This is a genomic window from Deltaproteobacteria bacterium (assembly GCA_016235345.1).
Lineage (GTDB): Bacteria > Desulfobacterota > Desulfobacteria > Desulfobacterales > Desulfatibacillaceae > JACRLG01.
The window spans coordinates 1-41,412 of sequence record JACRLG010000019.1 but is presented as its reverse complement, the minus strand read 5'-3'; the positions used below and the strand labels follow the sequence as shown (position 1 = coordinate 41,412).

At 57.7% G+C, this 41,412-nt stretch carries 43 protein-coding genes; 11 read left to right on the top strand and 32 right to left on the bottom strand.

The genetic code is table 11. The features are described 5' to 3' along the window. Positions 1-69: 69 nt before the first annotated feature. From HZB23_09535 to rpsB, 11 genes are all read right to left on the bottom strand, one after another. Positions 70-1,620 carry an AIPR family protein gene (locus tag HZB23_09535; protein ID MBI5844895.1) on the bottom strand — a complete coding sequence of 517 codons (1,551 nt, stop codon included), beginning with the start codon at positions 1,618-1,620 and terminating at the stop codon, positions 70-72. 97 nt (positions 1,621-1,717) lie between these two features. Beyond that, positions 1,718-2,020, bottom strand: coding sequence for a helix-hairpin-helix domain-containing protein (locus HZB23_09530; protein MBI5844894.1), 303 nt, complete (start codon positions 2,018-2,020; stop codon positions 1,718-1,720). A gap of 25 nt (positions 2,021-2,045) precedes the next feature. Beyond that, entirely contained in the window at positions 2,046-3,203 is a 1,158-nt protein-coding gene (locus HZB23_09525) for a 1-deoxy-D-xylulose-5-phosphate reductoisomerase (protein ID MBI5844893.1), read from the bottom strand. A 232-nt stretch (positions 3,204-3,435) separates the two neighbouring features. After that, positions 3,436-4,260: a phosphatidate cytidylyltransferase gene (locus tag HZB23_09520; GenBank protein MBI5844892.1), complete on the bottom strand. Its 825-nt coding sequence runs from the start codon at positions 4,258-4,260 to the stop codon at positions 3,436-3,438. Between the two features lie 189 nt (positions 4,261-4,449). After that, entirely contained in the window at positions 4,450-5,553 is a 1,104-nt protein-coding gene (locus tag HZB23_09515) for a hypothetical protein (protein ID MBI5844891.1), read from the bottom strand. A 34-nt stretch (positions 5,554-5,587) separates the two neighbouring features. Continuing rightward, complete coding sequence (locus HZB23_09510; protein MBI5844890.1) at positions 5,588-5,971, bottom strand: DUF1566 domain-containing protein; 384 nt, start codon at positions 5,969-5,971, stop codon at positions 5,588-5,590. A 94-nt stretch (positions 5,972-6,065) separates the two neighbouring features. Continuing rightward, positions 6,066-6,746 (bottom strand): isoprenyl transferase, encoded by a 681-nt coding sequence (locus tag HZB23_09505; GenBank protein ID MBI5844889.1) that lies wholly within the window; start codon positions 6,744-6,746, stop codon positions 6,066-6,068. Positions 6,747-6,813: 67 nt separating this feature from the next. Beyond that, positions 6,814-7,371: a ribosome recycling factor gene (gene frr / locus HZB23_09500; protein ID MBI5844888.1), complete on the bottom strand. Its 558-nt coding sequence runs from the start codon at positions 7,369-7,371 to the stop codon at positions 6,814-6,816. Between the two features lie 274 nt (positions 7,372-7,645). Further along, entirely contained in the window at positions 7,646-8,365 is a 720-nt protein-coding gene (locus tag HZB23_09495) for a UMP kinase (protein ID MBI5844887.1), read from the bottom strand. A 1-nt stretch (position 8,366) separates the two neighbouring features. Further along, positions 8,367-8,966, bottom strand: coding sequence for a translation elongation factor Ts (tsf, locus tag HZB23_09490; protein MBI5844886.1), 600 nt, complete (start codon positions 8,964-8,966; stop codon positions 8,367-8,369). 276 nt (positions 8,967-9,242) lie between these two features. After that, positions 9,243-10,076, bottom strand: a complete 834-nt coding sequence (gene rpsB, locus HZB23_09485; GenBank protein ID MBI5844885.1) for a 30S ribosomal protein S2 — start codon at positions 10,074-10,076, stop codon at positions 9,243-9,245. A 317-nt stretch (positions 10,077-10,393) separates the two neighbouring features. On the opposite strand from rpsB, the gene HZB23_09480 reads away from it, so the two are divergent. Beyond that, on the top strand, positions 10,394-11,338 hold the full coding sequence (locus HZB23_09480) for a DnaJ domain-containing protein (GenBank protein MBI5844884.1): 945 nt from the start codon (positions 10,394-10,396) through the stop codon (positions 11,336-11,338). An 84-nt stretch (positions 11,339-11,422) separates the two neighbouring features. Here the strand turns inward: HZB23_09480 and HZB23_09475 are convergent, their stop codons facing one another. Then, positions 11,423-11,986 carry a hypothetical protein gene (locus HZB23_09475; GenBank protein MBI5844883.1) on the bottom strand — a complete coding sequence of 188 codons (564 nt, stop codon included), beginning with the start codon at positions 11,984-11,986 and terminating at the stop codon, positions 11,423-11,425. Between the two features lie 158 nt (positions 11,987-12,144). Next, complete coding sequence (locus HZB23_09470; protein MBI5844882.1) at positions 12,145-14,589, bottom strand: copper-translocating P-type ATPase; 2,445 nt, start codon at positions 14,587-14,589, stop codon at positions 12,145-12,147. 152 nt (positions 14,590-14,741) lie between these two features. On the opposite strand from HZB23_09470, the gene HZB23_09465 reads away from it, so the two are divergent. From HZB23_09465 to HZB23_09430, 8 genes are all read left to right on the top strand, one after another. After that, positions 14,742-15,413: a rubredoxin gene (locus tag HZB23_09465; GenBank protein MBI5844881.1), complete on the top strand. Its 672-nt coding sequence runs from the start codon at positions 14,742-14,744 to the stop codon at positions 15,411-15,413. A 311-nt stretch (positions 15,414-15,724) separates the two neighbouring features. After that, positions 15,725-16,837, top strand: coding sequence for an FAD-dependent oxidoreductase (locus HZB23_09460; protein MBI5844880.1), 1,113 nt, complete (start codon positions 15,725-15,727; stop codon positions 16,835-16,837). 221 nt (positions 16,838-17,058) lie between these two features. Next, positions 17,059-17,868, top strand: a complete 810-nt coding sequence (locus tag HZB23_09455; protein MBI5844879.1) for a 4Fe-4S binding protein — start codon at positions 17,059-17,061, stop codon at positions 17,866-17,868. A gap of 53 nt (positions 17,869-17,921) precedes the next feature. Then, positions 17,922-20,552, top strand: a complete 2,631-nt coding sequence (locus tag HZB23_09450; GenBank protein ID MBI5844878.1) for a HAMP domain-containing protein — start codon at positions 17,922-17,924, stop codon at positions 20,550-20,552. 83 nt (positions 20,553-20,635) lie between these two features. Beyond that, complete coding sequence (locus tag HZB23_09445; protein ID MBI5844877.1) at positions 20,636-22,111, top strand: sigma-54-dependent Fis family transcriptional regulator; 1,476 nt, start codon at positions 20,636-20,638, stop codon at positions 22,109-22,111. A gap of 1,102 nt (positions 22,112-23,213) precedes the next feature. Then, positions 23,214-24,011, top strand: coding sequence for a P-loop NTPase (locus tag HZB23_09440; GenBank protein MBI5844876.1), 798 nt, complete (start codon positions 23,214-23,216; stop codon positions 24,009-24,011). Between the two features lie 96 nt (positions 24,012-24,107). Then, positions 24,108-25,517 carry a beta-lactamase family protein gene (locus HZB23_09435; GenBank protein MBI5844875.1) on the top strand — a complete coding sequence of 470 codons (1,410 nt, stop codon included), beginning with the start codon at positions 24,108-24,110 and terminating at the stop codon, positions 25,515-25,517. 15 nt (positions 25,518-25,532) lie between these two features. Next, positions 25,533-26,144: a hypothetical protein gene (locus HZB23_09430; protein ID MBI5844874.1), complete on the top strand. Its 612-nt coding sequence runs from the start codon at positions 25,533-25,535 to the stop codon at positions 26,142-26,144. Positions 26,145-26,153: 9 nt separating this feature from the next. Here HZB23_09430 and HZB23_09425 read toward each other — a convergent pair whose 3' ends face one another. From HZB23_09425 to HZB23_09335, 19 genes are all read right to left on the bottom strand, one after another. Then, positions 26,154-26,912: a TIGR02757 family protein gene (locus HZB23_09425; GenBank protein MBI5844873.1), complete on the bottom strand. Its 759-nt coding sequence runs from the start codon at positions 26,910-26,912 to the stop codon at positions 26,154-26,156. Next, positions 26,912-27,658, bottom strand: coding sequence for a HEAT repeat domain-containing protein (locus HZB23_09420; GenBank protein MBI5844872.1), 747 nt, complete (start codon positions 27,656-27,658; stop codon positions 26,912-26,914). The genes HZB23_09425 and HZB23_09420 overlap by 1 nt, the downstream gene beginning before the upstream one ends. After that, positions 27,658-27,996 (bottom strand): cytoplasmic protein, encoded by a 339-nt coding sequence (locus HZB23_09415; GenBank protein ID MBI5844871.1) that lies wholly within the window; start codon positions 27,994-27,996, stop codon positions 27,658-27,660. The genes HZB23_09420 and HZB23_09415 overlap by 1 nt, the downstream gene beginning before the upstream one ends. Before the next feature lie 20 nt (positions 27,997-28,016). Continuing rightward, on the bottom strand, positions 28,017-28,211 hold the full coding sequence (locus HZB23_09410; GenBank protein MBI5844870.1) for a ferredoxin: 195 nt from the start codon (positions 28,209-28,211) through the stop codon (positions 28,017-28,019). Then, complete coding sequence (locus HZB23_09405; GenBank protein ID MBI5844869.1) at positions 28,208-29,404, bottom strand: flavodoxin domain-containing protein; 1,197 nt, start codon at positions 29,402-29,404, stop codon at positions 28,208-28,210. The genes HZB23_09410 and HZB23_09405 overlap by 4 nt, the downstream gene beginning before the upstream one ends. Before the next feature lie 13 nt (positions 29,405-29,417). Further along, the gene (locus tag HZB23_09400) at positions 29,418-30,347 is read right to left on the bottom strand and encodes an FAD-dependent oxidoreductase (protein ID MBI5844868.1); all 930 of its coding nucleotides are present in this window, start codon (positions 30,345-30,347) and stop codon (positions 29,418-29,420) included. A gap of 2 nt (positions 30,348-30,349) precedes the next feature. After that, positions 30,350-30,604, bottom strand: coding sequence for a glutaredoxin family protein (locus HZB23_09395; GenBank protein MBI5844867.1), 255 nt, complete (start codon positions 30,602-30,604; stop codon positions 30,350-30,352). Between the two features lie 211 nt (positions 30,605-30,815). After that, complete coding sequence (locus HZB23_09390; GenBank protein MBI5844866.1) at positions 30,816-30,974, bottom strand: rubredoxin; 159 nt, start codon at positions 30,972-30,974, stop codon at positions 30,816-30,818. 46 nt (positions 30,975-31,020) lie between these two features. Next, complete coding sequence (locus HZB23_09385) at positions 31,021-31,398, bottom strand: cytochrome c3 family protein (protein MBI5844865.1); 378 nt, start codon at positions 31,396-31,398, stop codon at positions 31,021-31,023. Between the two features lie 35 nt (positions 31,399-31,433). Continuing rightward, positions 31,434-32,063 carry a molybdopterin-dependent oxidoreductase gene (locus HZB23_09380; protein ID MBI5844864.1) on the bottom strand — a complete coding sequence of 210 codons (630 nt, stop codon included), beginning with the start codon at positions 32,061-32,063 and terminating at the stop codon, positions 31,434-31,436. Positions 32,064-32,065: 2 nt separating this feature from the next. Beyond that, on the bottom strand, positions 32,066-33,898 hold the full coding sequence (locus HZB23_09375) for a thioredoxin domain-containing protein (GenBank protein MBI5844863.1): 1,833 nt from the start codon (positions 33,896-33,898) through the stop codon (positions 32,066-32,068). After that, the gene (locus HZB23_09370) at positions 33,882-34,040 is read right to left on the bottom strand and encodes a hypothetical protein (GenBank protein ID MBI5844862.1); all 159 of its coding nucleotides are present in this window, start codon (positions 34,038-34,040) and stop codon (positions 33,882-33,884) included. Before HZB23_09370 ends, HZB23_09375 begins: the two co-directional genes overlap by 17 nt. Positions 34,041-34,148: 108 nt before the next feature. After that, positions 34,149-34,523: a desulfoferrodoxin gene (locus HZB23_09365; protein MBI5844861.1), complete on the bottom strand. Its 375-nt coding sequence runs from the start codon at positions 34,521-34,523 to the stop codon at positions 34,149-34,151. 643 nt (positions 34,524-35,166) lie between these two features. Then, positions 35,167-35,742 (bottom strand): rubrerythrin family protein, encoded by a 576-nt coding sequence (locus HZB23_09360; protein ID MBI5844860.1) that lies wholly within the window; start codon positions 35,740-35,742, stop codon positions 35,167-35,169. 211 nt (positions 35,743-35,953) lie between these two features. Further along, entirely contained in the window at positions 35,954-36,340 is a 387-nt protein-coding gene (locus HZB23_09355) for a transcriptional repressor (protein ID MBI5844859.1), read from the bottom strand. Between the two features lie 321 nt (positions 36,341-36,661). Beyond that, positions 36,662-36,841 carry a hypothetical protein gene (locus HZB23_09350; protein MBI5844858.1) on the bottom strand — a complete coding sequence of 60 codons (180 nt, stop codon included), beginning with the start codon at positions 36,839-36,841 and terminating at the stop codon, positions 36,662-36,664. 317 nt (positions 36,842-37,158) lie between these two features. Next, positions 37,159-37,509, bottom strand: coding sequence for a cupin domain-containing protein (locus HZB23_09345; protein MBI5844857.1), 351 nt, complete (start codon positions 37,507-37,509; stop codon positions 37,159-37,161). Beyond that, positions 37,506-37,901: a cupin domain-containing protein gene (locus tag HZB23_09340; GenBank protein MBI5844856.1), complete on the bottom strand. Its 396-nt coding sequence runs from the start codon at positions 37,899-37,901 to the stop codon at positions 37,506-37,508. The genes HZB23_09345 and HZB23_09340 overlap by 4 nt, the downstream gene beginning before the upstream one ends. Next, positions 37,885-38,520 carry a DUF2889 domain-containing protein gene (locus tag HZB23_09335; protein MBI5844855.1) on the bottom strand — a complete coding sequence of 212 codons (636 nt, stop codon included), beginning with the start codon at positions 38,518-38,520 and terminating at the stop codon, positions 37,885-37,887. The genes HZB23_09340 and HZB23_09335 overlap by 17 nt, the downstream gene beginning before the upstream one ends. A 439-nt stretch (positions 38,521-38,959) precedes the next feature. Between HZB23_09335 and HZB23_09330 the strand changes: the two genes are divergently transcribed. Further along, the gene (locus tag HZB23_09330; GenBank protein ID MBI5844854.1) at positions 38,960-41,038 is read left to right on the top strand and encodes a (Fe-S)-binding protein; all 2,079 of its coding nucleotides are present in this window, start codon (positions 38,960-38,962) and stop codon (positions 41,036-41,038) included. A gap of 245 nt (positions 41,039-41,283) precedes the next feature. Next, positions 41,284-41,412 (top strand): electron transfer flavoprotein subunit beta (locus HZB23_09325; GenBank protein ID MBI5844853.1); only part of this gene is annotated, 129 nt, incomplete at its 3' end.

The window sequence follows — 41,412 nt, the reverse complement described above, 5'->3', positions numbered from 1 at the left end:
GACATGCCCGGAAATTGGTGAAATTCGGCCTTCACGTACAATAATCGGCGATCAAAGCTATAAAACCATTCAAATTCGCCTTTCCAGGATCGTCAAGGCAGAGAAACTTCGAAAATTGACACCCCCAAGACCATGAAAACAGGTGTGTAACGAAGGCGTCACGGATTCAGGATTGTTCTTATCTGTCGATGAAAGACTATGCGTATTTAAAAAAAGATCGGTTTTTTTCATAAGTTCAGTGCAAGTACGATATATTTCGATTGGGTATGTTGGGTTGAACAGTTTAAAATATTCTTCATCTCTCTTGATTAGCGATGAAGGACGTGCCCTGGCCATATCCGGTTGCTTTAGAAGCACTGCCATAACTGCTTGTGCAATCTGAGGTATACTGATAATGCGATTGATCGGTTTGCCTTCGTTTTTATAAAAATTTTTTCTGCGATCATAATATAGCCCTAAAGGTTTTAGATATTCTTCAATGTTTCTGTGTATCTTGTCAGTAGCTCTTAGCGAGGCTGGCGGTATAGTTGTCTGGCTATTGGTCGCTTTGATAATTCGGTCCCTACTTTCAGACTGATTTGGTACAATGACGCGCACCAATAGGTTTCTGTTCTCTTTTTCTGTGTTGCATATTTTAAAATAGTTGGCAATTTCTGTTGAAGTTTGCAGGCCATTAACAATCTCTGGATTTTCGATGGTTAGAGCTTTACCGCTTTGGGTAGCCTTACTTGATAGAATGGTAATCCCATTATTCAGCCACCAGAAGTCTTCACATGGCACTGAGTTTAAGGATGCTTGAATCTGTTCATTTACTTCTGTTTTACCCTGGTAGTCCCTGACATTAGCCTCAAATATATATCTTATTAAATGCCCTTGTGCGTCAGTAATAAATTTAAAAAAATCTTTAAGGGATACCAAGCATACAAATGCTACGGCACCCGTTGAGGAAATTGGATTCTCTGAAAGGTTAAGTTCATATGATGTGGTAGGTGTTCGCCATGCCGATTGAAGCAATTCAGACGCGTTAAGGAACTTGAATTTGAATTCGGCTGAGGAGAAATGGTTTTTTACTGTGCTCTCAAGCCGAGTGATTTTTCGCTGTACGTTTGGATGAACCTCATCGCCTTTCGTGGCATAAAAATAGTTCATGTGGAGTTGGGGGAATTTGGACGCAAGGGATTGATATATATCTCTAAATCGCTCAATAGCCACAAGCAGGCTCTCATTATAAGCTGTTTTAAGGTCAGAAGTCGGCTTAGATAGGTCAAACAAATCTTCCGTAGTCGAGATCAGTTTATCAATCGCAGTCTCAGAGAACCCAGTGCTCGTTTTGCATTGAATAATATATAGTTCGATGGTGATATTCTTTTTCGCAGCAGAAAAGTCACTATCTTCTTGGATTAACTCGCCATTCACGAATGAATAGAAGGCGTCAATACCTCCATCTCCACTGCCACCTGTATTCCCCGCTTCAATTTCATCATAAGAAAGGTCATAATCCTTAAGGATCTGTTCTGCAGTGAAAATTTCAAAATAATACGCTTGGGTAGCTGTTGGTGCAAGTTCTTGACGCTTTTGCTCTAAAACCTGATCAAGAAGTATCCTTTGGTTGCTTGCCATTTTATCATCCTATATTTGGGTAAATTTGCTTCTTTATTAGGATATTATAAATGTATCAAATTTGCCACAATAAGTCAATATCGATGGATTTTCATGGTCAGGTGATACCGCACTTTTTAAGGTTCTCATCCGACCAGTTCCACCACTTCAGAAGTTCCGGGTCGGGCGGGGAATTTTCGTTAAAATGGTCGCCGGAATGTTCCGCGAAATGGACGGCGCAGCGGAAGACGTAGAGTACGCAGCGGTCGAGTTTCCCGCCCGAAAGCTCGCGCAGTTGATCATAAAGTTCCTGGGGGTCGCGCCCTCTAAGATCGGCCACTCGGCTGATTCCGAGGCGTTCGAGGTCCGCCGCGATGCTTTTTCCCACTCCGGGAATAATTTCCAGCTCACTTTTTTTCATCCCGCCGTTCCCCGTGAACAATGATTCAGGAAAAGTTTTTGATGCGGCTCTCGGTTTCCAGGCGGGTTTTTTGGTCTATAGCCAGGATTTCCGTAAGGCCCGGAGCCGAAACCGGGACGTGGGCGCAAAGGGCCTCGTCGATAAGGGCCGGAATGCGGGTGAAGCCGATGCGGCCCTGAAGAAAGGCGGAAACCGCCGTTTCGTTTGCGGCGTTCAGCACCGCCGGGGCCGCTCCGCCCGCTTTCAGGGCCTTGAAGGCAAGCGGAAGGCAGGGAAAGCGCACGGTGTCCGGTTCCGAGAAATGAAGCGCGCCAAGGGCCGCCAGGCTTAAGGGTTCAGGGGAAAGGGGCAGGCGTTCGGGATAGCTTAGGGCGTAGGCGATGGCGCCCTTCATGTCGGGCGGGCCCAACTGGGCCATGAGCGCCCCGTCGTGGAAGGCGACAAGGGAATGGACGATGCTTTCCGGGTGCACCACCACCCTTATCTTTTCTGCGGGGACGTCGAAAAGCCAGCGGGCCTCGATGACTTCCAGGCCCTTGTTCATGAGGGTGGCCGAATCCACGCTGATTTTGGGGCCCATTTTCCAGGTGGGGTGATCGAGCGCCCGGGCCGGGGTGACGTCCCTTAGTTCGGCGGCGGAAAGATTGCGGAATGGCCCTCCCGAAGCGGTGAGAATGAGGGCCGAAAGGGCCTTTCTGTCCTGGCCCAGAAGGCACTGGAAAATGGCCGAGTGCTCGGAATCAACAGGCAGGATGGATACGCCCAACTCCGCCGCCCGTCTCATGACAATGGAACCCGCCATGACAAGGGTTTCCTTGTTGGCGAGCGCCACGGTCTTTTTGGCCTCGATGGCCGCAAGGGTCGGAAGGAGCCCGGCTGCCCCCACCATGGCGGAAAGCACGACGTCGGTTTCATCGAGGGACGCGGCCTCTCGATAACCCTCCTGGCCCCACAGTATCCGGGTTTTGCCTTTGGGTATCAGCCGGGTGAGCTTTTCGGCGTGCTCCTGGTCCTTCACTGCGGCGATCAAGGGGGAAAATTCCCTCACCTGTTCGGCCAAAGCCTCCACGCTGGTGGAGCAGGCCAGGGCCGCCGCCCGGAACCTTTCGGGAAAGCTCCTCACCACCTGGCAGGCGTTTTTCCCGATGGACCCGGTGGAACCCAGGATGCTGATATTTTTTATGATGTCAGCCAAATCTTAATCCTAATCGCCAAATCCGGGCTCAAGCACCTTGCTTTTAAATTCGCACGATGCTGCAAGCGGTTTGAAACCGATGATATGCAAGGAAGGCGAGCCAAAAATGAGGGAGCGTACCCGCCCAAGAAATCGCAGAGTTCTTGGGCTAAATGAGGATGTTTGTACGTGACCGATTTTTTGGTGATGCCTGACACAGCAGATCGCGGTTTCAGACCGCTTAAAGATATGTATGAATTAGCTGAAAGCAGTAAACCACCGGTCCCGTAAAGAGCATCCCGTCAATCCGGTCCAGCATTCCGCCGTGGCCCGGAAAGAAAATCCCGGAATCCTTCACCCCGCAGGAGCGCTTCATCATGGACTCGAAAAGGTCGCCCATCTGGGTGGCGACCGCCGCGCACACGGCCAGCGCAACGCCCAAGGGCCATGAAAGCTCCGGCATCACGAGGAATTTGAAGGCCGCCACAACCACGATGTCGGCGGCTATGCTTCCAAGGGAGCCCTCGACGGTCTTGGCCGGGCTTATCTTGGGGATGAGCTTGTGTTTGCCGAAAAAGCGGCCAGCGTAAAAGGCCCCGGTGTCGGAGATGAAGGCAAGGAAAAGCGTGAAAAAGAGCCAGGTAACGCCCCGGTTGCCCGTTCGGATGAGGATGAGGGCGGCCATGAGGCTTGGGATGTATAAAATGGCCACGGCCTCGACGGTGAGCTTCTCGAAGCCCGGCTTGCCCCGGTTGTAGCCAAGAAGGGCGCGGGCGGAAAAGGCGAGAAAGGTCATCCACAGGGCCATGAACATGCCCTCGAAGGAACCGGCCAGGGCCGAGCCCAGGATCAGGGCGGAAAGGCCCACGGCGAGCCAGTATCCGAAGTCCTTGTGAGGGGCTTTAACGTTGCAGAAAAGGTTGTGGTACTCCCACAGGGCCAGCGCGGTGACCAGAGAGGCAAGCGCGCAGACTGCGTAAGCGGGTGCCTTGAGAAAGAAAACCACGAGAACAGGGACGACTATGGCCACGGTGATCCAGCGCCGGGCATGGGCGGAAGGGGGCATTATCATTCCTTTACAGGCTGTCGAAAAACGCGATCCGGCAGTGTTCGCACTTCAAAGCCAATTCCGTCACGTGCATTAAGTACGAGTGACTCTGGGCTTTTCGCACTCCTTGCACTTCATCGCCAATATTCAGAATGGTATCCAGGCTGCGTATATAGCCTTTTTCAACGGGCTGTTAAATGGCTGGAATCATTTTATGCGGCAGCGCATGGAGCCGTCGCACACCACCACGCATTTTTCCTCAAACATTCCCTTTTGGCGCGAGCAGCCCTTTACGCCCTTGACTCCGCAGGCCTTTTCCCAGGCCCAGTCCACCCCGCGCCCGTCGGCACTTACGGAAACCCTGTATGCAAGGTCCGCGCCATCGTTGACAAGCTGGAATACGATCCGGTTTTCTCCGGGCTTGAGATAGGCGTTTATGGAGGTTTCGCCTGAATCGTCGTCGATCCCGCTCAGGATTTCCTGGTCGTTTACAAAGGCGTAGCCGTAATCGTCTATGCCGCTCATCCTTATGGTGTAGGCGGGGGATGACGCCTGCATGACAAGGGCCTTGTCCATCATTTCGCCGTAAACCCGCTTCACCGCCACGGTCATGGGCTTTCCGCTTATGACCGAAAGGGTGGCCTCCTTCCGGCCTATCTTCTCGAAATCATTGGATGCGCCGAAGAGCATTACCAGCTCGTCCCTGGCCGCATTGAATTTGGCCGAGTCGGTGAAAAACATGCGGAAGGTCGCGCCCCTGCACTCCACGACCCCCCCCAGAAGGAAGACCTCGCCGTCAGCAGAGTCGGCGGCCCCGGCAAGGGCTTCGAGATAGGATTCCGAAAGAAGGGAGAGCGCAATTTTATCGGTGTGGAATTCCTTCCCGGCGTCTTTCACCGTCACCCCGGTGAGGCTCATCAGGACGTCGGTTATGCCAGCGCGGTCCAGGACGGCCTGGGCTCTTGCGGAACCGGCCCCGAAAAGCCCGGCCAGTTCGCCGGATTTTAAAAGGATGTTGGTGGAAAGGGTGTTGAATCTGTTGGGCTTGGCGGAAACCGGAATGATGGCGGGCGGCGGCTCCATCATTTCCACGCCCTTTGCCGACGTCCGGGCTATGCTGGCGGGCTTTAAGTCAAAGGGGCCGGGCAGGGTGAGCTGAAAACCGGATCGGGAAAGCTCGGCTGACACCTTGGACAGATTAACGGCCATACTGCGGGAATCTGTGCCGGAAGGGCCGAAGGCCGACGGGTCGCAGGAAGCGGCGAGAACCGTGGCTGCGAGAACCATGAAAATGAACCGAGACCTGCGCATGGCTCCTCCTTGGGTCAACCGGGGCGTTTTCGTTTCAATCTGGCTTGTCGGAGTTACGGACGGCAATGGCCCGGAACCCGTGGGAGGCCGACTTGGTGCTCCAGTCCTCGGCCTCATGGGTGAAAAAGTAGGCCCAGGCCGTTGTCGGGCCCTGCTCCTGGCCGCTCCACACGTACCAGGCCGAGAGCTTGAAAATCTTATAGATGTTGGACGGCTTGTTTTCAAGGTCCAAAAGGCTTTGAAGCTCCTTGATGGTGGGAAGCCGCCATTTGAGGCCCCTTGTGGTCAGGTTGGACGCCCATGCCCTGGCCTGGTTGAAGGACATGTTCTTGTCCGGCCCCACGACCCAGAAGAGCTTTTCCAGCACATCCTCTATTATGCCATCATCGGATACGAAAAAACGATCCTTGGCTTTCATGATCCGTCAATCTTGGGAAGATAATGAAAAAAGTCCGCCTTTGCAAGCCGGAACGGGAGAAGCCGCAAGAAAGCAAGGGCATTCCGACTTTCGGCTACAACTGGTCGCCGGTCATGCCGAAGCGGCGCTCGCGGGTTCCGTAATCCTTCAGAATGGAGACGTATTCGTCCCTGCCGAAATCCGGCCAAAGCGTGGGTGTTATGAAAATTTCCGAGTAGGCTATCTGCCAGAGGAGGAAATTGGAAATCCTCATCTCTCCGCTGGTGCGTATGAGAAGATCGGGGTCGGGGATGCCAAAGGTGTAGAGGCGTCTGGTTATTTCAGCATCATCGACGTTTTCCGGGTCGAGAAGCCCGGCCTTTACATCGAAGGCTATGGATTTCATCGCCCTTACGATTTCCTCGCGGCTGCCGTAGGAAAGGGCCAGGGTCAGCACCATGCGGCTGTTGCGGGCTGTGGCTTCAAGGGTTTCGTCGATGACTGAGCGGACGTTTTCGGGAAGGCGGTCAATCTGGCCGATGATGTTCAACCGGATGCCGTTTTCCAGCATCTCGTTCTTTTCGGATTTCAGAAAGCGGGCCAGAAGCATCATCAGGGCCGCGACCTCGGCCTTGGGCCGCTGCCAGTTTTCGGTGGAAAAGGCGTAAAGGGTGAGATACCCGATGCCGATCTCCCGGCTGGTGCGCACTATGGCCCTTACCGTGTCGGCCCCCCTTTCGTGGCCGTTGGTCCGGGCCAGGAGGCGCTTCTTGGCCCAGCGGCCGTTGCCGTCCATTATGACGGCAACGTGCCGGGGAAGCCGCAGGGGGTCGAGACCGAAGCTTAGGGCTCCGGGTTTTGGCTCAGAACTCAAGGATTTCCTTTTCTTTCTTGGAAGCGGTCTCGTCCACCTTCTTGATGTAGTCGTCGGTGATCTTCTGGATTTTTTCCTGGGCCTTGAAAAGATCGTCCTCGCTGATCTTGCCGTCCTTTTTCAGGGCCTTCACCACTTCGTTGGCGTCGCGGCGGATGTTTCTTATGGTGACCTTCTGATCTTCGCCGATCTTGCCCACGGTCTTGCACAGGTCCTTGCGCCGGGCCTCGGTGAGGGGCGGAATGGAGATGCGCACCACCTTGCCGTCGTTGGTGGGGGTAAGGCCCAAGTCGCTTTTTAAAATGGCCTTTTCTATCTCGTGGATTAAAGACGTGTCCCAGGGGGCGATGGTGATGAGGCGGCTTTCGGGGACAGCCACCGAGGCGGTCTGGGCCACCGGGGTGGGGGTTCCGTAGTAGTTCACCCTTACCCCGTCAAGAAGGGACAGGGAGGCCCGCCCGGTGCGGACGCGGTTCAATTCCTGGTTCAGGACAGAAAGGCCCTTTTCCATGCTCTCTTTGGTTTCTGCGTAAATTTTTTCCAGCATAAGTGCACCCCCTATCTCGATGGGTGGCCGGGAACGTGAACTTGCGGGGCTGTCCCGGTAACAGCCCCTGGCGGTAAAGAGGCTAAAAGTCTGTTGAAAAACTCCGATTTGACAGGCTGATGAAAAACGATGAAATGCAAGAAGCGCAAGAAACCAATAAAGGAGCGTACCCGCCCAAGAAATTGCAGAGTTCTTGGGCTAAATCAGGATGTTCGTACGTGACTGAAATTGGTTTTGATGCGCGACACAGCAGTTCGCGTTTTTCGACAGCCTGCTAGTCGTTGCCTATATAGGTCCCTATGGCCTGTCCGCAGATAATTTTTTTCACGTTGCCCTGGCCACTTAGGTTGAAAACCACTATTGGCAGGTTGTTGTCCATGGCAAGCGTTATGGCGGTCATGTCCATGACCCTAAGCTTGTTTTCCAGGACGTGCATGTAGGTGGTTTTCCAGATGGGCTTGGCGTCGCTGTTTTTTTCCGGGTCCGAGTCGTAAAGGCCGTCCACCTTGGTGGCCTTTAAAAGGATTTCCGCGTGAATTTCCTGGGCCCGGAGCACAGCCGCCGTATCCGTGGTGAAGTACGGGTTTCCTGTTCCAGCCGCGAAGATTACCACCCGGCCCTTGTCCAGGTGCCGCAAGGCCCGGCGCAGGATGTAGGGCTCGGCCACCTCGTGCATGGCTATGGCGCTCTGGATGCGGGTCTGGATGCCCTTTTTCTCCAGGGCGTCCGAAAGGGCGATGGAGTTTATGACCGTGGCCAGCATACCCATGTGATCGGCCACGGTGCGGTCCATGCCCAAAGAGCTCGATTCCACGCCCCGGAAGATGTTGCCGCCTCCGATTACAAGGGCGAGCTGGATGCCGAGATCATAAAGGCCCCGGATTTCGTCGGCCAGATAGGACAGGACTTCGGCTGAGATGCCGAAGCCCTGGTTACCCATCAGGGCCTCGCCGGAGAGCTTCAAAAGCACCCTTTTGTAGCGAGCTCCGCCCATGTTAGTCACCACCCAGGACGAACCGTGAGAAGCGGCGGACCGAGCAGTTTTCGCCGGTCTTTCCGATGAGCTGGGTAAGGTAGTCCTGAACCGAGATGTCCGGGTTCTTCACGAAAGGCTGGGAGAGCAGGCAGGAATCCTGGAGGAACTTCTTCAGCTTGCCCTCCACGATCTTGTCCGCCATCTTTTCGGGTTTGCCCATTTCCAGGACCTGGCCCCTGTAGATTTCCTTTTCCTTCTCGATTATGGCCGGGGAAACCTCCTCGGCGCTCACGGCCAGGGGCGCGGCTGCGGCGATGTGCATGGCCACGTCCTTGGCGAAGGCCAGGAATTCGTCGTTGCGGGCCACGAAATCGGTTTCGCAGTTCACTTCCACCAGAACGCCGATCTTGCCGCCCATGTGGATGTATGAATATACGACGCCCTGGCTGGTGGCGCGCCCGGCGCGCTTGGCTGCGGTGGCGAGGCCCTTCTTGCGAAGGAAATCCACGGCCTTCTCGTAGTCGCCCTCGCTCTGCGAAAGGGCTTCCTTGCAGTCCATCATTCCCGCGCCCGTGGCTTCGCGCAGTTTCTTTACATCTGCGGCGGATATGTTCGCCATGATTCTCTCCTTTGTATCGAGATCGGCGGGAGGGCGTTCAAGGCCCTCCCGCCGGGAAAATTGACGGATCGTTTCGAGGCTTTTTAGGGGCTGTTTCCGAAAAAAATTTGTGGCATCGAGGTTGTGAATTCGCCCCGCCGACTAGGCGCGCAACTGAGGAATACTTAACGTATTTCGCAAGGAGCGCAACACAGTCGGCGGGGATGAAGGCGCAACCGAATGCAAAAGTTTTTTTGGAAAAAGCCCCTAAGCGGCTTGTGTTGAAAAGAGGGCCTATCAGTCGTCGGAATCTTCGTCGCGCCTGGATGCGCCCTTCTTGCGGCTGACCACCGGGCCTTCGTCGTCGATGGCGCCCTTTTCGGCGGCGGCTTCGGCGGCGGCCATGTCATCGGAGGCCTTGTCGGTCTCGGCGGTGCGCCGTTCCGCGCAACGCGCCCGGCCTTCCACGCAGGCGTCGGCCACGCGGCCGGTGATGAGGCGGATGGCCCGGATGGCGTCGTCGTTGCCCGGAATGGGGTAGTCGATGAGGTCGGGATCGCAGTTGGTGTCAACAACGGCCACTATGGGGATGCCAAGGCGGCTTGCTTCCTTGACCGCGATGTCCTCGTTCTTGGGATCGATTATAAAAAGAGCGTCCGGGAGCTTGGTCATGCTCTTTATGCCGCCAAGGTTGGAATCCAGGCGCACGCGCTCCTTTTCGAGCTTTAGGGCCTCCTTCTTGGGGAAGCGGGCGATGGAGCCGTCCACGATGATGCTGTTTAAGTAATTCAAGCGGTCGATGCCCTTTTTCACGGTCTGGAAATTGGTCATCATGCCGCCCAGCCACCGGTTGTGGACGTAGTACATCTCGGCCCGGTTGGCCTCTTCGTAGACGGTTTCCCTGGCCTGCTTCTTGGTGCCCACGAAAAGCACGTTTCCGCCGTTTGCGGCGACGTCTGAAATGAAGTCGTAGGCTATGCGGAACAGGCGCACCGTTTTTTGAAGATCGACGATGTAGATGCCGTTCCTGGCCCCGAAGATGTAGGGCTTCATCTTGGGGTTCCAGCGGTTGGTCTGGTGTCCGAAGTGGACGCCTGCTTCCAGAAGCTCCTTCATTGTAACATGCGGCATGGTGTTCTTCCTTTCGGTTTTTTCCGCCGCAGCCGTTTTTATTCCGGGCGACCGCCGAATCGGCGGAACCTGCCCAACGGCTGCGTGAGATATGTCCTCTCTGAGATATTTCCAAAGAGGGCCGGGGTTGATTTGACTTTCCGCGAAGAATTATTCCCCGTGGACGTCAAACACTTTTGTATAGCAAAGGAAATTTCAAGGTGCAAGAATTTTGATTTGGGATTGTTTCTTTCCTTGTTTCTTTCTTTTGACAGGGGGGGCGCTTTGAAATAACGTAAAGTAGAAGGGCCTTGCGCCCGACCAATCCAGCGGAGGGAATGATGAGCTATTACAAGGTTCTGGGCGTTGAAAAAAACGCCTCGGACGACGACATAAAGCGGGCCTTTCGTAAACTTGCGATGGAATACCACCCGGACCGGAACCCGGACGACCCCGGGGCAAGCGAGCGCTTCCGGCAGGTGAGTGAGGCCTACGCGGTTCTTATGGACCCGGTGAAGCGCCGCCAGTACGATTTCGCCCACGCTGCGGGTTTCGACAGGCAGCGGCCCGGGGCGGGCTTTTCCTACACCCAGGAGGAGATTTTCAAGGACCTTTTCTCGAATCCGCACTTGAACAAGGTCTTCGACGATCTTTTCAAGGAGTTCGAGAAGGCGGGCCTTCGAAGCGACCCCAATTTTGTCAACCGCACGTTTTTTGCGGGCAAGGGCGGTTTTCTGGTAAACAGCATCTTCATGGTGGGAACTATCGGCTTGGCGCTCAGGGACGTCAACCGCGCGCTCAATCCCAAGCCAGGCCCGGTGAAAAAGCCAAGCCTTTTCGCCCGCATGGGCTCGAAGGCCTGGGAGCTTTTCACGAAAGCCGTAACTCCGGCCATTCCCGACCCGTCAACATCCGGAGCTGGGCAGGGAGCCGGAAGCGCCGCCCGGAACAGCGGCGGGACGGGCGCTGCCCCGAATACGGGCGCTGAAGCCGACGATTCAGGGACTTCGGCTGGCTCGAATGCTTCGGGAGATTCCCCGTCCAATGGCGGTTACGATCAATCCCTGGATGTTTCACGGGACCTGGTTCTTTCGAGGGAGGACGCCGACCGGGGCCTCACCGCCCGCATCACGGTGGACGAGGCCGGAGGGCCGGAGGTCCTCAAGGTCACGATCCCGGCCGGAATCACCACGGGCCGCCGCCTCCGCCTTCGCGGCAAGGGCCGCGCCTTGGGCGGCAACAGGGGCGACCTTTACCTTGTTGTAAGGGTGAGGGAAGCCTGAGCGGTCGGCATTGGTGACTGGTCAGTATACGCTCTACTATCCTTGGCGTTTACGTGTAATTGAAAACAGATTAGCTCTGCCTTCTTACACGATGATGGAAAACCCGAGATGATTCATACTGTTTAGGGTCATTCCCATGATGGTAAAGATATCACTAATAAAATCACGAGCATTTTTACCTCTAATTTCATAACAATTACGAGTTTTTGTGATAAAGAATAACGAATCGATAATATTATCTGACTCATTACGTCTAATATAATATATTGAAAGTGATTTAATATATGATTTGTTCTGAATTTCAAATATTGTTATAGTTAAAGTTGGCAATATTGGCATTGTTGTTTTAGACTTTGAGTTACCACAATTATAAGGGTTGAGCATAAAAGTTTTGCTATTTAAATAACTCAAAAAGTTAGTTTTTTCATCGTTATCTAATTCATATTGTGAATCAGTAAATTGGATCATTATTTTGATATTATTGTCAAAGCTTTTAATTAATTTTTCCATTTCAGCTATTGTAGTTTTTAATTGGGAATCATTAAAAATTAATTCTTTATTGTTAATAGGGATAATATTACTTGTAATAATATTGAAAAAATACATTGGCAATATAAATAAATTTAAAATATTTTTATATAGTATCATTATAATCCACCTTTCCACGCTTCCCCAACGTAAGCCTTATAAGAATAAACTAATAGGTTTATACCAACCAGTCAAGGTTCGGCTGCTCTCCGGCGATGAAGCTGCGCAGGGCGTAGACAAAGATGTCAAAGGAGGAAGTTTGAAGTTGAGGTTGGCTTCTACAGCCTCCTCCTCGAAAGCCTTAAGCTGTTCAAGACCACCGAGATGCTGGAAAAGGCCATGGCGGCGGCGGCGAGGATGGGGTGGAGATGGGCCAGGAATCCGGGGGTTCCGGGGATGAGGGCCAATACCCCGGCGGCCACCGGGATGAGGATTATGTTGTAGCCGAAGGCCCAGGCAAGATTCATTCTTATGGTTTTCATCACAGCCCGCGAAAGCCTTATTGCGCTCGCCACGGCGATGAGCTTGCCCGAAGACAGCACAGCCCCGGCGCTTTCCACGGCAACGTCCGTGCCGCTGCCTATGGCGATTCCAAGGTCCGCCTGGGCCAGGGCGGGGGCGTCGTTTATGCCGTCGCCCACCATTGCCACAACCCGCCCCTTTTCCTGAAGGCTCTTCACCGCCGCCGCCTTTTCATCCGGCTTCACCTCCGAAAGAACCTCGCTTATTCCAAGGGAGCCCGCCACAGCCCTGGCTGTCGTGGCGTTGTCGCCGGTGAGAAGAACCACGTGAAGGCCCATGTCCATAAGTTCCTTGACCGCCCGGGCCGCGTCGTCCTTCAAAGTGTCTGCAAGGGCTATGAGGCCGAAGAGCTTTCCGTCTTTGGCCACGGCCATCACGGTCTTGCCCTGGCTTGCGAGTTTTTCGGAAAGCTCCTTCGCCGTGGCCAAAGGCACTCCCGATTCGGCCAGAAAGCCCGGTTTTCCCACCAGGACCCGCGCCCCGTCCAGCATCGCCGTCACCCCGCCTGCGGCAACCGCAGCGAACTCGGAAGGCTCCAGAAGCGTCAGTCCCTTTTCCAGCGCCGCCGCCACCACGGCCCGGCCAAGGGGGTGCTCGGAGCCCCTTTCGGCGGACGCGGCCAAGGCCAGAAGCTCGTCCTCGCTCTCGCACAGGGGGCCGAAGGGGATGAGGTCCGTCACAGAGGGCCTGCCTACGGTGAGGGTGCCGGTCTTGTCGAAAACCACGGTGTCGGTTTTTTCCGCCCCCTGAAGGGCGAGGGTGCTCTTGAAGAGGATTCCGGCCCTGGCCCCGCGCCCGACTCCGGCCATGACGGCGGTGGGCGTGGCAAGTCCAAGGGCGCAGGGGCAGGCGATGACCAAGACCGCCACCATGCGGATGAGGGCCTCCACCGGGTTTCCGCCGAAAACCAGCCAAAGGATGAAGGTAAGGGCCGCCACCCCGATTACGGACGGCACGAAAACCGCCGCCACCCGGTCTGCAAGGGCCTGGATGGGGGCCTTGCCGCCCTGGGCCGCCCGCACCATCTCTATTATGCGGGAAAGCGCGGTGTCCGCCCCCACCCGGTCGGCCCGGAAGCGGAAATAGCCCGAAACCGCAAGGGTCCCGGCGGCCACCCGGTCGCCCTCCGCCTTGTCAAGAGGTATGGACTCGCCGGTCAGCATGGACTCGTCAACCGGGCAGCCGCCTGAAATTATTGTTCCGTCCACCGGGATGCGCTCTCCGGGGCGCACGGCGATTATGTCCCCCACCTTTACCTGGCTTACGGGGACCGTGGTTTCCTCCCCGTCCCGAACCACCGTGGCGGTGTCCGGGGAAAGGGCCAGAAGGCCCCTTATGGCCGCGCCGGTCTTCCCTTTGGTGCGGGCCTCCAGCATCTTGCCGAGTTTTATGAGGGTTATGATGACCGCCGAGGTCTCGAAATACACGTGTTGCCCAAGGGCCGGAAACACCAGCACCGAGATGGAGTAGAAGTAGGCAACGGACGAGCCCAGGGCCACCAGCACGTCCATGTTGGCGGCGCCGTTCTTAAGGCTCTTGTATCCCCCCACGTAGTAGTCCCATCCGGTGTAGAACTGGACCGGGGTGGCAAGGGCCAGAAAGAGGTAATTGACCCAGGCCGCGTGTGACCAGTGGCCTAAAAGACCGAAATCCCGGCTCATGGAAAAGACGAAAAGGGGCAGGGCGAAGAAGGCTCCCACCAGGAATTTTCCGGTCTGGTCCCTTATTTCGGCGGCCCTGGCCAGAGCCTCGGCGTCGCCGGGCGAGCCGCCATCCACGGTCTCCACCACGTTGAAGCCCGCGCCCCGCACCGCCGCGAAAATATCGTCAAGGCCCGAAACCGCAGGGACGTACTCCACGGAAAGGGTCTCGCCCGCAAAGTTCACCGAGGCCCTCAGAATTCCCTTCACCTTGCGGTTCACGGCCCTCTCGATTCCGGCGGCGCAGTTGGTGCAGGTCATGCCCGTCACGGCGATTTCGGCGCTTTTGGTCACGACATCGTATCCGGCCTTGCGTACCTTCTCCACCACGTCGGCCAGTTTCACCTGGGAAGGGTCAAAGGTGACGGCAAGGGTTTCGGAGGCGAAGTTGACGTCGGCCCCTATGACGCCCGGCAGTTTTCCCACAGCCCGTTCGATGTATTTGGCGCAGTTGGCGCAGGTCATGCCCAGAACCGGAATTTCGTAGCGCAGGCTGTCCATGTGGCCTCCTTCATATTTGATGGCACTTACTTCCTTGAATAAATAATACTTTATTGGTAAAAAGCAAAAGGCTTAATTTCCATGAAGGACACATCCCGCTTTTGCGGGGCCTTTTTCATCAGTCCAATTTATTTCAACGGGAGAGATCAGACATGAGAAAATGGGAGTGCACTGTATGCGGCTACATTCACGAGGGGGATGAGCCGCCTGAAAAATGCCCGGTGTGCGGAGCAGACCGCTCCAAGTTCGTGGAAGTGACGGAAACGGAGGCCCCAGCCGCCGAAGCCGCAGCCGAAATCGCCGGGCCCGCCATAGAAGCTGAATTCGTGTCGGATGAGTCAAGCCGCACCCTAAGCCCCGCCGAAGGCCCCAAGACCACGGCCCAGGCGCTTTTCGACACCGTAAAGAACCTCATGATACGCCACCACGCCCACCCCATACTTGTGCACATACCGAACGGCGTGGTTCCGGTCTCCTTCGCCATGGCGCTTCTGGCGGTTCTTCTCAAAAGCGACAAGTTGAGCTACGCTGTTGAGTTCAACCTTCTCTTCGTGATGCTTTCCATGCCCCTGGTGCTTTTTTCCGGGTACCTTGACTGGAAGAAGAAATACAACGGCGCTTTCACCTCGGTCTTCATAACCAAGATGGCCTGCGGCGGACTGGTGACCCTGGGAAGCGCGGTGCTCTATTTCTGGATGCTGAAGGACCATAACGTGCTCATCACAGCCGGAAAGTGGATGCCCTTCGTGGTCACCCACCTTGCGGTTCTGGGCGCTGGGGGAGCCGCCGGGTTCTTCGGCGGAAAACTGGTTTTCAGGGACTGATTTTATCCCGGTCCCGATTCATGTTCGCTTCAAGCCGGGGGGGGCGCGCCTTCCCCCGGCTCCGTCTTAACAGCCTGTCTAAAAACGCGAACTGCGGTGCCCGGCTTCAAAGCCAATTCCGCCACGTACGAACATTCTGATTTAGCCCAAGAACTCTGTGATTTCTTGGGCGGGTACGCTTGCTCATTGGCTTTTCGCGCGACGTGTTCATCGTTTTTATTCAGGCTTCGCGTTTAGCCTTTTTTTCATGTGGTTAAAAAGTTTTCCTCCGGTTTAAGCATCTCCGACAAAAAATATTGGAAGCGCAGCCCATGTCCCGTCATCTTGTTCTGGTGGGGGGCGGCCACGCCCACCTTACCACCCTTTTGAACACGGCGAAGCTGGTTTCGGCGGGTTTTAAGGTGAGCCTCGTAAGCCCTTCCCGACACCACCACTATTCCGGCATGGGGCCGGGAATGCTGGCCGGAACCTACGAGCCGGAACATATCCGCTTCGACGTAAAACGCATGGCCGAAACCGGCGGAGCCGTGTTCATCGAAGCATCGGTTGCGCGCGTGGACCCAAAAGGCCGGAAACTCCACCTCGATAACGGCCAAATCCTTCCCTACGACGTCTGCTCCATGAACGCCGGAAGCCGGGTCCCCTGGCGGGGAATCGACAAGTCCACTCCCGATGTCTTTCCCGTAAAGCCCCTGGAAAACCTCGCCGCAGCAAGAAAGAGGGTTCTCGACCTCCTTGAAACCGTTAAAAAACCTCGCTTCACCGTGGCGGGGGGCGGGCCTGCGGGCTTCGAGATCGCCTGCGCCCTGGCGCGCCTTGGGCGGGATTCAGGCAAGGGGGCGGAAATCACGGTTCTTGCCGACCCCGGCCTTCTTCAAGGGTTTCCGCCCAGGGTCCGGCGCTTGGGGGCGCGGGAGATGAACCGTTTCGGGATCAGGGTGGAGGAAGGAGCGAGGCTCGCTGCGGTGAACGGAGGAAGGGCCGTTCTGGATGACGGGCGGGAAATCCCGGCGGACTGCATTTTCCTCGCCTGGGGGGTGGAGCCTCCGGCATTTTTGAGGGAGTCGGGCCTTTTGGTGGACAAAGCGGGCGCTCTTTTTGTAAACTCTTTTTTACAGTGCCCGGAGCACCCGGAGATTTTCGGGGCCGGAGACTGCATCTCCTTTCTTCCCCGGCCTCTTGCAAAAGTGGGTGTTTACGCGGTTCGTCAGAATCGTGTATTATACGATAATCTTTTGGCCGCTCTTTCCGGCGGGCCGCTTTCCGCCTTTGATCCGGGCGGGCCGTACCTTCTCGTCTTCAACCTGGGGGACGGACGGGGGCTTTTTTTCAAGCGGGGCTTCGCCGCCACAGGAAAATGGGCCTTTGTTTTCAAGGATTATATCGACAGGAGGTTCATACGCCGCTTCGGAGGGGGCGTCTGACGCCCGTCTAAAAACGCGAACTGCTGTGTCAGGCTTCACGGCGCGGGTCGTCATGTACGAAAAGTACTATTCATCCCCGCGCCGTTCGCCTTCCTTGCATTTCATCGTTTTATCCAGGCGTTCTATACAGCTTTTTCATTGGACTGTTAGCCCCGCAAGGCGCGAGCCTGCAATCATTCGGTTAAAATTGGGCAGGAATTCCACTGCGATCAGGAGAAAGCATGTCACGACCCGACTGGCTCATCGGCTTCATCAAAAAGACCTTCATCCGCGATGAAAAAAAGATGGCTGCGGCCAAACTTCCCGTTTTCGGGCGGATCGTTGAGCATTTTCTTTTCGAGGGGGATCATTTGGTCTGCCTGCCACGGGACCAGGTGGTGACGGTGAACCAAAACGTGGAAGACCCCGGCCAGACGGTGCTTCCATCCGCCCTGGCCGATCATCTGATCGACAAGGCCGAACACCTTTTCCTCATGGATTTCTGCATTTGCCGCACCAGCATGGAGTGCAGGGATTACCCCGTGAAGTACGGCTGCCTTTTCATGGGCGAGGCCACCCGTGACATCAATCCGGGCTGGGGCCGCTTCGTCACCAAGGACGAGGCACGGGCGCACCTGGCCCGGTGCCGTGAGGCCGGGCTCATCCATTTTGTGGGAAGGAGCAAGCTCGATACGGTCTGGCTCGGCATCGGCCCCGGAGAGAAACTCCTCACCGTATGCAACTGCTGCCCCTGCTGCTGCATTACGCGCGGCCTTCCCTACGTGGGCGAGCGCTTTGCCGGAAAAATCCACAAGGCTCCGGGCGTTAGCGTTTCGGTGGGCGAGGATTGCATCGGCTGCGGCTCATGCGTTGACGCGTGTTTCGCCCACGCCATAACCCTGTCGGACGGCAGGGCGGAAATCGGAGACGAATGCAGGGGCTGCGGAAGGTGCGTCGAGACCTGCCCACAAACGGCCATAAGCCTTACTGTGGACCCCGCCCTTTTTCCGGGCAGGCCGGAGGAGCACATACTGAACCTGGTGGACATATGACAACAAGGTTGCCCGGCGCCTCCGGGTCGGGTTTTCTCTGAAAAGGAAAAGCCATGACCATCCGACGCAAAACCGCTCTCGTGCTTGTGGCGGCTTTCTGCGTTCTTGCCGTGGTGGAGGCCCTGTTTCTGTCCAGGGTCGTCCTTACCAGCTTTTCCGCGCTTGAGGCGGAAGACGCGGCCAGGAACATGGAGCGGGTGATCCGGGCCATAGAGAGCGAAACCGGTCACCTGGCCGCAGTGGCCAGCGACTGGGGGGCATGGGACGACACCTGGCGTTTCATGAAGGACCGCAACAGGTCTTACGTGGAATCGAACCTTCTGGAAAACACCTTTTCCACAACCGGGGCCAACCTGATCTATTTCGTCGATACGGAAGGGCAGGTGGTGTGGAGCGGCATATTGACCCCGGAGGATCACTGGATACCGTCCCTTAACGAGTTCCCCGAAAAGGCCCTTCCAAAGGATCACCCCCTTCTTTGCCCGCAGTGGGATGATGATTCGCCCGCCATGCCCGGCGCTTCCCGGTCCGGCGTATTGAACACCCAGAAGGGTCCCCTCATTGCGGCTGCCCAGCCCATTGTCACCAGCAACGACAGCGGGCCTTCCAGGGGCACCATCATCATGGGAGCCTTTCTGGATGACCGGGCGGTGAGGCGGATTTCGGAACAGACACGGGTGAAATTTTCCGTTCTGCCGGGCAGCGCAGTTTTCGGAACCGGCCCTGATCCCAAGGCCGAGACAATAAAGGCAGGGAGCCGAAGCTACACCATATCCCGCACCGGCGCAGACAGGCTCGTGGTGGAAACCCGGCTTCCGGACCTTGGCGGAAAAAGGGACTTCTTTCTTACCGCAGAGCTTGACCGCAGCCTCCACCAGCGCGGCATGAGGGTCCTGGCCTTTGCCCTTTTTTTCACCCTCGCCGCTTTTCTGACCTGTTTTGCAGCCATAGTGATCCTCAATCGAAGGGTCGTGCTGTCGCCCATAACCCGGATAAGGGACCACGCCCTTCTTATAGAAGGCGAAGGCGATCTTTCGGCCCGGCTGAACATGAAAAGGAAGGACGAGATAGGAGCCCTGGCCAGCGCCTTTGACAGGATGGTGGAGAGGGTGGAGGAGATGTCCGGCGATCTGGCCCGCGCCAACCAGGCCCTTTCGCTGGACATCGAGCGGCGGGAGGAGATGGAGGAGACCCTACGCCGGGGAGAGGAGTACGTAAGAAGCGTCTTTCAGAGCATGAGGGACGAGATACTGGTCATAGGCCCAGGGCTTATCGTGGAAGACGCCAACCGGGAAACCCTGGAATCGCTCGGAATCAGGCGCAGCGAGGTCAGGGGCCTGGCCCTTGGGCGGGTGTTCGGGGATTTCCTGCCCCACTGCGACTTTGCAGAGGAATGCGGAAGGGTTGCCGAGGTGTTCGATACCAGCCAGCCCCATTCCTGCCGCCTCACGGTCAAACACCCGGAAGGCGCGCTTTTCCTGGACGCCCTGTTCTCGCCCATGCCCGGCCCGGAGGGAAAGGTCGGGCGCGTGATAGCAGCCTTCAGGGACGTCACCTTCGAGGAAAACCTTTCCCGCAAGGTGGCCGCCATGCGCAAGATGCAGGCGGTGGGCGCACTTGCGGGCGGGGTGGCCCACGAGTTCAACAACATCCTCATGAGCATGTTGCTGAACATCGAATACTGCCTGAAAAAACTTCCGCCCGAAGACTCCTCCTACGACGCCCTTGCCATGTCCCTGGAAAGCGGCAGGCGGGCGAGGGACCTGATACGGGAGCTTCTGTCCTTCAGCAGGGGGGCCGCCGACGCGCCCGCCGTCCTTTCCGTGTCGCCGGTCATCAAGGAAACCATCAAGATCATTCTTTCCACGGCGGGTCGGGACATACGCATCGGCTTTGAAAAAACCATCAAAAACGACAGGGTGCTGTCAACCCCTTCGGCCATCCAGCAGGTGACGGCCAACCTTTGCAACAACGCCCTGTGGGCCATGAGGGACAAGGGCGGCGAGCTTTTCGTGAGCCTTGCCACCGCCGAAGAAAAGGACGGAGGGGACGCCTTCCTGTGCCTCGTTGTTTCGGACAACGGCCCCGGAATGCCCCAGGAGGTCATGGAGCGCATATTCGAGCCCTTCTTCACCACCAAGAACCCAGGAGAGGGCGCGGGCCTTGGGCTTGCCGTGGTACACGGCCTGGTTAGCGAGATGGGCGGCTTCGTCAAGGTTGCCTCAAAGCCCGGCGCGGGGACCACTTTCCAGGTTTTCCTTCCCTTGGCCAGCGAGGAAGGGGCCGGGGCCGAACCTGGCGAACTCAACGGCGGCGGCGCGAACATACTTCTGGCCGAAGAGGACGGCGACCTGGGCCATTCCATGTACCGGCTTTTAACCGGCATGGGCCACTGGGTGAGCCTGGAGCGAAACGGCGACGAAGCCCTGGCAAGAATCCTCGCAGACCCTTCGGCCTTCGACGTGATAGTCGCCTCCCATGCCCTGCCGTTCCTTTCAGGTCTGGCCCTGGCAAGGGAACTTAAAAGGCGGGGCCTTTCAATACCGGTGATTCTTTTGAAAGGCCCGGACGCCCCCCCGGCCCCGCCCGGCCTTGACGACGAAAGCGTAAGCATAATCGCCCAAAAACCCATATCGGTCATGGAACTTGAACGCCTTGTGGTGTCAGTGGTGAAAACCCCTTAAAAAGGCCCTTGGGCTTATACCTGGGATATCTTGGGAAAAGTGTTGACCTTTTTGTCGTTATCGGGGTAAGTTGGCATCATACTATGGCAAAACTCCTCGTTATAGATGACGATGTGGCCATCTGCGCCATCCTTGAACGCATATTCAGGGACAAGGGCCACGAAGTCGTTTGCATCCACACCCTCGATGAAGGCCTGGAAAAGGCCATCAAAATGGGGCCGGACGCGGTGTTTCTGGACGTGCGCTTTCCTTCCGGCAACGGCCTGGAATACCTTCCTCTCCTGAAAACCGTGCCCTCCCGCCCGGAAGTCATAGTGGTCACGGGTTACGCCGACCCCGATTCAGCAGAGCGGGCCATCAAGGCGGATGCCTGGGATTACATCGAAAAACCCGCCTCAATGGATTCACTTGTCCTGGCCCTCGAAAACGCCCTTCAATACCGGCGGCAGAAAATTTTGAGCGACCCGGTGGACAAGCTGAACCGGCGGGGGATAGTGGGCAGAAGCCCGGCCCTCAACAACTGCCTGTCCCTGGCCGCGCGCTGCGCCAAAAACGACTCCCACGTACTCATCTACGGCGAAACCGGCACGGGCAAGGAGATGTTCGCTCGCCTCATCCACGAAAACAGCCCGCGCGCGGACAAAAATTTCGTGGTGGTGGACTGCGGCTCCCTTCCCAAGACCCTTGCGGAAAGCCTTCTTTTCGGTCACGCCAAGGGGGCCTACACCGGGGCGCACAAGGCTGAAACCGGCCTTGTCCGGCACGCCCATCAGGGCACCCTGTTTCTCGACGAGGTGGGGGACCTTCCGCTCCCCCTGCAGAAGGCCTTCCTGCGGGTGCTTGAGGAAAGGCGTTTCCGCCCCATAGGCGAGGTGGAGGAGGTGGAAAGCGACTTCCGGCTCATTTCCGCCACCAATAAAGACCTGGCCCGCATGGCCGCCGAGGGCAAGTTCCGGGAAGACCTTCTTTTCCGGCTCCAGGCCGTCACCATCCACCTGCCGGCCTTAAGGGACAGGGTGGACGACATCCTGCCCCTGGTGGAGAACTTCGTTGAAAGGGAGGCCCGGAGAACCGGGACGGAAAAGAAAAAACTTTCCCCCATGTTTCTTAAGGATCTTGAATCCTATCCCTGGCCCGGAAATGTGCGGGAGCTTCAGCACGCCATGGAAAGCGTTTTCGCCGAAGCCCAGGACGAGCCCCTCTTTTTCGCAAGGCACCTGCCCGCCTCCATCCGGGCCACCCTGGCAAGGAGCGCCTTCACAAAAATCGAAAGCCACGCCCCCGCCGTCCAGGAAAAAAAGGAAGCGGGCATCAGCGAAATCCCGTCCTCTCCCACGGCCCCGGACGAGACGGCTAAAAGCGCCGAGACCATGCCCCTCAAATGGCAGGATTTCCGCCGCACCATGGTGGAAGACGCAGAAAAACGCTACCTGGTGGAGCTTCTTGCCAGGACGGAGGGCGAGGTCAAACGGGCCGCAGCCCTTTCCGGCCTTTCCGCCCCACGCCTTTATGAGCTTCTACGCAAGCATCGCATAACCAGCAGATATTCCGGTGAATAATCCTTCTTGTTTTTCCATCGTCAAGCCCCCTGGCCTTTCCGTCCATGTCGGAACCTGAAAAAATCCGGGTTTTGATCCGCCGTATTGTTTTCCAATAAATTATATATGGAGTCCATAGGACCAAGCCCCGCTCAGACCCCCTCAAAAAAAATTCCATGCCTGATTTTACGGTGTTTTCCACTTCCTGTACGGGTGGCACAAGTCTTGCTTTATAAAAAGTCAAAGCCCGGTCCTCAACGTATCCGAGGCGGCGAGGGAAGGCGGAGTCCGGGGTTACGGCGTAAATCCCGGTCGGCTTTTCCGTAAGTCCTTCGCAAAGAGGAAGCGTAGGGGGCCGGGACCGAAACACAGGAAAGGGAGTACGCCTCACAAAACTCCCTTTGCCATATTTGACATAATCGCCGATCACGGGGCCGGGATTCCCGGCAAATTCGGCTGCGGGCGAAGGGGCCTGGGTTCACTTGAAACGATTGCAGCCCTCGCCGGATTTTAGCAGCCAAGGTTTCACCGGATGCGGCGTCAGGTGAGCGGCAGCGCTCCCGAAAGGGTCTCTGCCGTTCGCCTCCATCTTCCTCACCGATTCCCCCGCGCCTCGTGCGCAAAATCCCCCATATCCCTCTGTTAGCGCGGGGGGGAGGGTAACCTCCCCCCCCGCCCCCACCTCCCCAGGGCGCGCGGAAGCGCGAACTGCTGCGTCAGGCTTCGTCGTGCGGCGCGTCGCGTACTTTTAGTACGCGTCCTTCCCGCACTCCTCGCCTTTCTTGCATTTCATCGCTTCCGCGCGCCCTGGGAAGCGGAGGAGGCTGAAAGGGTGCAAACTGCTGTGTCAGGCTTCGTCGTGCGGCGCGTCGCGTACTTTTAGTACGCGTCCTTCCCGCACTCCTCGCCTTTCTTGCATTTCATCGCTTCCGCGCGCCCTGGGGAGCGGAGGAGGCTGGGATGGCGCGAACTGCCGCGCCACCCAGGTTTCCAAGTCTTCTATTGCCGACTGCCCACTTTCAACAGCGCCCGACCTGCCGCCATGTATGTTTGATTTGCGTTCGACCGCAGATTCGGGTAAGAGGCGATATCTGGTACCTTTCATACTTTCTGGAGAAAATTCATGAAGATCATGATCTGCGGCAAGGGCGGCAGCGGCAAGAGCACGCTTGCGGCGCTTCTGGCCAAGAACCTGGCCCGGATGGGCAGGCCGGTTCTTCTGGTGGACGCCGACGAATCCAACTTCGGCCTATCAAGGCTCGCGGGCGTGGAGACTCCCGAAGTGCTCCTGGAAAACCTGGGGGGCCGCGCCGGGGTCCGGGAGAAGATGAACCAGGCGAGCGACATGAATCTCATCCCCATCATCAACAGGAAATTTACCGTTTCCGACATCCCGGCGACCTGCCTTTCGGAAGTCGCCGGCGTGAAGGTTCTGGTCATGGGCAAGGTGAAGCACTTCGGCGAGGGCTGCGCCTGCATGATAGGAGCCCTCACCAAGCGATTCCTGGCCAACCTGGAAGAGGGGCCGGACACCTTCGTCATCGTGGACACCGAAGCAGGGGTGGAACATCTGGGGCGCGGGGTTGACGCAGGCTGCGGGCTTATCCTGGCCGTGATCGACCCCACCCACGAATCAGTGCTCATGGCGGACAAACTGGCGGGCATGGCCGCCCAGGCGGGGGTTCCCATGCGGCTTGTGCTGAACAAGGCCGATGAAAGAATCGAGGCCGCCTTAAGGGCCAAGCTGCCCCAGGATAAAATCGTGGCCGTTTTGCCGAACGATGACTCGATCTTCCTGGATTCCCTGGAAGGCCGCGCCATTTCGTCCCAACCTTTGGCTGTGGCCAGCCTCGCCGAATTCGTCGGCTCATTTTCGGAGAAATCGTCGCAGCCCTTGCCCGGCTTCCACCCCTTGGGCTGAAAAGCCGGCGTCACCACAAAAACGCAGGCCGCTTTCCGGAAAAACAGGCGGGCCGGGTCAGGGCCAATCCCCGCCACTTTCGAGAATGGAGGCACAATGCATTCAGGCGCCAGAAAAATTGCTTCCCTGCCCTTCGCAGCAGGGCAGGCCGTGGCCAGAACCGCTGCAAGGGCCGCCGTGTTCCCCGTGGCCGCCCCCCTTTCCTGCCTGAACAAGGGCATTCACGTACCAGAAGACATATCAGATCTCATTACCTACGATCCAGCAGAAGAAGCCGACCCCGCCGAGACCGGAATGGACCGCAAAAGCGTGGATGCCATCTGGAAGGCGGTGGAGGGTCTGTACAGGAGCGGGATGCATCCGGCCCTGTCCTTCTGCCTCAGGCGCAACGGGAAGGTGGTGCTCAAAAGGGCCATCGGTTACGCCAGAGGGGCCGGGCCCGGAGACCCGCCGGACGCAGTAAAGGTTCCGGCCACGCCGGAGACGCCCATCTGCCTGTTCTCCGCGTCCAAGGCCGTTTCCGCCATGTGCATCCATCTTCTGGTGGAGTGGGGGAAGATAAGGCTTTCGGACCCGGTGGATTATTACATCCCCGAATTTTCAGCCCACGGAAAACAGAACACCACCATCTTCCAGGTCCTTTCCCATTTTTCGGGCTTCCCTGCGGTTCCCGGAAAAACGGACCCGGATATTCTTTTCGATTTCGAGGAATGCTCGCGGGTGTTGTGCGAGGCGAAGCCGCTTCTTCAGAGCGGGGCCCACGCGGCCTACCACGCCATCACAGGCGGCTTCATACTGGGAGCCATAGTGAAAAAGGTGACCGGCAAGGACATAAGGGAATTCCTGGCCGAGAACATCCAGAAGCCCATGGGTTTTTCCACGTTCAACTACGGCCTTCCGCCGGACCGGATCGGGGACGCGGCCACCAATTATTATACCGGGCTTCCGGTCATCGCCCCCATCAATGTTTTCGTGAAAAGGGTGCTTTCCGCGTCATGGCAGGAGGTGGTGAAGGTTTCCAACGACCGGCGCTTCATGGAGGCCATAATCCCCTCCGGCAACATGTATTCCACCGCCGACGAGGCCAGCCGCTTCTTCCAGATGCTTCTCAATTACGGCGAGCTTGACGGCGTGCGCATATTCTCGCCGCTCACCGTGCGCCGGGCCACCATAGAGGCGAGGCCCCAGGAATTCGACCGGATGCTCTTTCTGCCCATGCGCTACAGCGCGGGCTTCATGCTGGGAAACGACCCCGTCGGCATGTACGGCCCCTTCACCAGGGAATGTTTCGGCCACTGGGGCTTCATCAACAGCTTCTGCTGGGCCGACCGGCGAAGGAACACGGTGGGATCGCTTCTCTCCACCGGAAAGCCCCTCCTGGGCTCGCACCTTTTGCCCCACGCCAGGCTCCTGGCGGCCATTTCCCGCCACTGCCCCCAGGTTCCGGGGGGAGGCGAGGCCCGAAGCAGGGTGAACCGCCTCTTGGGCGCGGCGCTCAAAATGTGAAGGAAGGCGACTTGAATGCCTAAGGTTCTTGTGGTTTACGATTCCGTTTCAGGGGCTTCCGAGGACGTGGGAAGGGCCGTGGCCGAGGCCCTGGTGAAGCGCGGCTGGAAGGCCTCGGTGCGGAAGGCGGGGGAGTTCTCCGAAAAAGGCGGGTCCTTGGAAGGCTTTGACGCGGTTGTGATTGGCTGCCCCCTGTGGCTGGGCAGGACAACATTTTCGATGCGCCGGTTTCTGAGGGCCAGCCGCGAAGCCCTGGCCGCCCGCCCGCTGGCCCTTTTCTTCACCTGCCTCACGATTCCCGTGGAAGAAGGCCTTGCCGCCCCGACAATCCCCGTCTTCATCGATCCCACCCTCTCCGGGGTGGACCGTTCTCCGGGGTGGCTCAATTTTTACGAATATTTCCACACTCCCCATTACGCAGTGAAACGCTTCCGCAAGCGCTACCCGGAACTGAGGCCCGAAAGCGTGGCCTTTTTCAACGGCAGGCTCGATTTTTCGCGCCTTTCCTTTTTACGCAAGGCCTTCATGCTCGTGGAAATGTTCATGCTGGAGGACATCAAGGAGGGGGATTTCGTGAACCGGAAGTCAGCCGCCCTGTGGGCGAAGAATCTTTTCACCGGGATGTGATGAGACGGGTCAATCCCTCCTGCCCCTGATGCCGGGGCGGGTGAGGGAGAAATCGTAGCGCACCGGGTCTTCCGGGCAGAACCTGGCAAGGGATTCGGTTATTTCAAGGGCGGTTTTCATGTCGGCAGCGTTTCGGCCCGTAAGTTCAAGCTCCCTGGCCACCCTGTGAAGGTGGGTGTCGAGCGGCACTATCAACTGGCTCGGTTTCACCGTTTCCCATCCGCCGGGGTCCACGGCGTCCTTTCTCACCATCCACCGCAAAAAAAGATTCAGCCTTTTCACCGGGCTTCCGGCCCCGGGGTCCGGCATGAGGTGGTTTTTTTCCGGAAAACCGGCCTCCACAAAGGCCCGGAAAAGGGCGGAAAGGCCGGGAAGCGCGTTAACATCGCCCGGCTTGGCTCCCGATGAAAAGGCCGCCTCAATGGAGCCGTATTTTTCAAGCACCCCCCGCATGGCGCAAAGATAGGCCGCCATGTCATCCCCCTTGCAGAACCGGTGGACGAAGCCCTCGCAGGCTGGCGCGATCCTGGCTTCACCGGACTCCATCAGAAAGCGCCTGGGATTTCCGCCCATTGGGGCCAGGATTCGCTCCACTGAGACCAGGATGCGCTCCACCTTTCCGTAGGCCAGGGCCGAGGCTATGAGGCCCGCCACCTCGCGGTCATTCACGTCATCGTAGCGAAAGAGGAATTCCAGGGGGTCCGGGTGGACGAAATCCCGGTGGTTGTAATGCCGGTATTGCTCTTCCAGGCGGTCTTTCAGGCGCATCAGGGCTTGTCCGAACCGGGGGGCCTGCTTTCCCCGGTATAACCGAGCGGGCGGGCGGAGGCCAGGGCCTTTCTTGCGAGCCCGGCCACGGTTACGTGCCGGATTTGACCATCCTCCCACACGTTTACGGGAAAAGGCTCGCACAAGAGCCTGCAAAGGCCGTCAGAAACCCCCGGCGCGGCCATCAGCCCCAGGGCGCGCGCCGCAAGTCCACGGTTTGCCGGGTCGGGGTCGGACAAAAGCGAGTAAAGGTCGTCCGTGGCCGCCAGGGTTATATCCGGCCTCACCTGGGCAAGGCGGCCTATTCCCCACAGGGCCCCCCGGCGAAGCGCCGGGTGCTCCAAAAAGTTGGCCGAAGGATTGACGTAGGAGACCAGCAGCCGCCCGAATTCCTCGGCAAGGCGTCCGCCGTCACGGGCGAGAATCTCCCCGATGGCTTCGGGCGCTCCCCAGCCGATCCCGCCCGACTCGTCGTTGAGCATCCACAGGAGCCGCCTTAAAACAACCCTGGCCGATTCCGGCTCCTTTTTGGCAAGATGCGAAACCACGATGCCCAGGGCTTCCACCGCCCGCCAGCGAACGTTTTCGTCGCTGCTGCACAGAAAGCCGGTGAGGGGGTTGACGGCTTTCCGGGCTGGCAGGCTTTCCAGGGCCTTTTTGGCCGAAAGCCAGTCCGGCGACAGAAGAAGGCCCTGCACCTTTTTTTTAAGGGCCCGGCCGCTTATGTCGAAGATGAATGGTTTCATCAGAAAATCAGCACCTCGAAACCACGCTCGATGTAGGGAAGAATTCCGGGGTGCCCGTTCATGTCCGAAAGAAGTGGAAGGCCCGATTTGACGATTTCGTCGTTAACCCCGAACTGGCGGGAGCAGGCCATGCAGGCCCCGTCGATCAGCCCGGCGTTTTTGGCCTTCATGTAAAGGGAGTGGAATTGGCTTTCCTGCTTTTCCAGGCTTCCGACCAGCTTCACAGCCGGGCCTTCCATCACGATCCTTGCAAGGCGGCCCTTTTGGGAAAAATCGAGGGCGTTCAAAAGAACGTGCACGAAGCAGACGGCCTCCTCACGAAAAACGAAAAAGACCACCGGTTTTTCGGGCGATCCGCTCAAGGTTCATCCTCCCATCTTATGCACCTGCAGGGGCAGTTCTTGATGGCCTCGTCAACCTCGTCTTCGGGATAGGACGGAAGAGGCAGAACCTCGATGATCCCCGCTTCGTTTTTAGCGAACACCGTGGGGGCCATGGCCATGCAGCCCTCGCAGTCGGTGCATTCGGCGCGGTCGATGATGGGGATTTTCATGACGCCATCTTCTGTTTCAGTAAGTCCGCCAGCTTCTTTCCAAGATTGTAACAGGCCTGGGTGGCGTCAGCGTTGGGCACGAACAGGGCGCGAAGGGCGGAATCGGCCATTTCAAAGCCCGCGCCCGAAAGCTCCTGATGCACCAGGTTGGCCGCCTCGCCGCTCCATCCATAGGAGCCGAAAGCAGCGGCGATCTTGTTTTTGGGTTTCAGGCCCTTCATGTAGCACAGGAAATCCGCCATCGTCGGGAACATGCCGTTGTTCAAGGTGGGCGAGCCCATGGCCACGATGCCGGAATCGAAGACCTCGGTCATGACGTCGCTTCGATCGTTGGCCCTTAGATGCAGAAGCCTCGCCGCCACGCCTTCCCGGTTTAAGCTCTCGACCAGTGCGTGGGCCATCTTCTCCGTGCTCTTCCACATGGTGTCGTACACCACGGCGGCCCTGTTCGCCGGCTTCTGGGCGCTCCAGTCCGCGTAGGCCGAAATGATCTTTCCAGGCTCTTTGCGCCACATGACGCCGTGGTCAGGGCAGATCATGTCCACCGCGAGCTTCATCTCCGTCACCTTTGCGATGAGCTTTTCGATCAAGGGCGCGTAAAGAAGCAGGATGTTTGCGAAATACTTCTTCGCAAATGGCATGATGGCGTCGCCGATTTCGTCGTCGAAGCGCTCCGGGCCGCCGTAGTGCTGGCCGAAGGCGTCGCTGGAAAAGAGGATGCGCTCGTCCGGCGCGTAGGTGAACATGGAATCCGGCCAGTGGAGCATCCTGGTTTCCAGGAAACTCAGGGTGCGCCTGCCGATGTTGAGCGTCCCCCCGTCCGCAACGGGCGTAAGGTTCAAGCCTGCCATGTGGGCCGCTATGCTTTTGGCCCCCATCTTGGAGCAGATTACGGGCTTTTCCGGCCCCACCGCGTTCACCAGGGCGGGAAGCGCGCCGGAGTGGTCCATCTCGCCGTGGTTGGCAATGATGTGCGAGACCTTCGATGGCGCTATGACCTGGGAGACCCTCTCCAGCATCTCGCCCGCAAAGGGCTCCTTCACCGTGTCGATCAGGACGGGCTTTTCGTCCATCAGAAGATATGCGTTGTAGGTGGTGCCGCGCTCGGTGGAATAGCCGTGAAAATCCCGTATGTTCCAGTCAACCGCCCCGACCCAGAAAATACCGGGGGCGATTTCGATGGGCTGTTTCATTTTTTTAAAACCCTCATCCTCTTATTAAGTATTCATGGGCGGCGAGCGCCGCTTTCGCTCCCTCGCCAACCGCTATCACCACCTGCTTGTAGGGAACGTCCGTCACGTCGCCGCAGGCGAAAATCCCCTTGACGCTGGTGCGGCACTTTGCGTCCACCACGATTTCGCCTCCCGGGTTCAACTCCATCCTGCCCCCGAAAAGCTCGGAGTTGGGCAGAAGGCCGATTTCGATGAAAATGCCCTCCACCGCGATGTCGCGGGCCTTTTCATCGCCTATTTTTCTTATGTGCAGGCCGGTGACTCCGTTTTTGCTCCCAAGCACGGCCAGGGTTTCGTGTTCGGTGAGAATTTCGAGGTTCCCGAATTCATTCACCTTTTTTATCAGGATGGGGTCGCCGGTGAGGGGGGTGAGGGATACCAGGGTGACCCTGGTTGCCACCTTGGCGAGGTCTATCACAGCTTCCAGGGCCGAGTTGCCGCCGCCCACCACGGCCACGGCGGAGCCCCTGTAAAGGGGGGCGTCGCATGTGGAGCAGTAGGCCACGCCGCGTCCGGTGAGTTCCTGCTCGCCAGGGACGTTCAAGGGCCTTGGGCGTTTGCCGGTGGCTATTATAATGGTGCGCGAAAGAAACTCCCTGCCGTTTTCGGTGACGAGCCTTTTCACCGGCCCGTCAAGCTCGGCGGAAATGACTTTTGCGCCCACCGCCTTTTCAAGGCCGAATCTGTCCACGTGCCGCTCGAACCTCGTTATGAGGTCGGCGGCTTCAACCATGGAAAAGCCCAGGTAGTTTTCGATGTCGTAGTAGGAGGCCACCTGGCCGCCCATGTTGCCGGAAACGATGACAGCCTTCATCATCTTGCGGGCCGCGTAAACCGCAGCCGACAGGCCCGCCGGGCCGCCGCCCAGGATCACCACGTCGTAGACCGCCCTGTCGTTTTCCATGGTCAGGCTCCGGTTTCGGCCAGGGCCGCCTCGTATTCGGCGCGCTCGAAGCCGGTGAGAATCTTTTCCCCGTCGTTTATCACCACTGCCGGGACGGTGCGGATTCCCGGGGCCATTTTTTTCATGAGCGCGTAGTTGTCGAGATCGTGCTCAACGTCGTAGTCCGTGTACTCCAGGCCCTTTTCCTTGAGGAAGCCCTTCAAGGATATGCAGTAGGGGCAGGTGGCCATTGAAAAGACGACGATCTTGGGGGGCATGGTTTTTCTCCGGTAACAGCCCGCCGAAAAACGCGATTTGCTTTGTTGCACTTCAAAGCCAATTCCGTCACGTACTTTTAGTACGCTTACTCATTGGCTTGTAGTTTAGCCTTGCAACTCATCGTTTTTCGGCGGGCTTTAATTCCAGCCTTTTCAACAGGCTGGTAAAGACTGGGGACGCCGCCCGGTTAAAAGCGGCGTCCCTGTTCCGCTATTCCTTCTCGAAATCGCTCTTGCCCGCGCCGCAGACCGGGCAGGTCCAGTCTTCGGGCAGCTTCTCGAATGCGGTTCCGGGGGGGATTCCGTTTTCGGGGTCGCCCTTGCCGGGATCGTAAACATAGCCGCAGACCGTGCATACGTATTTGTCCATGATGTATCTCCCTTTAAAAGTTTATGTGGTTGATTCGCAATACCGCCTACTGGGCGGTGCCGTGGCATTTTACGCACGAAGTCGGGCCGGTTTTCTGACCGGCCTCCATGCCTTTTTTATGGCAGGCGATGCAGGCCTTCATCACGGCCTTGGGCTCCAGGGAGCCCGCCGCCTTCATTTTCACTATAACCCCCGGTTCACGGGCGAACTGGGCGTGGCAGAGGCTGCAGTCCTTCAGGGTGTCCTGGTGTTTTGCGTGGGGAAAGGCGATGTCGCCCTTGGGGCCTCCGTTTACCACGATTTGGGCCGCGCCCTTTTTCGGGGCCTTGTCGGGTTCCGGCATTTTTGGGGCCGCTTCGTTTTGGGCAGCCAACGCCGCCGCTAAAAAGAAGACGATCACGAAAACAGCAAGCGATTTCTTCATGGCCGCGCCCTTCCCATGCCTGTTTTGACTGCCCTTCAATCCCGGCCCTCAACGTCCGCCTCGTCGGAGTAGCCCCTCTGCTCCCAGTAGCCTTTGAAGGGCTTGTCCGAAAGCTCCACCGATGTCACCCATTTTACCCACTTGTACCCTAGTTTTTCCTGTGCGACAACCTGAAAAGGAAACCCGCGCGCCTCGTCCAGGGTGCGTCCGTTGATGGAATAAGCAAGGATGATGTCGTTTTTGACGACGAAATCGTAAGACAAGGCCGAGCTGTAACCGTCGGCTGCCCGGAAAATCACGGTTTTCGCGCCGGACTTCACCCCGGCCTTTTTGAAAAGGTCGGCAAGCCTTATCCCCTTGAAAAGCAGGTGCTCGCTCCAGCCCTCCACGCAGAAAAGGGTGATGGCCCTCTCCACCGGGGGGAAGGCCAAAGCTTGGTTGAGGGTGAGGGAAAGCGGGCTTTTCACCATGCCGGTCACGGCAAGGCGGTAGCTTGCCGGGTCCACCTTCTGGGGGCCCTTGATGGAGTTGTCGTAGGACCGTTCGAAGGAGTCCAGCTTTCTGCCCCGGTACTCCCTTATCTCGCCGGCAGGCGGCCTGGCGTGGAGGCAGTAGAGGGGAACCGCCACAAGGGCGATGACAAGGAGAAACGCCAGTTTCCGCATTTTCACGCATCCTTTCCCAAGGCCGGGTAAAGGGCTTTCAGCATGTGGCAAAAGCCCGTGGGATGGGCTTCCATCTCGCCCGCGAACCAGCCCGCGATGGACAGGGCACGCTCTTTAAGAGCCGGGTCGCCCGAAATCTCCGAAAGCACGAGGCCGTTTTCCACCGCCACGGAATTTCCGGATGGAACGGCCCCGTCGTAGGCGTCCCGGTTTCGGGCGAAAAGGGGCTCGTTGCCGAGCCCTGAAAGATAAAGCCCGCCACCGCCCGATTCGTCCCCGAAGAGCCTTAAGGTCTCCGAGTGATAATGAAGGGCTTTTTCAAGGTATTCTCCGCCGCCGCCAGCCCGGTGGATTTCGATGAGACCCAAGGTGAAATAAGCGTAGTCCTCCAGAAAGGCCGGTATGGCCGACTCGCCGCCGCGATGCCTTCTGAGGAGCCGACCGGCGGAATCGACGAGGCTGTTTTCGATGAACCTGGCGGCCCGTTTGGCGGCCTGAAGGAGGCTGTCGTCCGAAAGCGCCCTCGCGCCGTGGGCCAGGGCCGCCATCATGAGGCCGTTCAGGCCGGTTAAGACCTTGTCGTCCAGAAGTGGCCGGGGCCGAAGGTTCCGGGCTTCGTAGAGGCGCTTTTTGACGGATTCGATCCTTGAAAGGCAGGCGGAAAGTTCGATGTTTTCCAGCCGTGCGAATTCCCCGGGGGAAACCGGAACCGAGAGGACGCTTTTTCCCTTCTCGAAGTTGCCGGCCTCGCTCACATCGAAAAAGCGCACGGCGAAAGCCCCGTCATTCTCGCCCAGAACCTCTTTCAACTCCTTTTGGGTGAAGGCGTAAAAAAGCCCCTCCTCGCCTTCGGAATCGGCGTCCTCCGCGCAGAAAAAGGCCCCTTCGGGGCTTGTCAGGTCCCGCAGAACATAGCCGAAGATGTCTTTGGCGACCTCCGCCCAACGCCCGTCCCCGGTGAGTTCAAAGGCCGAAAGATAAGCGTCCGCAAGGCCAGCCTGATCGTAGATCATCTTCTCGAAATGCGGGACCAGCCATTTTTCGTCCACACTGTAGCGGTGGAAGCCGCCTCCAAGGTGGTCGTGGATGCCTCCCCGGTCCATATGATCCAGGGTGGAAAGGGCCATTTCAAGGGCTTCTGCGTCGCCGCCATCCGTTTGGGCGTGGTGAGCCAGCAGAAAGGTGATCTGGTGAGGGGTGGGAAACTTGGGAGCCTGTCCGAAGCCGCCGTTTGCCTTGTCGAAAGCCGCCGCAAGCTGATTGCGGGCCGCCGCGAAAATTTTCCGGTCGGGCCGGGCGGGGTTTGCGGCAGGGGGCTGAAAGGCCTTTGCGATGTTGCCCGCCGAGGTTACGACACGGGTGCGGTCGTCCCGCCAGAGAACCGAGATGTTTCCAAGAAGCTCGAAAAAGCCGGTCATGCCGAATTTCGAGCGGGGCGGAAAGTAGGTCCCGGCGAAAAAGGGCAGGCCGTCCGGCAGAAGAAAGGCTGAAAGGGGCCAGCCGCCCCGGCCCGTGAGGGCCTGGCACACAGCCATGTAAAGGTGGTCGATGTCCGGGCGCTCCTCCCGGTCCACCTTCACCGATACGAACCGGCTGTTCAAAAGCCGCGAGATGTCCGCGTCCTCGAAGGACTCGTGGGCCATTACGTGGCACCAGTGGCAGGCGGAGTAGCCCACCGAGAGGAAGACCGGGACGTCCCGCCGCCTCGCCTCGGCAAAGGCTTCCTCGCCCCACGGGAACCAGTCCACGGGGTTTTCCGCGTGCTGGAGAAGATAGGGGCTTTTTTCCCCGGCCAGCCGGTTTTGGGCTCTGGGCCTGTCAGCCGAGTCGCTCATCTTTCGGGCCTGTCCCGCATTCGGGTATGTAGCAGGTGACGTCCACGAATTCGCATTTTTCGTGGCACGACGGGCATTCCTTGGGCGGCGACGGCGCTTCCAGGGTATAGCCGCAGTTGGTGCATTTGAAAGTGGGGTTCATGGCTTGAGACTCCTTTGTTACCGAAACGGCGCGGCAAATTTCTTCACCGCGCCGTTTCAAGGCAAGCCCTGGGGCTTTTCAGATTAGTCCGGTTTTTGCCGCAGCCTGTCAGGCTTTCCAGAGGCCGTGCAGGTTGCAGTATTCCCTTGCGGTCACCTTGTCGGCCTTGACGCAGAACTCGGCTTCGGGAGCCTGTCCGGGGGCGAGGAACTTTATATAGGTGGTGTCTGCCGTCACAAGCTCGATCCACTGGATGTAGTGTTTCTCCTCCATGGGGTGCGCCACCGCGCCCACCTTGACCTTCCAGCCGTCGGCGGTTTTTTCGATGACGGGCACGTGCTTTTCCTTGGCCGCGTCAACGGTGTTTTCCACCATGAGGTCCATGGGCTGGCCGCAGCAGACCAGCTCGCCGCCGCCCGCCACCATCATTTCCACGATGTTTCCGCAAATCGCGCACTTGTAGACTTCGCCTCTCGCTGCCATGGTCATGTCTCCCTGGTGTGTTGTTGTCTGCTTGTTAAAGAAGGACTCATTGGCCGTCGGTTGTCTGGTATGCAGGAACCTGCCGGCGGATTCACGCCATGCATCGCCGCACCGCTTCCTGCTCTGCAAACCCGAAACATACCTGAATCTATAGAGCACAAATTGTACCAATACTTAACAATCTGATATTTAAGAAAAAAATATCAGACCAAGCAATGGCTCGGAACTGCGAATACCGAAACAGGGCCGGGAAAGGATGAAGCGGGCCGGGCCGTTATGCCGCAAGGCCATTGCAACAAGTGGAATATGCCGGAAACAATGGACATTTTTCCGTCCGCAACTTATTGACCCAAACGCCGCCCAAACCGGAATTAAAGGGGCCGGAAAAGATGCTTCGGAATCTGAGGTTCCGGTTTCTTTTCAGGGTCATCGGAATTAATCCCCCATGCATCTTCCCGGCCACGTCATAAGCTATGAATCAAAAACCATGGAGGTCACCCCGCTTGAATTTAATCACGGACAGGCGGTTTGAAAACGATGAGATGCAAGGAAGGCGAGCCGAAAAGGAGGGAGCGTACTCTTTTGTACGTGACCGACTTTTCGGTGACGCCTGACACAGCAGCTCGCGTTTTCAGGCCGCCTGTCACCAGTTTTCGCCGAGGAGTTCAAAATGGGCCTGCGGATGCGCACACGCCGGGCACTGGTCCGGGGCCTCGGTTCCTTCGTGGAGGTAGCCACAGTTGCGGCAGCGCCAGGTTACGGGTTTTTCGCGCTTGAAGACCCGTCCCGCCTTTATGTTGGCGGCGAGGTCGCGGTAGCGCTTTTCGTGCTGGCGCTCGGCCACGGAGACCTTGTCCCAGACCGCTGCGATGTCCGGGAAACCCTCCGAACGCGCCACCTTGGCGAATCCGGGGTACATGACGGTCTGCTCGTAGTTTTCGCCCTCGGCTGCGGCAAGGAGGTTTTCCAGGGTGGTTCCGATCACGCCAGCCGGAAAGGCTGCTGTGATCTCAAGCTCGCCGCCTTCAAGAAAATTGAAGAAGCGCTTGGCGTGCTCTTTTTCCTGGTTGGCGGTCTCCTCGAAGATATCGGCGATCTGGACGTAGCCGTCCTTCCTGGCCTGTCCAGCGAAGTAGGTGTAGCGGTTGCGGGCTTGGCTCTCGCCGGCGAATGATTTCAGGAGGTTCTTTTCCGTTTCGGTTCCCTTGATGCTCGGCATGGCGGTGCTCCTTTAGGGGTCCTGTGTGTTGAAAGAAAGAGGGCGTCCCCCTGTTCGACGACTGGCGCTTTGAGGGACGGGGTTCACAGTGAAATTACCGTGGATGCCTGAAGAAAGAGGAAGGGCTTCATGATACGACGGCTTATCATATCATGGGTTCGTCATGCTCACAAGGACATATATTGAAGGGCGCTTAAGGAAGACCCCTCTTTCAGGAATCCAGGCGATGCCCGTTCTTTCCCGCGCATTCGTCGCATATTCCGAAGAACTCGACCTTGTGACCCTGAACGGAAAAGTCGGCCACCGGCCCCAGTTCGGGAACATTGATGGGAGGAACGAACACGTCGCCCACCTTGCCGCACTTCACGCATTTTACGTGGTAGTGGGGGCTGATGTCGCCGTCGTACCTTCGCTGGGTGCATCCCAACTCCAACTTCAGGATTGCGCCGGACTCGGAAAGCACGTCCAGGTTCCTGTAAACCGTGGCCAGGCTGATTCTCGGAAGGCGCTTGCGGACAAGCTCGTAAACCTGGTCCGCAGTGGGATGGCAGTGCACCTTCTGAAGCTCTTCCATTATGACTCTTCGTTGTCGCGTCATTCTTATGGCTCTTTGGGTATGCAAGTTCAAATTCCCTATTCGTATTGATAATAGTTATTATTTCAGAAAGGTCAAGAAAAAAATCTCCTTCGCGGTCTTGACGCGAAAACGGCTCTTTAATTTCAAAGCCAAAGGAGAAGCGTTCACCGGAAAGCGGGCCGCCGAAAAAGGAAGTTTGGCATATTGAGAGCAGGCAGCGGGTCCGGCTTCCCGCGAAAAGGTTTCATCTCGCTGAATTTACAAGGCGTTTCCGGCGCTGCCAGCGGCGGGCCGGTTTTGCCGCAAGGCCCCGCTCCGAAGGTGGAACGGGGCCTTCAAGAATTACTGGTCCAGCTTGCACTGGGTGAAGTCTATGGCCTCGCCGCAGCCCTTGCACTTGTGGGCCTTGTCGAACTCGTCCGAGAAAATCTCCAGCTCCTTGCCGCACTTGGGGCATTTGCAGGTGAAGGACTTGAGGTTTTTGAACTGTTCGTAGCCGGGGCAGTGTTGGGGAGTGCTCATGAAACCCTCCTTCTCCATGGATGTTGGTATTGGCCGCAGGCCCTGCCTGGGTTCGGGCAACGGGATGGACGCAAGCGCCCCTAAGGGGCGATGGCCGTTTCCCCCCTGCCTTTGGACAGGACGCCGTGGGCCTTTTCATATCCCAACTTGGACTTACTTGCAATAGGAAGATGGTGTTAGCGGCAAGGGCAAAAAATCATTCCGGGGTTTTACTTGCAGACGCCTGAAACAGCCATTCGCTGAACGGGGGTTCATTACAGATCCCCATTGGCCGCTCAGATTGATCTTCCGTAACAACGCAGCCCGGATCCCCCAGGTTACAATTCAGTGACACCGCTTGGTATCAGGCACACGAATATCAAAGGCTCGTTTCCGGCATTTTTCACCTGGTGCTCGGCCCCTCCCGGAATGAAGGCCGCCACACCAGGACCCACCAGGGTCCAGCCATCGCCGTCCCACACAGCCCCCTGGCCGGAGTGGAAGAAGATTTCATGCTCCCATTCGTGGCTGTGCCTTGGCGAGAAGCCCCCTGGCTCCACGGAAAAAAGCCTCATGCAGAAATTCTGCGCCTGGTCGGCCTTTCCTATCAGCACCCGGCCCGTGACGCCTCTTACCGCGTCGCCCTCGAAAACCTTTTCCGTTTCTTCGGTGTAATGAATTATTTTCATGATTGCTTTCCGTTCGCCGAGACGATGATGGTTTCGGAATGTTTGTGAAAAGGCGAGAAAAAGCACAGGAACCTTAAGAAACAGTCGCCGGAGTTCTGGACCTGCCAGGCGGTTTTTGCCGGAACGCAGACGGTGTCGCGCTCGTTTGTCTGAAAGACCCTGGCCCCCACCCGCATGGAGCCCCGGCCTTCCAGAAAATGCACCGTAAGGTGCGAGCCCGGATGGGTGTAGAGGGCGGACTCCCCGAACGGGGCCACAACCATTTCGGCCAGGCTGGTTGAAACCTCCCCGTGGATTTCCGGGTGAAAAAGCTCCCTCACGAGGCTTCCGTCCGCCGCCGTGTAGGGTAGGGCCGAGGCGTAGGGAACGCGCGTGTCATGCGTTTTTTCCATGTTTTTCCCCTTCCCTGGCAAGGGTTTTTATCATCTCTTTCAGTTCCGCTATGTAGGGGCCGTCCGGGGTCCAGAGGTGGCAGGAGTTGATGAGGTACTCAAGCCCCTCCACCTCCTCGAAGGATTTCGGGGCGGGCCTGGGGTTCTGGGCGTAGAGGGTCCAGAACCCGTGCAGGGCGGCGGGCCCCATCACCACCGCAAGGTGCGTCAGATGGGTGCAGCCTGCGGCCCCGCCTATGAGGTCCCTTATGCGCTCGCTGTAGCCGGAACGTATCTCCTGCCCGATTATCTTTTTTATCCCCTCCTGGGCCGCTGTGCACTGGGAATTGGGCGTGGTGGGCATTTCGGCCTCGGCGTCCAGGATGGTGAGAGGATAGCTTCCCACCAGCATCCTTATGCAAAGGCCGTGGACCGGGCCTTCATCGCGTGGTTTCGAGTCCCAGTGCCGGTAGATGGGAACCAGGCGTTCGTCGTTCAGCCATCCTTCCACCAGCACCCTGAAGCCCTCCACCGGGTAGGACGAAACGCTTATCCTGCGCTGATGAAGAGGGCTTTTGCCGACTGCGAGTTCTTTTAAGGACCGGCCCGCGCCATCCGGGGCCTGGCTGTTCTCTGGCATTTTTCCTCCATGTGCCGGGGAAAATAGGGGAATTTGAAACAAGACGGAATTTTTACGGATTTCCATATCACGACAACCCGTGTTTCGCAACGTAACACTTTGACGCAAAGCGTCGGTGAGGGCCTTTTATCCTTGACAAGAAATTGTCGGTTTTGTTAGCTGAACGCGGTTTCATTTTTTAAAAAAAAGGATAAAGGGGACAATCCCCTCCTTCGCTCCGCCCGGTTGCGGAAAAAATGGCCGCAAGAACCGTGTTTGGCGGCTTCCGGTTCGCCTTGAAGGTTTTCTTCCGGCCCCCGGCGGGCCGTGGCCGTTTTGGCCTTACGCAACAAAAGATCGTTCAGCTTCAATCGCTTGATTTCGTCAAGCCGGAGTCATTCAACGGGCTCTTAATATCAGTAATAAACGGTCAGTAATAAACGAGGCAAAGGAGAATTTTATGGATCCAGCCGCAGCCCATGCAGTAAACCTACTCCCCCCACCGGCCCAGGCCACCATCCTTGGAATACCCGTGATCATTCTCGCGGTGCTTATTCCCGTGGTGGCCGCCTGCCTTTTCACCTATATAATCGTCAACCGGATCAAGCCTCTGTATCTGTCCCGCAAGGACCCACGGTTTGACCGCGTAATCGCCCGCACCTGGCACATGGTCAAGTTCGCCATAGGCCAGTACCGCCAGCCCCGCTACTGGAGCGCAGGCGTTCTGCACATAATGATTTTCGCCGGGTTCTGTATTCTGTCGCTCCGCTCCATCACCCTGGTCCTTCTGGGCGTGACCGAAGGCTTCGCCCTGCCAATAGTGGGCGAAGGCCAGATTCTGGGCGGGGTCTACAGCGTCACCAAGGACCTTGCGGCCACCATGGTTCTGGTGGCCTGCGTCATCGCCGCTGTGCGCCGGGGCGTAATAAAGCCCGAACGCTACGCCGTGCCCAAGGAACTGGGCCACGACCACACGGCGGAGGCGGTTTTCATCCTCTGCATGATCTCCGGCCTCATGCTGGCCGACGGCTTTTTTGAAGGCAGCCTCGCGGCGGCCACGGTCAAGGCCGGGCAGGAGCCGCACCTTCTGGTTCCCTTCACGATTCCATGGTTCGTGAGCCACGCGCTTTCCTTCACCTCGGTGTCCAAGCTCTCCGTGATCAACGTATGGGCTTACCTCGTTCACGAAATAATTTTCTTCACCTTTTTGAACCTGCTTCCCCTGGGAAAGCATTTCCACGTCATCACCTCCATTCCCAACGTGTGGCTTGCAAAGCTCACCAAGGGGACCATAAAGCCCATCCAGTACGGCCTCACAGCCGAGGAGCTGGAAGCCCTGGAATCAGTGGGCGTGAAAAAACTCACGGACTTCACCTGGAAGCACATCCTGGATTTTTATTCCTGCGCCGACTGCGGACGCTGCTCCGACCAGTGCCCGGCCCGCACCGTGGGCCGCCCGCTTTCCCCCAGGTTCATCTCCATCAAGTGCCGGGACAAGCTCTTCAAGGCCTTCCCCCTGAAGGGCCAGGCCGAGGCCAACGACAATCTCATCGGCACCATCCTCTCAGAGGATGAAATCTGGTCCTGCACCACCTGCGGAGCCTGCGAGGCCGAGTGCCCCATCTTCATCGAGTACATAGACAAGATCGTGGACCTCAGGCGCGGAATGGTGGACGAGGGCGCGGTGCCCCAGAGCCTCCAGAAGCCCCTCTCGGCCCTGGAAAAGCGCGGCAACCCCTACGGCAAGATGGAGAAGAAGCGCAGCGAGTGGATCAAGGACATGCCCATCAGCGTTGTTGATGTGAAAAAGGGCGAGACCTGCGAGACCCTTTATTTCGTTGACTCCATCACCTCCTTCGACGACCAGATCAGCAAAATCGCCCAGTCCACCGCCCGCGTGCTTGCGGCCTCCGGGGTGGAAGCAGCGATTCTCGGCCCTGCCGAGAAGGACTCCGGCCACGAGGTGCGTCGCTTCGGCGAGGAAAGCCTGTTCCAGAGCCTGAAGGAACACAACACCGAGATGATAGCGGCCTCCGGCGCGAAAAAGATCGTCACCGCCGACCCCCACGCGTTTAACGCCCTTAAAAAGGACTATGAGGGCATCTGCGAAGTGGAGCACATGGCCACCACCATCCTTGGCGCGGTGAAATCCGGCAAGTTGAAGCTGACGCCTGAGACCAGCGGCAAGAAGTACGTGTATCACGATCCCTGCTACCTTGGCCGCCACAACGGCCTGTACGAAGACCCGCGCGCGGTGCTGGACGCCATCCCCGGCCTTACAAGGGTTGACATGACAAAGTGCCGCGACCGCTCCTTCTGCTGCGGCGGCGGCGGCTTGATGCTTTTCTACGAGCCGGTGGAAGAGACCCGCATGGGCAAGGTGCGCGTGGCAATGGCCAAGGACGCCGGAGCCGACGTGGTGGTCACGGCTTGCCCCTTCTGCAAGGTGAACATAGAAGACGCCATCAAGACTTCGGGACTTGAAGGCATCATGGAAGTCATTGATCTTGTTGAGCTTGTAGACCAGCACATTGCGTAGGCACGTCAAAAGGCCCGGATATAAGGCCGGGCCTTGAAGTCAAAGTTGGCGAAAATCACGGAGAAAACCCCTTACCCACTTGACTTAAAGTCTTTTTGAAGGGGTGGGAGGGGGCGCGGGGGAGACCGGGGTCCCCGGACGATCGTAGATCGGCTGGGGTGGAAGTGTGGGGAAACTTTTTCTTCAGAAAAAGTTTCCCCTCCCTCCCCCGCAAAAAAACTTTAAGCCTCCAAGGGAGACACAACATGGAAATTCTGGTTTGCGTGAAGCGCGTTCCCGACACCGCAGAGAACGAGATTGCGGTGAACAAGGACGGAAGCGACATCGTGCGCGACGATCTGGTCTACTCCGTCAACGAGTGGGACAACTACGCG

What these genes read in the sequence shown, in the direction of transcription:
- HZB23_09510 (MBI5844890.1), bottom strand. Translation starts at nt 5,971, where the DNA reads ATGAAAGCCAAGGATCGTTTTTTCGTATCCGATGATGGCATAATAGAG.
- HZB23_09335 (MBI5844855.1), bottom strand. Translation starts at nt 38,520, where the DNA reads ATGCCAGAGAACAGCCAGGCCCCGGATGGCGCGGGCCGGTCCTTAAAA.
- HZB23_09505 (MBI5844889.1), bottom strand. Translation starts at nt 6,746, where the DNA reads ATGGACGGCAACGGCCGCTGGGCCAAGAAGCGCCTCCTGGCCCGGACC.
- HZB23_09380 (MBI5844864.1), bottom strand. Translation starts at nt 32,063, where the DNA reads ATGCGGAAACTGGCGTTTCTCCTTGTCATCGCCCTTGTGGCGGTTCCC.
- HZB23_09480 (MBI5844884.1), top strand. Translation starts at nt 10,394, where the DNA reads ATGATGAGCTATTACAAGGTTCTGGGCGTTGAAAAAAACGCCTCGGAC.
- HZB23_09425 (MBI5844873.1), bottom strand. Translation starts at nt 26,912, where the DNA reads ATGCGCCTGAAAGACCGCCTGGAAGAGCAATACCGGCATTACAACCAC.
- HZB23_09450 (MBI5844878.1), top strand. Translation starts at nt 17,922, where the DNA reads ATGACCATCCGACGCAAAACCGCTCTCGTGCTTGTGGCGGCTTTCTGC.
- HZB23_09465 (MBI5844881.1), top strand. Translation starts at nt 14,742, where the DNA reads ATGAGAAAATGGGAGTGCACTGTATGCGGCTACATTCACGAGGGGGAT.
- HZB23_09495 (MBI5844887.1), bottom strand. Translation starts at nt 8,365, where the DNA reads ATGGGCGGAGCTCGCTACAAAAGGGTGCTTTTGAAGCTCTCCGGCGAG.
- HZB23_09460 (MBI5844880.1), top strand. Translation starts at nt 15,725, where the DNA reads ATGTCCCGTCATCTTGTTCTGGTGGGGGGCGGCCACGCCCACCTTACC.
- HZB23_09445 (MBI5844877.1), top strand. Translation starts at nt 20,636, where the DNA reads ATGGCAAAACTCCTCGTTATAGATGACGATGTGGCCATCTGCGCCATC.
- HZB23_09535 (MBI5844895.1), bottom strand. Translation starts at nt 1,620, where the DNA reads ATGGCAAGCAACCAAAGGATACTTCTTGATCAGGTTTTAGAGCAAAAG.
- HZB23_09345 (MBI5844857.1), bottom strand. Translation starts at nt 37,509, where the DNA reads ATGAAAATAATTCATTACACCGAAGAAACGGAAAAGGTTTTCGAGGGC.
- HZB23_09355 (MBI5844859.1), bottom strand. Translation starts at nt 36,340, where the DNA reads ATGACGCGACAACGAAGAGTCATAATGGAAGAGCTTCAGAAGGTGCAC.
- HZB23_09430 (MBI5844874.1), top strand. Translation starts at nt 25,533, where the DNA reads ATGCCTAAGGTTCTTGTGGTTTACGATTCCGTTTCAGGGGCTTCCGAG.
- HZB23_09440 (MBI5844876.1), top strand. Translation starts at nt 23,214, where the DNA reads ATGAAGATCATGATCTGCGGCAAGGGCGGCAGCGGCAAGAGCACGCTT.
- HZB23_09370 (MBI5844862.1), bottom strand. Translation starts at nt 34,040, where the DNA reads ATGAACCCCACTTTCAAATGCACCAACTGCGGCTATACCCTGGAAGCG.
- HZB23_09365 (MBI5844861.1), bottom strand. Translation starts at nt 34,523, where the DNA reads ATGGCAGCGAGAGGCGAAGTCTACAAGTGCGCGATTTGCGGAAACATC.
- HZB23_09350 (MBI5844858.1), bottom strand. Translation starts at nt 36,841, where the DNA reads ATGAGCACTCCCCAACACTGCCCCGGCTACGAACAGTTCAAAAACCTC.
- HZB23_09410 (MBI5844870.1), bottom strand. Translation starts at nt 28,211, where the DNA reads ATGAAAATCCCCATCATCGACCGCGCCGAATGCACCGACTGCGAGGGC.
- HZB23_09330 (MBI5844854.1), top strand. Translation starts at nt 38,960, where the DNA reads ATGGATCCAGCCGCAGCCCATGCAGTAAACCTACTCCCCCCACCGGCC.
- HZB23_09395 (MBI5844867.1), bottom strand. Translation starts at nt 30,604, where the DNA reads ATGCCCCCCAAGATCGTCGTCTTTTCAATGGCCACCTGCCCCTACTGC.
- HZB23_09405 (MBI5844869.1), bottom strand. Translation starts at nt 29,404, where the DNA reads ATGAAACAGCCCATCGAAATCGCCCCCGGTATTTTCTGGGTCGGGGCG.
- HZB23_09515 (MBI5844891.1), bottom strand. Translation starts at nt 5,553, where the DNA reads ATGCGCAGGTCTCGGTTCATTTTCATGGTTCTCGCAGCCACGGTTCTC.
- HZB23_09375 (MBI5844863.1), bottom strand. Translation starts at nt 33,898, where the DNA reads ATGAGCGACTCGGCTGACAGGCCCAGAGCCCAAAACCGGCTGGCCGGG.
- HZB23_09530 (MBI5844894.1), bottom strand. Translation starts at nt 2,020, where the DNA reads ATGAAAAAAAGTGAGCTGGAAATTATTCCCGGAGTGGGAAAAAGCATC.
- frr (MBI5844888.1), bottom strand. Translation starts at nt 7,371, where the DNA reads ATGCTGGAAAAAATTTACGCAGAAACCAAAGAGAGCATGGAAAAGGGC.
- HZB23_09520 (MBI5844892.1), bottom strand. Translation starts at nt 4,260, where the DNA reads ATGCCCCCTTCCGCCCATGCCCGGCGCTGGATCACCGTGGCCATAGTC.
- HZB23_09475 (MBI5844883.1), bottom strand. Translation starts at nt 11,986, where the DNA reads ATGATACTATATAAAAATATTTTAAATTTATTTATATTGCCAATGTAT.
- HZB23_09470 (MBI5844882.1), bottom strand. Translation starts at nt 14,589, where the DNA reads ATGGACAGCCTGCGCTACGAAATTCCGGTTCTGGGCATGACCTGCGCC.
- HZB23_09385 (MBI5844865.1), bottom strand. Translation starts at nt 31,398, where the DNA reads ATGAAGAAATCGCTTGCTGTTTTCGTGATCGTCTTCTTTTTAGCGGCG.
- HZB23_09420 (MBI5844872.1), bottom strand. Translation starts at nt 27,658, where the DNA reads ATGAAACCATTCATCTTCGACATAAGCGGCCGGGCCCTTAAAAAAAAG.
- HZB23_09435 (MBI5844875.1), top strand. Translation starts at nt 24,108, where the DNA reads ATGCATTCAGGCGCCAGAAAAATTGCTTCCCTGCCCTTCGCAGCAGGG.
- HZB23_09400 (MBI5844868.1), bottom strand. Translation starts at nt 30,347, where the DNA reads ATGGAAAACGACAGGGCGGTCTACGACGTGGTGATCCTGGGCGGCGGC.
- rpsB (MBI5844885.1), bottom strand. Translation starts at nt 10,076, where the DNA reads ATGCCGCATGTTACAATGAAGGAGCTTCTGGAAGCAGGCGTCCACTTC.
- HZB23_09390 (MBI5844866.1), bottom strand. Translation starts at nt 30,974, where the DNA reads ATGGACAAATACGTATGCACGGTCTGCGGCTATGTTTACGATCCCGGC.
- HZB23_09340 (MBI5844856.1), bottom strand. Translation starts at nt 37,901, where the DNA reads ATGGAAAAAACGCATGACACGCGCGTTCCCTACGCCTCGGCCCTACCC.
- tsf (MBI5844886.1), bottom strand. Translation starts at nt 8,966, where the DNA reads ATGGCGAACATATCCGCCGCAGATGTAAAGAAACTGCGCGAAGCCACG.
- HZB23_09360 (MBI5844860.1), bottom strand. Translation starts at nt 35,742, where the DNA reads ATGCCGAGCATCAAGGGAACCGAAACGGAAAAGAACCTCCTGAAATCA.
- HZB23_09455 (MBI5844879.1), top strand. Translation starts at nt 17,059, where the DNA reads ATGTCACGACCCGACTGGCTCATCGGCTTCATCAAAAAGACCTTCATC.